The sequence below is a fragment of the Salinisphaera sp. LB1 genome (assembly GCF_003177035.1).
GTDB lineage: Bacteria > Pseudomonadota > Gammaproteobacteria > Nevskiales > Salinisphaeraceae > Salinisphaera.
Genome location: NZ_CP029488.1, coordinates 173015 through 230685, shown reverse-complemented (window position 1 = coordinate 230685; position 57671 = coordinate 173015). Strand labels below are relative to the sequence as shown.

At 64.8% G+C, this 57671-nt stretch carries 54 protein-coding genes and 1 tRNA gene (2 of these 55 running past the window's edge); 22 read left to right on the top strand and 33 right to left on the bottom strand.

The annotated features are described in order from the left end of the window. The 3 genes from SALB1_RS18620 to SALB1_RS00990 form a co-directional block, all read left to right on the top strand. Positions 1–606, top strand: partial view of a YafY family protein gene (locus SALB1_RS18620; RefSeq protein ID WP_145961207.1) — the 3' portion only. The gene continues 363 nt to the left of window position 1, outside the view; 606 of the gene's 969 nt are visible here — the last part of the coding sequence; its start codon lies beyond the left edge, outside the window; it ends in the stop codon at positions 604–606. A 94-nt stretch (positions 607–700) separates the two neighbouring features. Beyond that, positions 701–1378, top strand: coding sequence for a hypothetical protein (locus tag SALB1_RS00995; RefSeq protein WP_109992161.1), 678 nt, complete (start codon positions 701–703; stop codon positions 1376–1378). A gap of 303 nt (positions 1379–1681) precedes the next feature. Then, positions 1682–2236 (top strand): SprT-like domain-containing protein, encoded by a 555-nt coding sequence (locus SALB1_RS00990; RefSeq protein WP_109992160.1) that lies wholly within the window; start codon positions 1682–1684, stop codon positions 2234–2236. 26 nt (positions 2237–2262) lie between these two features. Here the strand turns inward: SALB1_RS00990 and SALB1_RS00985 are convergent, their stop codons facing one another. Together SALB1_RS00985 and SALB1_RS00980 are read right to left on the bottom strand one after the other, a co-directional pair. Continuing rightward, on the bottom strand, positions 2263–3147 hold the full coding sequence (locus SALB1_RS00985; protein ID WP_109992159.1) for an ATP-binding protein: 885 nt from the start codon (positions 3145–3147) through the stop codon (positions 2263–2265). A 114-nt stretch (positions 3148–3261) separates the two neighbouring features. Beyond that, positions 3262–4152: an EamA family transporter gene (locus SALB1_RS00980; RefSeq protein WP_109992158.1), complete on the bottom strand. Its 891-nt coding sequence runs from the start codon at positions 4150–4152 to the stop codon at positions 3262–3264. A gap of 103 nt (positions 4153–4255) precedes the next feature. On the opposite strand from SALB1_RS00980, the gene SALB1_RS00975 reads away from it, so the two are divergent. The 3 genes from SALB1_RS00975 (at position 4256) to SALB1_RS00965 (ending at position 8309) form a co-directional block, all read left to right on the top strand. Continuing rightward, positions 4256–5716, top strand: coding sequence for a PLP-dependent aminotransferase family protein (locus SALB1_RS00975; RefSeq protein WP_158590564.1), 1461 nt, complete (start codon positions 4256–4258; stop codon positions 5714–5716). Between the two features lie 217 nt (positions 5717–5933). Beyond that, a complete protein-coding gene (gene ada, locus SALB1_RS00970) occupies positions 5934–7055 on the top strand; it encodes a bifunctional DNA-binding transcriptional regulator/O6-methylguanine-DNA methyltransferase Ada (RefSeq protein ID WP_109992156.1) in 1122 nt (373 codons plus the stop codon). A gap of 270 nt (positions 7056–7325) precedes the next feature. Next, positions 7326–8309 carry a DMT family transporter gene (locus SALB1_RS00965; RefSeq protein ID WP_199678632.1) on the top strand — a complete coding sequence of 328 codons (984 nt, stop codon included), beginning with the start codon at positions 7326–7328 and terminating at the stop codon, positions 8307–8309. A 222-nt stretch (positions 8310–8531) separates the two neighbouring features. Here SALB1_RS00965 and SALB1_RS00960 read toward each other — a convergent pair whose 3' ends face one another. After that, positions 8532–10772: a molybdopterin-dependent oxidoreductase gene (locus SALB1_RS00960; protein WP_109992154.1), complete on the bottom strand. Its 2241-nt coding sequence runs from the start codon at positions 10770–10772 to the stop codon at positions 8532–8534. A gap of 193 nt (positions 10773–10965) precedes the next feature. Here SALB1_RS00960 and SALB1_RS00955 point away from each other — a divergent pair, with 193 nt between their 5' ends. The 3 genes from SALB1_RS00955 to SALB1_RS00945 all read left to right on the top strand — a co-directional run bounded on the left by SALB1_RS00955 (position 10966) and on the right by SALB1_RS00945 (position 12716). Beyond that, on the top strand, positions 10966–11277 hold the full coding sequence (locus SALB1_RS00955; RefSeq protein WP_109992153.1) for a helix-turn-helix transcriptional regulator: 312 nt from the start codon (positions 10966–10968) through the stop codon (positions 11275–11277). Continuing rightward, positions 11274–11462 carry a hypothetical protein gene (locus tag SALB1_RS00950; RefSeq protein WP_109992152.1) on the top strand — a complete coding sequence of 63 codons (189 nt, stop codon included), beginning with the start codon at positions 11274–11276 and terminating at the stop codon, positions 11460–11462. The genes SALB1_RS00955 and SALB1_RS00950 overlap by 4 nt, the downstream gene beginning before the upstream one ends. A 117-nt stretch (positions 11463–11579) precedes the next feature. Beyond that, positions 11580–12716, top strand: a complete 1137-nt coding sequence (locus SALB1_RS00945) for an MFS transporter (RefSeq protein ID WP_158590563.1) — start codon at positions 11580–11582, stop codon at positions 12714–12716. A gap of 132 nt (positions 12717–12848) precedes the next feature. On the opposite strand, the gene SALB1_RS18925 is transcribed toward SALB1_RS00945, so the two are convergent. Both SALB1_RS18925 and ettA read right to left on the bottom strand, forming a co-directional pair. Then, entirely contained in the window at positions 12849–13001 is a 153-nt protein-coding gene (locus tag SALB1_RS18925) for a hypothetical protein (RefSeq protein WP_158590562.1), read from the bottom strand. Between the two features lie 124 nt (positions 13002–13125). Beyond that, positions 13126–14787 carry an energy-dependent translational throttle protein EttA gene (gene ettA / locus SALB1_RS00940; protein WP_109992150.1) on the bottom strand — a complete coding sequence of 554 codons (1662 nt, stop codon included), beginning with the start codon at positions 14785–14787 and terminating at the stop codon, positions 13126–13128. A gap of 216 nt (positions 14788–15003) precedes the next feature. On the opposite strand from ettA, the gene SALB1_RS00935 reads away from it, so the two are divergent. Continuing rightward, complete coding sequence (locus SALB1_RS00935; protein WP_109992149.1) at positions 15004–15633, top strand: phosphoadenosine phosphosulfate reductase family protein; 630 nt, start codon at positions 15004–15006, stop codon at positions 15631–15633. Between the two features lie 527 nt (positions 15634–16160). Here SALB1_RS00935 and SALB1_RS18615 read toward each other — a convergent pair. Both SALB1_RS18615 and mltF read right to left on the bottom strand, forming a co-directional pair. After that, on the bottom strand, positions 16161–16364 hold the full coding sequence (locus tag SALB1_RS18615; protein WP_145961206.1) for a hypothetical protein: 204 nt from the start codon (positions 16362–16364) through the stop codon (positions 16161–16163). Between the two features lie 81 nt (positions 16365–16445). Further along, positions 16446–17981, bottom strand: a complete 1536-nt coding sequence (mltF, locus tag SALB1_RS00930; RefSeq protein WP_109992148.1) for a membrane-bound lytic murein transglycosylase MltF — start codon at positions 17979–17981, stop codon at positions 16446–16448. Positions 17982–18090: 109 nt separating this feature from the next. Here mltF and SALB1_RS00925 point away from each other — a divergent pair. The 6 genes from SALB1_RS00925 to SALB1_RS00900 all read left to right on the top strand — a co-directional run bounded on the left by SALB1_RS00925 (position 18091) and on the right by SALB1_RS00900 (position 25978). Beyond that, positions 18091–18182 (top strand) — tRNA-Ser (locus tag SALB1_RS00925). Between the two features lie 32 nt (positions 18183–18214). Then, on the top strand, positions 18215–18583 hold the full coding sequence (locus SALB1_RS00920; protein WP_109992147.1) for a DUF1820 family protein: 369 nt from the start codon (positions 18215–18217) through the stop codon (positions 18581–18583). Between the two features lie 2 nt (positions 18584–18585). Continuing rightward, a complete protein-coding gene (locus SALB1_RS00915) occupies positions 18586–19362 on the top strand; it encodes an MBL fold metallo-hydrolase (protein ID WP_199678630.1) in 777 nt (258 codons plus the stop codon). Further along, positions 19338–23237: a phosphoribosylformylglycinamidine synthase gene (purL, locus tag SALB1_RS00910; RefSeq protein WP_109992146.1), complete on the top strand. Its 3900-nt coding sequence runs from the start codon at positions 19338–19340 to the stop codon at positions 23235–23237. Before SALB1_RS00915 ends, purL begins: the two co-directional genes overlap by 25 nt. A 116-nt stretch (positions 23238–23353) precedes the next feature. Then, the gene (locus tag SALB1_RS00905) at positions 23354–23896 is read left to right on the top strand and encodes a YbhB/YbcL family Raf kinase inhibitor-like protein (RefSeq protein ID WP_199678628.1); all 543 of its coding nucleotides are present in this window, start codon (positions 23354–23356) and stop codon (positions 23894–23896) included. 90 nt (positions 23897–23986) lie between these two features. After that, positions 23987–25978, top strand: coding sequence for an acetoacetate--CoA ligase (locus tag SALB1_RS00900; RefSeq protein ID WP_109992144.1), 1992 nt, complete (start codon positions 23987–23989; stop codon positions 25976–25978). A gap of 66 nt (positions 25979–26044) precedes the next feature. Here SALB1_RS00900 and SALB1_RS00895 read toward each other — a convergent pair whose 3' ends face one another. From SALB1_RS00895 to SALB1_RS00825, 15 genes are all read right to left on the bottom strand, one after another. After that, the gene (locus SALB1_RS00895; protein WP_109992143.1) at positions 26045–26338 is read right to left on the bottom strand and encodes a lipid asymmetry maintenance protein MlaB; all 294 of its coding nucleotides are present in this window, start codon (positions 26336–26338) and stop codon (positions 26045–26047) included. A 9-nt stretch (positions 26339–26347) separates the two neighbouring features. Beyond that, entirely contained in the window at positions 26348–26962 is a 615-nt protein-coding gene (locus tag SALB1_RS00890) for a phospholipid-binding protein MlaC (RefSeq protein ID WP_109992142.1), read from the bottom strand. Between the two features lie 132 nt (positions 26963–27094). Beyond that, the gene (gene mlaD / locus SALB1_RS00885; RefSeq protein ID WP_109992141.1) at positions 27095–27589 is read right to left on the bottom strand and encodes an outer membrane lipid asymmetry maintenance protein MlaD; all 495 of its coding nucleotides are present in this window, start codon (positions 27587–27589) and stop codon (positions 27095–27097) included. Positions 27590–27605: 16 nt separating this feature from the next. Next, positions 27606–28376: a lipid asymmetry maintenance ABC transporter permease subunit MlaE gene (gene mlaE, locus SALB1_RS00880; protein ID WP_109992140.1), complete on the bottom strand. Its 771-nt coding sequence runs from the start codon at positions 28374–28376 to the stop codon at positions 27606–27608. Between the two features lie 8 nt (positions 28377–28384). Continuing rightward, positions 28385–29218: an ABC transporter ATP-binding protein gene (locus tag SALB1_RS00875; protein WP_109992139.1), complete on the bottom strand. Its 834-nt coding sequence runs from the start codon at positions 29216–29218 to the stop codon at positions 28385–28387. Positions 29219–29252: 34 nt separating this feature from the next. Next, positions 29253–29909, bottom strand: coding sequence for a lipoyl(octanoyl) transferase LipB (lipB, locus tag SALB1_RS00870; protein ID WP_109992138.1), 657 nt, complete (start codon positions 29907–29909; stop codon positions 29253–29255). Then, positions 29906–30178: a YbeD family protein gene (locus tag SALB1_RS00865; RefSeq protein WP_109992137.1), complete on the bottom strand. Its 273-nt coding sequence runs from the start codon at positions 30176–30178 to the stop codon at positions 29906–29908. The genes lipB and SALB1_RS00865 overlap by 4 nt, the downstream gene beginning before the upstream one ends. Before the next feature lie 77 nt (positions 30179–30255). After that, positions 30256–31431 carry a D-alanyl-D-alanine carboxypeptidase family protein gene (locus SALB1_RS00860; protein WP_255414462.1) on the bottom strand — a complete coding sequence of 392 codons (1176 nt, stop codon included), beginning with the start codon at positions 31429–31431 and terminating at the stop codon, positions 30256–30258. 48 nt (positions 31432–31479) lie between these two features. Continuing rightward, positions 31480–32463 carry a septal ring lytic transglycosylase RlpA family protein gene (locus tag SALB1_RS00855; protein WP_109992135.1) on the bottom strand — a complete coding sequence of 328 codons (984 nt, stop codon included), beginning with the start codon at positions 32461–32463 and terminating at the stop codon, positions 31480–31482. After that, entirely contained in the window at positions 32460–33497 is a 1038-nt protein-coding gene (gene mltB, locus SALB1_RS00850; RefSeq protein ID WP_109992134.1) for a lytic murein transglycosylase B, read from the bottom strand. The genes SALB1_RS00855 and mltB overlap by 4 nt, the downstream gene beginning before the upstream one ends. Further along, positions 33494–34612: a rod shape-determining protein RodA gene (gene rodA, locus SALB1_RS00845; RefSeq protein ID WP_109992133.1), complete on the bottom strand. Its 1119-nt coding sequence runs from the start codon at positions 34610–34612 to the stop codon at positions 33494–33496. Before rodA ends, mltB begins: the two co-directional genes overlap by 4 nt. Then, positions 34609–36519: a penicillin-binding protein 2 gene (gene mrdA / locus SALB1_RS00840; RefSeq protein WP_109992132.1), complete on the bottom strand. Its 1911-nt coding sequence runs from the start codon at positions 36517–36519 to the stop codon at positions 34609–34611. Before mrdA ends, rodA begins: the two co-directional genes overlap by 4 nt. A 91-nt stretch (positions 36520–36610) precedes the next feature. Further along, a complete protein-coding gene (gene mreD / locus SALB1_RS00835) occupies positions 36611–37096 on the bottom strand; it encodes a rod shape-determining protein MreD (protein ID WP_109992131.1) in 486 nt (161 codons plus the stop codon). Continuing rightward, entirely contained in the window at positions 37093–38025 is a 933-nt protein-coding gene (gene mreC / locus SALB1_RS00830; protein ID WP_109992130.1) for a rod shape-determining protein MreC, read from the bottom strand. Before mreC ends, mreD begins: the two co-directional genes overlap by 4 nt. A 206-nt stretch (positions 38026–38231) precedes the next feature. After that, entirely contained in the window at positions 38232–39272 is a 1041-nt protein-coding gene (locus tag SALB1_RS00825; protein ID WP_109992129.1) for a rod shape-determining protein, read from the bottom strand. A 290-nt stretch (positions 39273–39562) separates the two neighbouring features. Between SALB1_RS00825 and gatC the strand changes: the two genes are divergently transcribed. From gatC to SALB1_RS00805, 4 genes are all read left to right on the top strand, one after another. Beyond that, the gene (gatC, locus tag SALB1_RS00820; protein WP_109992128.1) at positions 39563–39850 is read left to right on the top strand and encodes an Asp-tRNA(Asn)/Glu-tRNA(Gln) amidotransferase subunit GatC; all 288 of its coding nucleotides are present in this window, start codon (positions 39563–39565) and stop codon (positions 39848–39850) included. After that, positions 39850–41292, top strand: coding sequence for an Asp-tRNA(Asn)/Glu-tRNA(Gln) amidotransferase subunit GatA (gene gatA, locus SALB1_RS00815; RefSeq protein WP_179950721.1), 1443 nt, complete (start codon positions 39850–39852; stop codon positions 41290–41292). Before gatC ends, gatA begins: the two co-directional genes overlap by 1 nt. 12 nt (positions 41293–41304) lie before the next feature. Then, positions 41305–42762: an Asp-tRNA(Asn)/Glu-tRNA(Gln) amidotransferase subunit GatB gene (gene gatB, locus SALB1_RS00810; protein ID WP_109992126.1), complete on the top strand. Its 1458-nt coding sequence runs from the start codon at positions 41305–41307 to the stop codon at positions 42760–42762. Positions 42763–43016: 254 nt separating this feature from the next. Further along, positions 43017–43430: a secondary thiamine-phosphate synthase enzyme YjbQ gene (locus SALB1_RS00805; protein WP_109992125.1), complete on the top strand. Its 414-nt coding sequence runs from the start codon at positions 43017–43019 to the stop codon at positions 43428–43430. Between the two features lie 12 nt (positions 43431–43442). Here the strand turns inward: SALB1_RS00805 and SALB1_RS00800 are convergent, their stop codons facing one another. From SALB1_RS00800 to SALB1_RS00780, 5 genes are all read right to left on the bottom strand, one after another. Then, positions 43443–44351 (bottom strand): SMP-30/gluconolactonase/LRE family protein, encoded by a 909-nt coding sequence (locus SALB1_RS00800; protein WP_109992124.1) that lies wholly within the window; start codon positions 44349–44351, stop codon positions 43443–43445. 21 nt (positions 44352–44372) lie between these two features. Further along, complete coding sequence (locus SALB1_RS00795; protein ID WP_109992123.1) at positions 44373–45347, bottom strand: ABC transporter permease; 975 nt, start codon at positions 45345–45347, stop codon at positions 44373–44375. A gap of 8 nt (positions 45348–45355) precedes the next feature. Beyond that, a complete protein-coding gene (locus tag SALB1_RS00790) occupies positions 45356–46315 on the bottom strand; it encodes an ABC transporter permease (RefSeq protein ID WP_109992122.1) in 960 nt (319 codons plus the stop codon). Next, positions 46312–47901, bottom strand: a complete 1590-nt coding sequence (locus tag SALB1_RS00785; protein ID WP_109992121.1) for a sugar ABC transporter ATP-binding protein — start codon at positions 47899–47901, stop codon at positions 46312–46314. Before SALB1_RS00785 ends, SALB1_RS00790 begins: the two co-directional genes overlap by 4 nt. An 82-nt stretch (positions 47902–47983) precedes the next feature. Next, positions 47984–49078, bottom strand: a complete 1095-nt coding sequence (locus SALB1_RS00780) for a sugar ABC transporter substrate-binding protein (RefSeq protein ID WP_109992120.1) — start codon at positions 49076–49078, stop codon at positions 47984–47986. Positions 49079–49445: 367 nt separating this feature from the next. On the opposite strand from SALB1_RS00780, the gene nanR reads away from it, so the two are divergent. After that, a complete protein-coding gene (gene nanR / locus SALB1_RS00775) occupies positions 49446–50162 on the top strand; it encodes a transcriptional regulator NanR (protein WP_109992119.1) in 717 nt (238 codons plus the stop codon). 21 nt (positions 50163–50183) lie between these two features. Here the strand turns inward: nanR and SALB1_RS00770 are convergent, their stop codons facing one another. Next, entirely contained in the window at positions 50184–51719 is a 1536-nt protein-coding gene (locus tag SALB1_RS00770) for a UxaA family hydrolase (protein ID WP_109992118.1), read from the bottom strand. Positions 51720–51870: 151 nt separating this feature from the next. Here SALB1_RS00770 and SALB1_RS00765 point away from each other — a divergent pair, with 151 nt between their 5' ends. Next, positions 51871–52923 (top strand): Ldh family oxidoreductase, encoded by a 1053-nt coding sequence (locus SALB1_RS00765; protein WP_109995204.1) that lies wholly within the window; start codon positions 51871–51873, stop codon positions 52921–52923. A 105-nt stretch (positions 52924–53028) separates the two neighbouring features. Here SALB1_RS00765 and SALB1_RS00760 read toward each other — a convergent pair whose 3' ends face one another. The 5 genes from SALB1_RS00760 to accC all read right to left on the bottom strand — a co-directional run. Next, positions 53029–53772: an SDR family oxidoreductase gene (locus SALB1_RS00760; RefSeq protein ID WP_109992117.1), complete on the bottom strand. Its 744-nt coding sequence runs from the start codon at positions 53770–53772 to the stop codon at positions 53029–53031. An 83-nt stretch (positions 53773–53855) separates the two neighbouring features. Beyond that, positions 53856–55451, bottom strand: coding sequence for a bifunctional phosphoribosylaminoimidazolecarboxamide formyltransferase/IMP cyclohydrolase (gene purH, locus SALB1_RS00755; RefSeq protein WP_109992116.1), 1596 nt, complete (start codon positions 55449–55451; stop codon positions 53856–53858). Positions 55452–55523: 72 nt separating this feature from the next. Continuing rightward, positions 55524–55787, bottom strand: coding sequence for a DNA-binding transcriptional regulator Fis (gene fis / locus SALB1_RS00750; RefSeq protein ID WP_109995203.1), 264 nt, complete (start codon positions 55785–55787; stop codon positions 55524–55526). A gap of 66 nt (positions 55788–55853) precedes the next feature. Then, complete coding sequence (gene prmA, locus SALB1_RS00745) at positions 55854–56753, bottom strand: 50S ribosomal protein L11 methyltransferase (RefSeq protein WP_158590561.1); 900 nt, start codon at positions 56751–56753, stop codon at positions 55854–55856. 8 nt (positions 56754–56761) lie between these two features. Then, positions 56762–57671, bottom strand: partial view of an acetyl-CoA carboxylase biotin carboxylase subunit gene (accC, locus tag SALB1_RS00740; RefSeq protein ID WP_109992114.1) — the 3' portion only. It continues 446 nt past the right edge of the window; the window shows 910 of its 1356 coding nt (coding positions 447–1356); its start codon lies beyond the right edge, outside the window — the gene reads right to left on this strand; its stop codon occupies positions 56762–56764.

Sequence of the window (57671 nt, the reverse complement as noted above, 5' to 3'; positions counted from 1 at the left end):
GGCACCGGCGAATTGTCGGCGCGCACGCGCGTGCTGCGCGCGACCGCGAGACGCCCGGGGCCGGCGTTCGCCGACGTGGCTGCGGCGACCGCCATGCGGCGGCGGCTTGCGATGCGCTATCACGGGCGGGCGCGGGATGTGATCAGCGAGCGCACGGTCTCGCCGCAGCGGCTGGTCTACTATCGCGACAACTGGTATCTGGATGCCTGGTGCCACCGCTCGGATGGCCTGCGCAGTTTCTCGATCGACCGGATCCAGTCGGCGGTCATCAGTGACGCGCCGGCCGCCGACATGGACGCGGCCACGCTGGACGCCCGGCTCGGCGGGGGTTACGGCATCTTCTCGGGCGAGGCCGCCCATACCGCGGTGTTGTGTTTCAGTGCTGCCGCGGCGCGCTGGGTGGCCGACGAGCAGTGGCATCCCGATCAGGTCGGGACCTGGCGCGAAGACGGCCGCTACGAGCTGCGCGTGCCGTATGCCGCCGCCGAGGAACTGTTGCGCGATGTGCTGGCCTACGGGCCGGAGGTCGAGGTTGTCGCGCCGCCGGCCTTGCGCGAGGCCACCGCCGGGCGGCTGGCCGACGCCGCGGCCATTTACGGACTGTAAATTTTTACAGCTCAGGGTCGTATTCTGACCCACCGGCGGTTGCATGCTGTGTCTTGAGTCGAAACAGCGACATTCGCGACACAGGAGTCTCACCATGTCGAACCGTCGAGTTGCCCCCAATCGCAGCGCCCATCCGGCCTACGACGAACTGCGCGTTGCCACGCGTGAGTTGCGTCGGCAGCTGGCGCATGCCTTGTCGATCGAATACGACTGGCGTTATCATGATGGCCCGGAATGGGCAGCCCGTTACTGGCGTGCCTTCGGCGATCTGGCGGTGGATCTGGCCGAATCGGCGGCCGCGCCGCGCTACCAGCGCGTGCTCGCGCGCAGCGAGTGGCCGAGCCTGTCGCGCGCCGAGGCCGATGATGTGCGCACCATCTTCCGCGGGCTCGTGACCGTGGCGCATCCCGCGGTGGACCCCGCGGCCGCGGACGACGCGCGCGCCAGCCTCTGGCCCCGGATCCTGCGCGCCTACCGCAGCGGCGATCGCTCGGCGCTGGTGGCCGCCTGGTCGGAAACCCGGGCACTGGTACGCGGGCCGGGCCTGCCGGACGACGTGGTCGCGCTGCGCGTCGAGCACGACCGTCTGCGCGCCGCCGCCGAGGCCGCGGATCGCCGGCTCGCGGAGATGAGCCGGATTTTCCCGTTCAACGTACGCGGCAAGCTGGATGATGCCGACTGGGTCCGTCGCCAGCGTCTCGCGCTGTCCCAGGTGCAGGCCTTCACCCAGGCGCCGGCCGGCGGCAAAGCCGGGCACAAGCGGGTATCCTGAGCGCGGATGTTTTATTTTCACGGTTTCGATGGCGCGGCCTGTTCAGCACAATCCAGGGACTGTTGCCGCTTCATACGAGACCGCGCCAGCGGCCATTGGGCTGCAAGACGAGGCGCCGCGAGTGCGGTGTAGTCCCTCTACGCAAGTGAGCGGCAACGCTGGATTGCGGCCCAAGGGCCGCTGTCCCAAAGGGTTGGTGCCGCAAATCGCGCCATGCGGCGTTGCTCACCTTGATCGTGGCCCGCCACGACCGGCAGCTCGCGCCTTGCCTGGCACGATTTGCGGCACCAACGCGGGCCTCGTATGAAGCGGCAACAGTCCCTAGCACTCGATGACGCCGATGATCTGCAGGCGCGCGCCCGCGAGCTGACCGCATACTGGATCGGCCGCGCGCGCGAGATCACCGGCGCCAGCCCGCGCCGGCTGCCCGTGCCCGAAGTGCGCTTCGATCTGCGCGGCCGTGCCGCCGGCCAGGCCGTGTTCGCCCGGCGCACCCGGCGCTGCCACGTCCGGCTCAATGCCGCGCTGCTGGCCTCGCATCCGAAGGAGATGCTGGCGGAAACCGTGCCGCACGAAGTCGCGCACGTGGCGATCTATCGGCTCTACGGTCGCCGCGCCAAGCCCCACGGCGCGGAATGGAAGGCGTTGATGCAGGCTTTCGGTGTCGATGCCTCGCCGTGCCATGCACTGCCCGCACAGCCGACGCGCCAGCTCAAGCGCTATCGGTACGCCTGTGGCTGTGACGAGCCGGCCTGGCTGACGAGTATCCGGCACAAACGAGCCCGGGCGGGGACCGCTTACATCTGCCGGGTCTGTGGCGTCAGGCTGACATACGCCGAGCCCGACGCGCCCGGCTGACACGGCCGGGCGCGCCGAACGGCGCGTCAGGCGTCGCGGCCCGCCCAATCGCGTGCGAACTGCTCGGCCGTGCGGCCGCTGCGGTTGCCGCGCGCCAGCGCCCATTGCAGCGCCGCCCGCTCCCACGGCTGATCGGTGCCGACTTCGGCGTCGATGCCGTAGGCCGCCAGATGGCGGGCCGCGATGGCGAGGTAGTTGGCCTGGTCGAACGGATAGAACGACAGCCACAGCCCGAACCGCTCCGATAGCGAGATCTTTTCCTCGACTGCCTCGCTGTGATGGATTTCTCCGGTCGCGGCATTAACGGTCTGTGAGGCCTGGTTCTCGGATTGATACTCCGGCAGCAGATGCCGCCGATTGGAGGTGGCATAGATCAGCACGTTCTCGGGCGCGGCCGCCAGCGAGCCGTCGAGCACCGCCTTGAGCGCCTTGTAGCTGCCGTCGCCGGCCTCGAACGACAGATCGTCCGAGAACACGATGAAGCGCTCCTCGCGGCCGCCCAGCCGGGCAACCAGGTCGGGCAGATCGACCAGCCGATGCGCCGGTACTTCGATGATGCGCAGTCCGTCGTCGGCGAATTCGGACAACAGCGCGCGCACCATCGAGGATTTGCCGGTCCCGCGCGAGCCCCAGAGCAGGGCGTTGTTGGCCGGCCGGCCGGTCACGAACTGGCGGGTATTGGCGACCAGCCGTTCCTTCTGCCGGTCGACACCGTGCAGGCGGTCGAGCGGCATGGTGCTGGGCGCGGCAATCGCCTGCAGCCGGCCATCATCACGCCAGCGGAAGGCATGGGCCGACCAGTCGATATCGCCGCCGAGCGCGCTGCGCTCATCGGCCAGCCGCGCTTCGGCGGTATCGGCCAGCCGGGTCAGCTGGAACAGGATTTGATCGAGCGTGTCTGTATTTTGCATCCGGCCAGTCTAGCCAATGCCCGGCCGCGGATGAAGACGCGTCCGCTGCCGGGTTGAAAGACACGGCGAGGCGCCGGTCAGTGCGGGCGTCGGCGTCACCTTGTTCGGCAGCGCTCAGCCGGTCGATGGGCGCAATATCGATCGCTGTCTGATCCACTGCGCCGATGTGATGAGGATCAGGCCGAGAAGAATCAGAACGGCGGCCAGGACTTTTCCATAGCCGATCGCTTCGCCGAATATCGCGGCTGAACCGAGGAGACCGAAGATCGGCACAAGCAGCGATAGCGGGGCGACCTGCGAGAGTGCATATCGGCTAACCAGCCTGTTCCACGCCCAGTAGCCGAACACAGTCGTCACGTAGACCTGAAATGCGATCGAAAACAGCGCGAGGCCGTCAACTTGCGCGGCGAAATCTTCAAGCGGTTGATAGCCCTCGGTCAGAATGGCCAGACACACGAGCGGCACGGGCGAAAACAGGCTCGACCAGACCAGGAATGAAAACATCGGCACTGGCCGGTATTGCTTGACCAGAAGGTTGCTGACGCTCCATGACAGTGCGCCCAGGATCACCAGTAGCAAGCCGGGGACGGAAAGCCGGCCCGGGGTCAGCGCAAGCAAACAGACAAGCCCCACAGCCGCCAGCCCAATGCCGACCCAGTGGCTCGCATAGAGCCGGTCGCCGAACCAGTACGCACTCAGAAAAATGGTGAAAAAGGCACTGATTTGCAGCACGAGCGAGGCAATGCCGGCCGACACGCCAATTTGCATGGCGAGTGTCACGATGCCCCAGAGCCCGACACCGAACAGCAAGCCGTAGCCGGCGATGACGGCCATGGGTACGTTGGGTTTGCGTACAAAAAAGACGAGCGGGATCGCGGAAAGAAGAAAACGGCAGGCGGCCAGCAGGAATGGATCCAGGCGCTCCAGCCCGAGCTTGATCACCGAGAAGTTCAAACCCCAGATCGCCATGACGCATATGCCCAATAACAAGTCTCTGGTTTTCATTCGTTTTCCATTTTCAGGCCGGGCCCGCCCGCGAACGAGGCGTTGCAGGCGACGTTTTTTCAGATGAAACCGTATGCCTCCTGATGCGGTTGGAACAGGTACAGTGACCGGTCATTGGGTATGGAACAGCAATGAGCGGCTTGCCCGGGTGGGATACAGATACCAGGACCTGATCGATTGTTTGCGGCGCCAGATCGACAATGGCGCGCTGCAGACCGGGGATGTATTGCCGTCCGTTCGGGCGATGAGCCGGCGCGCCGAGGTCAGCCCGGGGACCGTGTTGCGCGCCTACCGGGCCCTGGAGGCGCAGGGTGTCATCGAAAGCCGGAACCGGTCAGGCTTTTATGTGGCGGGCCGGCGAACGCTGAGTACACCAGCGTATTTTTATCGAAATCTATCGAGCGCGCGCGATGTGGATGCCGCGAGCCTGATCCGAACGGTGCTTTCCTGCACGGCCGAGCAGGCGACGGTTCAATTCGGTTCCGCCGCCCCTGCCGCCGAGCTTCTACCGCTGTCGAAGCTGCAGCGGCTGAGTAACCGAACGGTCAGGCAGGCCATTCAAACCGCCCATCTGGTGACGGAACCCCAGGGGCATAGACCGCTCAGACAGGGGATCGCCCACCACATGACGACGGCGGCGTGTGCCGTGAATCCCGACGACATCGTCATCACCCACGGTTGTACCGAGGCGTTGATGCTGGCGCTGAGGGCTGTGACCCGACCCGGCGATACCGTTGCCATCGAATCGCCGGTGTATTACGGCATCCCGTTGATTCTGGAAAGTCTGGGCTTGAAAGTCCTGGAGTTGCCGACGTCGCCCGAGACGGGGGTCGATTTGAATACTGTGGCAGAAATCGCCTGGAAACGATCGGTACAAGCATTTGTGATCAGCGCCAACCATCACAATCCGTTGGGGTTCGTGATGGCGGATCGAGCCAAGAAGGCCCTGGTCGACATGCTTGCGGCCCGGCAAATTCCGCTGATAGAAGACGATATCTATGGTGATCTGACGCATGCCCGATCGACCCGGCCGAAGCCGCTGAAGGCATTTGATACCAATGGATCGGTGCTTTATTGCAGTTCCTTTTCCAAAACACTTTCGCCTGCGTATCGACTGGGCTGGATCGTGTCGTCGCGATACCGGGAAACAATTGTCAAACTGAAAATGGCGAGTTCGCTGGCCAACAATGGCCCGGCGCAACTGACACTCAGCGAGTTTCTGGCCACGGGCCAATTCCTCACCCACCTGCGCCTGTTGCAACATCGCGCGGGTGTTGCCGTTCAACGCACGCTGAACGCGATTAATCGCGAATGGCCGGATGACGTGCGTGTAAACCGCCCGAGTGGCGGCATATTGCTGTGGATCGCGTTGCCGGATCGCGTCGATTCACGGGATCTCCATCGTCGCGCACTGGAACTCGGCATCAGCATCGCGCCGGGAACTCTGTTTTCCGACCGATCGCGTTTTGCCGGTCATTTTCGTTTGAACTGCGCGCAACCATGGAACGCGGCCACTCACAGGGGGATCAGGCAGCTCGGCAAATTGATTGACGCGTTACGCTGAGCGGGTTTTTGTAAGCATGTCGGCGCGGCCATGCGGCGGTTGCGCGGCACATTCCGTACAGCGATGGCCGGCATCGCATCGCGGGCGACAGCGGGGTTGGCCGTGGTCGCCGCCGCCGATCATTCGCTCGCTGAATTACAGAGCAATCTTCAAAGCGCATCGTGCCTGTTGTCGATGTAGATTGATTGCCAGTACCCGAATATCGAGCCAGCCAGAGATGAGCACAGAGCACGATGAAAGCCGATGGGCGTCGGTCCTGGCCAACGATGGCCGCGCCGATGGCGCGTTTGTCTATGCGGTTAAAACGACGGGTGTTTACTGCCGGCCGAGCTGCAAATCACGGCCGCCACGGCCTGAGAATGTCGTGTTTTTCGAAAGCGTTGCCCAGGCCGAACGGGCCGGTTTTCGACCTTGCAAGCGATGCACGCCCGACCGGATCGCGCCGGCGCAACGCAAGGCCGACACGATTGCACGCGCCTGTCGATTGATCGAGGAAAGCGAGAAGACACCACAACTGACCCAGATCGCGGCGTACGTCGGCATGAGCCGGTTCCATTTTCATCGGCTGTTCAAACAGACCGTGGGGATGACGCCGCGCCAGTATGCGATCACATGTCGTGAGCAGCGCGTGCGCGCAGCACTTGCCAACGGGCAACGCGTGACCGATGCGGTATTCGACGCCGGTTACGATTCGAGCGGTCATTTCTATACGTCGGCCGCTCGCTCACTCGGCATGGCCCCCAGGTCGTATCGCGACGGTGGCGCCGATCACGTCATCCGCTTCGCTGTCGGTGAAACCGACTTCGGCGCGATCCTGGTGGCCGGGACAGAGCGCGGGATCTGTGCCATCTCGATCGGCGACGACGCCGATGCGCTCGTGCGCGAGTTGCAGGATCGATTTGCGCGCGCGGACCTGATGGGCGGCGATGCAGAGTTCGAAGCCCATGTCGCCCGTGTCGTGGGGTTCGTGGCGTTGCCCCGGGGCGGCCTCGATCTCCCGCTGGACTTGCAAGGCACCGTATTCCAGCAGCGCGTCTGGCAGGCACTGCAAACAATCCCCTGCGGCGAGACCGCGACTTACGCCGAGATTGCCGAGCGAATCGGTTCGCCCAAGGCCGCACGCGCGGTTGCTCGGGCCTGCGCTTCCAATCCGTTGGCAATCGCGATTCCGTGTCATCGTGTCGTGCGCACCGACGGACAGCTGTCGGGATACCGATGGGGCGTCGCGCGAAAGCGCGATCTGCTTGAGCGCGAAGCAAAGGACCCCAGCCCGCCGGCAGGCGCTCGCGCGCAAACGACGGCTGCGGCGCAGGCGGCTGAGAACAAGCGCAAGAATTAGACTGTGCCGGGGCGTGCCGGCCGCGAGGGCCTGTTGCCGTTTCGTCCGCGTCCGCGCCAAGCGCTGTTTTGCGGCAAGACGAGGCGTAGCGAACGTAGCGTAGTCGTTCTACGTGAGAGAGCTACAACGCTGGATTGCCGCAAAACAGCGCTTGTCCCTTCGGGTTGGGCCGCAAATCCGCCGATACGGCGTTGCGCGTCTTGATCGTGGCACGCCACGACCGGCGACGCGCGCCTTGTGTCGACGGATTTGCGGTCTCCAACGCGGCACGTGTACGAAACGGCAACAGGCCCTCGAACTATCTCGTGTCCGTATCACGCGAGGTTCTTGGCAATGAGTGCAATCAAACCACGGATGGGCGCACGGGAGTGGGCGATGCTCCTGGCGCTCGCGCTTCTCTGGGGTGGGTCGTTCTTCTTCGTGGAGATCGCGCTCGACTCGGTCTCGCCACTCACGATCGTATGCCTGCGGGTTACGCTGGCGGCCGTCGCGCTCTGGTGCGGCTCGTTGCTTGCCGGCGTCCGCATCCCGCGTGATCGGCGCACCTGGGCCGCGTTCGCCGTCATGGCCGTGCTGAACAACGTGGTGCCCTTCTCGGTTATCGCGTGGGGACAACAACAGATCGGCGCGGCACTGGCCTCCATCCTGAACGCCACCACGCCGTTTCTGACCATACTGGTCGCCGCCGTGTGCTTGCCCGACGAGCGGATCACGCCGAACAAGGTGGTCGGTGCCGTTGTGGGTTTTTTCGGCGTTGCCCTGGTTGTCCGTGGCAATAGCGCGATTCACGTCGGTCAGGACCTCATGGCACAACTGGCGATCGTCGGCGCGGCACTGTCTTATGCCTGCGCCGGCGTGTACGGGCGCCGCTTCAAACGCATGGGGGTCGACCCGATCGCGGTCGCGACAGGCCAGGTCACGATGTCCAGCCTCGTACTCCCGTTACTGATGCTTGTTTTCGGCTCGGCGCTGCCGTCGACAAGCATCGGTCCGACGGTTTGGATGGCGCTCATCGCCCTCGGCCTCTTTTCGACCGCCTTGGCCTATATCCTGTACTTCCGTCTGCTACAGAGTGCGGGTGCGACCAATCTGTTGCTGGTCACATTGTTGATTCCCGTGGTGGCCGCTGTGCTGGGCGTTGCAGTCCTCGGCGAAGCGCTCCATCCGGCCGATTATGCGGGCGTCGCGTTGATCGGGGTCGGCTTGCTAACCATTGATGGGCGTCTATTGATAACGGCTCTGCCCAGGTTGTAGCGCCGTCTGTCTTGCAGAGATAGACGCTTCGATGGCGCGCGAAACAACAATCGTCTCGGCGCCGCGTCGCGCGGTAGCGGCGGATGATTCGATCGCGGGCAAACTTTGTTGCGATCGGGGATGTCCTGGCTCGCCCGGAACGACGCCGAGCCGTTGTTTCGCGACCGGCAGCGATTGACGGTGGGTGCCGGGATGCGCGTGCACGGCCTGTTCGAGTGGCCGTCATTCGTGCCGTACGGCTTCCACCAGGCAACTGTGTGCTGCACTACCTTGGGACAACCGGGAAGCCCGCCGATCCTGAGTGACTGCGTTGGGATTGCCGGCCAGTTCGAGACTCGCAAAATCCGTCGGATCTTCCGGGGTATACCAGGCCCCTGTCGGCAATATGACGACGCCGGGCATCAGCGTTTCCGACAGAGTGGCGCCGACCAGGCAAGCGCCCCGGGCATTGAACAATTTGACCGTATCGCCTTCGCGGATTCCACGCATAATGGCATCCTCGGTACAGAACACCGCGGCCTCGCGCGCGGCGACCTTGTCACGCTGACTCGCGCCTACCGCGTCCAGTTGGCTGTGCAACCGGTTCGCGGGCTGTGGAGAAAGCAGGTGAAGTGGGTAGGTCTGTGCCAGCTCGCCGCCCAGCCATTCTTTGGGGGCAACCCAGCTTGCATGGGGCGGGCAGTCCCCATAGGCAAAGCTCGCGATCGTTTCAGAGAACAGTTCAATGCGACCCGAGGGCGTTGACAACGGGTGAGCCTCGGGCGCCTCGGCAAATTCGGCCAGAAGCGTCGTCGAGCGTGGCGCTTCCAGTTCATCGTCCAGGGTGTGGATGCCCTTTTGACGAAAAGTTCGATAGTCGGGCAACTCGGGAAATTTTTCTCGGTAGCCGGCGTATAGATAGGCCAGCCAATCTTCGGTATTGCGCTGCTCGGCAAATTTATCGGCAACGCCGAGGTGGTCAGCGATCATTGTGCAGATCTGATGGTCGTCGCGGGCATCGGCATAGGGTGCATGGGTGGCGCGATTGAATACGATCGTCCGGTTGTGGCTCGATACGGCGATGTCGTTGCGTTCGAACGGTAGCGTCGAGGGCAGCACGATATCCGCATGCTGTGCCGTCGCGGTCCAGACCGGCTCGTGAACAATGATCGTTTCAGGCCGCTGCCAGGCGTGTCGCAGACGGTTCAGGTCCTGGTGGTGATGGAACGGGTTGCCGCCGGCCCAGTAGACCAGTCGTATATCGGGCAGTGAAAGCGTTTGGCCGTTGTATTCGAGGGTGCCGCCAGGGTTGGCGAGCAAGTCGGCGATCGCGGCTACCGGAATGAAGTCGCTCACCGGATTGTGCCCCTGATCGAGTCCGGGCGCCTTGAGACGGCGCACCGGTTGACCCACCGAATTGACCGAGCCCAGCCCGAACGCAAAGCCGCCGCCCGGCCGGCCGATCTGGCCGCGCATCGCAGCCAGTGCGATCGCCATCCAGTAAGGCTGCTCACCGGCGCTTGCCCGCTGCAGGGACCAGCCGAGATTCAATAGACTGGTCGGCACGCGCAGCGCCGCGATGAAGCGCTCGATCTGCGACGGCCGCGCGCCGGTAATGCGCGCGGCCCATTCGGGCGTCTTGGCCACGTCATCGGCGTCGCCCTTGACATAGGCGGCCAGCCGATCGAAACCGGTGGTCAGTTGCCGGATTTGCCGTTGATCGATCTCGCCGTTTCGAATGAAGGCGTGGGCACAGGCCAGCAGCAGCGCGGTGTCGGTGTTTGGCCGGATCGCGAGATGTTCGGCGTTCGGGTGCTCGGGCCTATCCGCGGCGTCCGGAGAAACCACGATCAGTCGCATGCCGCGATCGAGCGCCCGGCCCAGCCACTGTTCGACTGTATGGCGCCCAACGCCACCCGGGTCACATTGCGCATTGGTCAGGCGCATACCGAAGGCCACCAGGCAATCCGTATGGTCGACAATCTGATCCCAGCTCGGGGCACAGGCGTTCGTGCCCGCGTACTCCGGCCCAAAGACATGCGGCAGGAAGGCACTGGCGGTACCGTAGCTGTAGCTGTGTCGGCTCGCGGTGAAGCCACCGGCCAGATTGAGCATGCGCTTGATCTGGCTTTGCGCGTGATGAAAGCGGCCCGCACTGGCCCAGCCGTACGAGCCGGCGAAGATCGACCGGTTGCCGTAGTTGCCTGCGATTCGGTCAATCTCATCGGCGACGAATTGCGTGGCTGTATCCCAGGCAACGGGAACGAACGTGTCGGCGCCGCGTATCGATCGTGCATTCCCTTCAAGCCAGCCGCGCCGCACCATGGGTTGGGCGACGCGACAGCGATGCCGGGCGAGCTCGAGATAACTCAGGCCGAAGCCGCTCGGCTGTGGGTCCGCTTGCCAGCCGGACAGGCGGGGGCCCTCAGGGGTTTGATCCACGCGGTAGGTCCCAAAATGGGTGGCGAAGAAATGGTCGCTCATGACGGCCTCCTACCGGTTGGGGCGCTGGCTGACAGCAGTGTCCCTGCGCGCCGCACTGGCGATACAAGTGATCGTACCAATACATCGTACCGAGGCGACGATACAAGCCCGATCTGCCGCGACCAACGCGCGTTGACTGTTCGACGAATGCCGAACTATTATTGTTCGAAGAAATTCGAACAGTTAATGCGCTATGCCCCGCATCTATCAGCATCCGTCTCCAGAGGAAGTGAGCCTGGCCCAAGTGCTTTTCGCCTTGAGCGACCCGACACGGCTGGAAATGGTGCGCATCCTGGCCAGGCGAGATGCCGTGAACAGTCTCGACCTGGCGCCTGACATGCCAAAATCGACGGTGACGCATCACACCGGGACGCTGCGAAAGGCCGGCATCACCACCACGCGCGCAGAGGGCCGCAACTGCTGGATCAGCCTGCGACGTGAGTTGTTGGACGCAAAGTTTCCGGGGCTCCTGGATACGGTGTTGAAACAGGAGTCGGGGGCATGATTTATCTGTTGTGGCCGGTGGTGCTCGGCGGTTTCGCGCTTGGGCTGGATGCCTATGTGCTCGCCGGCCTTTTGCCGCACATCGCCCGGGACTTGCAAACGACGCAGGCGATGGCCGGGCAAGGGCCTGTTGCCGTTTCGTACGCGTCCGCGCCAAGCGCTGTTTTGCGGCAAGACGAGGCGTAGCGAACGTAGCGTAGTCGTTCTATGTGAGAGAGCTACAACGCTGTATTGCCGCAAAACAGCGCTTGTCCCTTCGGGTTGGGCCGCAAATCGCGCCCGGCGGCGTTGCAAGCCTGGGTCGTGGCACGCCACGACGCGGCGGCTCGCGCCTTGCCGGACACGATTTGCGGTCTCCAACGCGGCACGTGTACGAAACGGCAACAGGCCCTAGGCGTCGCCCTGTTTACCGGCGCTTACGCGATCAGCGCGCCTGCCCTGGCGCCGGTTTCCGCACGATATACCACGCGAATGGCCTTGTTGGCGGGTATGGGTGTGTTCACGCTCGGCAACATAATCACGGCGCTTGCGCCCACATTGGGTGTCTTTTTGACCGCCCGCTTGATTGCCGGTGTCGGGGCCGGCATGTACTCGCCGCTGGCGACATCCAGTGCCGCCAACATGGTGAGCCCGTCACAGCGCGGTCGCGCCTTGTCCCTGGTGCTGGCCGGTTTGAGCGTTGGCACGGCCCTCGGTGTGCCGTTCGGCCTCCTGATCGAGGCGTATTTCGGCTGGCGGTCGACGATAGCGCTCATTGTCTTTCTGGGGCTTCTTTCGGCATTCGGCCTCATGATGCGGGCCGGTGCATACCCGGAATCGGAACCCATGGCTTGGCGAGAGCGACTTGGTGCGCTGAAGGATGTGTTTACCCTATCCACCCTGGGTGTGACGCTATGGACCGGCATCGCGTCACTGGGACTCTATACCTATATCGCTGAGATATTGTCTTCCCGGGCCATGGGGGCTGTGACCGATACTTTCATATGGTTGTGGGGTATCGGCGGCATGCTGGGCGCATTGTTGATTGGCCGGTTTATCGATCGATACGTGACGCCAATAAAAGCGACGTCAATACTGATCTCGCTATTGGGCGTTGGTTTTGTGCTGGTTGGATATGCGCCGATCGCCCTGGCGGGTGCGGGGTGCTTTATCTGGGGCCTGTGTGGCTGGGCCAGCATGGCGCCGCAACAGCACGCTCTGGTCACGCATGCACCCCGGCATGCTGCGGCATCCGTCGCCTGGAATTCGTCGGCTAATTATCTCGGCAGTGGTATCGGGGCCGCGCTCGGTTCGGCGGCGTTGGGCGCGCATCTAGCCGCAGCCTGGTTGCCCGTCGGGGCGCTCATGGCGGCCTCCATCGCGTTATTGATTCACTTGATCAAGGCCCGAAAGGCGCATGTAACCGAAAGCCCGTATGGGTCGGGTTGCTCTGAGCTGTAAAAGCAGCTGACGGGCAGGAATCCGGCCACCCGTTCAATCATGGGCATCGAGTGGATGCCGTGGTTGCGGCGTCACGGGCTGAGGCCGCCGGATGTGGCAAAGACTGACAGTGCGCGCCGGGCGCGTTGGTGATCAATGCCGCGTGGCGCCCCGGAAGGCGGCGGCCAGTTCCTCGATGGCAGCGCGTTGCCGCGCATGCTTGATATTCGAGTGGCGCATGATGGGCAACGAGGGCAGTTCCAGAAGCCCGAGTTGGCGACTGATATCGATTGCGCCAAGCGGCAACGTGCGCGGCGCCAGCGTAGCGGGCGGCTGTGAATGGCGAGGCCCCGCTCCTGGTGCGGCGAGGCCAGGAAAAGCCCCGGTCGATCGATCGGGGCTTGATGGCGTTGCGCTGTTCTAACGGCGATCAGGCGAGTTTGCGGTGCTTGGCCTTGGCCGAACCTTCGGAGGCGCTGCCGAGTCGACGCTTGCGATCGGCTTCGTAGTCCTGATAGTTGCCTTCCAGGAACACCACATCGTCCTCCTCGAACGCCAGGATGTGGGTGGCGATGCGGTCCAGGAACCAGCGGTCATGGGAGATGACCAGCACCGCGCCCGGGAATTCCAGCAGCGCTTCTTCCAGCGCGCGCAGGGTCTCCACGTCCAGATCGTTGGTTGGCTCGTCGAGCAGCAGGGTGTTGCCGCCTTTCTGCAGCAGCTTGGCCAGCTGCAGCCGGTTGCGCTCGCCGCCCGAGAGCTCCGACACGCGTTTCTGCTGATCGGAGCCCTTGAAGTTGAAGCGGCCGATGTAGGCCCGGGACGGGATCTCGTAGTTGCCGATGGTCAGGATGTCCTGTTCGTTGGAGACTTCCTGCCACACGGTCTTGTCCGAGTTCAGCTCCTCGCGCGACTGGGTGACATAGGCCAGATCGACCGTGTCGCCGACGCGGATCTCGCCGGAATCCGGTTCCCCTTCGCCGTTGAGCATGCGGAACAGGGTGGTCTTGCCGGCGCCGTTGGGGCCGACGATGCCCACGATCGCGCCCTGGGGCACCTTGAGCGAGACGTTTTCATACAGAGTGCGATCGCCGTACGACTTGGTGACGTCGTTCATCTCGAACACGAGATCGCCCAGGCGCGGGCCCGGCGGGATGTAGATTTCGTTGGTCTCGCTGCGCTTCTGGTATTCGCGCGATTGCAGTTCCTCGAACTGGCGCAGGCGCGCCTTGGACTTGGACTGGCGACCCTTGGCGTTGCTGCGCACCCATGCCAGTTCGGACTTGATCGCCTTCTGGTGCGCGTCCTCGGATTTTTGTTCCTGCTCGAGCCGTTTTTCCTTCTGTTCCAGCCAGGACGAATAGTTGCCCTGCCAGGGAATACCGTGGCCGCGGTCGAGTTCGAGGATCCAGCCGGCGACGTTGTCCAGGAAGTAGCGATCATGGGTGACCGCTACGACGGTGCCGTCGAAATCCTTCAAAAAGCGTTCCAGCCAGGCCACCGACTCGGCGTCCAGATGGTTGGTGGGCTCGTCGAGCAGCAGCATGTCGGGCTTGGACAGCAGCAGGCGGCACAGCGCCACGCGCCGGCGCTCGCCGCCGGAGAGATTGTCGACGTGCGCATCCCAGGGCGGCAGGTTCAGGGCTTCGCCGGCGCGATCCAGCGTGTTGTTGATCTCCCAGCCGTCGGCGGCGTCGATCGCTTCCTGCAGCTCGGCCTGTTCGGCCAGCAGGGCTTCGAAGTCGGCATCCGGGTCCGCGAAGGCTTCGCTGATTTCGTTGAAGCGCTTGAGTTTTCCTGCGATGTCGCCGAGCCCTTCCATGACGTTGCCGCGCACGTCCTTGGTCGAATCCAGCTCCGGTTCCTGCGGCAGATAGCCGATATGGATGCCGGGCATGGGGCGGGCTTCGCCTTCATATTCCTTGTCGACCCCGGCCATGATGCGCAGCAGCGTCGACTTGCCGGCGCCGTTGTAACCCAGCACGCCGATCTTGGCGCCGGGGAAGAACGACAGCGAAATGTCGCGCAGGATGTGCTTTTTCGGCGGGACGACCTTGCCCACGCCGTTCATGGTGTAGATGTACTGGGCCATAGGAAGCGCGTGCACTCGATAGAAGTAGACCCCCAAGTGTAGCCAAGTTTGCAGCTCGATACACGGGGCGGCGCACGCGCGCGGGCGCGATGCTAAGAATATAACCAAACGATATCGAAAAGCCCCTTCAAAATAACCGAATAGATCTTACAATCGCCGGCAATCCATTCGAGACCGAGTGATCGGCTCGCTCTTCTCCAAGTGAGGTTTTGTCTTATGGACATCGATACCGCCCAAGCCAACGCCGAACTCGCCGGTCGGCACCCGCAGGAGATCGTGAACTGGGCCGCCGCGCTCGACGGTCGCACGATCGTGACCACCAACTTTGGCCCCTACGAGGCCGTGATCCTGCACATGGCCGTGCGCGCTCAGCCGGACATGGATGTCGTGTGGATCGATTCCGGCTACGCCACGCGCAAGACTTATCTGTTCGCCGAGAAGCTGATCGCCGATCTCGGCCTGAACATCCACGTATTCAATCCGCTGATGTCGGCGGCGCGGCGCGATGCCATCATGGGTATTCCCGATGTGGATGACCCGCAGCACGAGGAATTCACCCGTCAGGTGAAGCTCGAGCCGTTCGGCCGCGCCATGCGCGAAATGAGCCCGGATGTCTGGTTGACCGCAGTGCGTCGTGACCAGACCGCGTTCCGCCAGGGCATGGAGACCGTGTCGCAGGACAAGCCCGGCGGCGTGGTCAAGGTCGCCCCGGTGCTGGAATGGACCGAGATCGATATGGAACGCTACCTGATCGAGCACGGTCTGCCGAACGAAAACAATTATTACGATCCGACCAAGGTGCTGGGCAACCGCGAATGCGGTCTGCATAACCGTTTCTCGGCCTGATCCGGCCCAGTCTCGCACGCCTAGAGCGCATGGACCCCATGCGCTCTTTTTTGTCCGGCGCGCGCACATTGAGCTATCGGCGCCTGGGGCGTGGCGTACTGGACTCGCTATATCCGTGGTTTCGGGGCGCCGCAGGACTTCTTTCTCCTTTCCTTTAATGCATTTGTCCGCAGAGCAACACAGATTCACGCAGATGGCGGTTAATTGTTGGACGTGCTAGTCCGATCGTGCCGCGAATCGCCTTTGACTCTTCGTTCCCAAGGAGCCTTCGAGTTCGGCGTTCCGGTCGACTCCGTCTCCGGTTAGCGCTTCGAGCCCGCTACGCCGCGAGAGCAGAGCCGCATCTGCGTTGATCTGCGGACAGTTTTCTTCGCTTAGCGAAGTCCGAAAAGCACAACGGCGCCGCTCATCCGTCAGGTCGAAATGCCAGTCCGCCATTGGCGTACTCCGCGTTCATTGGCGGACTGGGTTGGCGACCGACCTGGTTTCGGGCGCCGCGTGACCTGTCTCTTCGTTCCGTAAGGCATTTATCCGCAGATCGACGCCGATTCACGCAGATGGCGGTTGGTCGTTGGAGGCCTTGGTTCGATCGTGGCGCGAATGACCGCCTGCCCGTTGTTCTGCGCCGGGTTTGTTGACTTGGCGTCTGTTCGCGCCTCGAATCCGCCATGCCACGAAAGCAGAACCGCATCTGCGTCGATCTGCGTGAATCTGCGGATCGTTTTCTTCAAGGAACCGCGTCCGGGGCCTGGCAGCCAGGATGCGGCCCTCGGCGCCTTGCCGGACGAGGCTTTCAAGCGCTAAAACCGCTATCAGAAAGCGGGTGACGTGATGCTGATATCCGGCGGCGTGTTCTTGTCGTCGCCCTGATCCGCGCCGCTGGCCGAGGGTTGCTCGTCCAGGGCCGCCGGTTTGTGCTGACGCTTTTTGTCGCTGGTCATCCACTTCAGGATGTCGTAGTAGGCGCGAATGTCGCTGACGTAGGCGACGGCCTGCTTGCCCTGGGCATAACCGTAGCGGGTGTGCTGGAGATAGCGCTTTTCCGACAGCCAGCTCAGTGCATCGCGCAGATTCACCCAGACGTTCGGATTGCGCCCGGCCCGCTTGAGCAGGCGCCGGGCGTCGAGCACATGCCCGAGCCCGAGGTTATAGGCGGCCAGCGCAAACCAGGTGCGATCCGGCGGCTTTACGGCCTTGGGCAGGCGTTTGCGCAATTGCAGCAGATAACGGGTGCCGCCGTCGATCGATTGCTGCGGGTTACTGCGGTTGTCGACGTTCATGCGCTGCGCGGTATCCCGGGTCAGCATCATGATGCCGCGAACGTGGGTCGGGCTGGCGGCCTTCGCATTCCAGCGCGATTCCTGATAGCCGATGGCCGCCAGCAGCCGCCAGTCCACGCCGTATTTCCGGCCGGCTTTCTTGAAATAGTGCTTCCAGCGCGGCAGCCGTTTTTTGACCTGCCGCGCGAACTCGGCGCCGCCGACGAATCCCAGGCGCGCGGCATGACCGAAGTAGCGGTTGTGCAGGATTTTGATTCGGCCCTTGGATCGCGCCTGTTCGAGATAGGCGATCGCCTTGTTGTAGAGCCCGTCCTGCCGGTGGCCAAGCGCGGTGCCGGCGAACGCCCAGGCCATCTGCTGGCGCACGCCTTTCAATGTGAACCCGACGCGTAACTTCGGATAATAGCGCTGGTTCATGGCGACCAGGTCGGCGTTGGCCACGGTGGCATCGATATCGCCGTGGGCGATCCGGGCCATGAGTTCCTCGGTGTTCGCGGTTCGGTCGACGGTAAATTGCAGGTCGGGATGGCGCCGGCGCAGCCAGGCCGCCAGCGCGGTGTTATCCGGCAGCACGAGCCGGCCCGACAGGTCTGCGAGCTTGGTGGGCTTGCTCGCGTGCTGGCGATAGACCGCGTCCAGCGGGGTGCTGAGATAGGGCGGGGTGAAGCGCACGCGGGTATCGCGCCCGGGGCTGATCGCCAGCCCCGCACCGATCTGTGCCCGACCGCTGTTCACCGCCTGGATGATGGCGGCGCGATCCGGCACGATAATCATACGGAGTTTTACGCCCAGCGATTGGGCGAAGCCGCGCGCCAGATCGTATTCGAAACCCTTGGGGCCGTGCGGGCCGAGATAATAAGTGCGGGCTGAATTGATCGTCGCCACGCGCAACACGCCGCTGCGCTGGACCTGGGTCAGGGCATCGGGACGATGGACGCAGGTGGTCATCAACGCGCCGGCCCCGATCAGTACGATCAGCGCGAACAGCGGGCCGAAGCGGCGTCCTGGAAATAGTGTCGAGGCCCTGCGCCGCGAACCGGCGCCCGGCCCGCGGATTGTATCGGGCACGTTTATGTAAGAATTATCGAATCAAGTGTTGGGAAAGCGATCCGGATCGTTTAACATACGCGACTTCGCAGCCGGGGTCAGTCGCGATCTGCAGCTGCGGACAAGCAACGGAGAGGTACCGAAGCGGTCATAACGGCACCGACTCGAAATCGGTTGGGGGCTAACCGCCCCACGTGGGTTCGAATCCCACCCTCTCCGCCATTTCTCCACCCGATCATCGATCGATTCGCCCCATGGCCAACGCCGATTCAAATCGCCGGTTGTATCGCGTGGCGTTCTACAATCAGGGCGAAGTCTACGAAGTCTATGCGCGCTCGGTCTCCCAGGGCGGCCTGTTCGGTTTCGTAGAAATCGAGGAACTGGACTTCGGCGAGCGCACCACGCTCGTGATCGATCCGGCCGAGGAGAAGCTCGCCGACGAGTTCGCCGAGGTCAAGCGCAGTTACATCCCCATGCACGCGATCATCCGCATCGACGAGGTCGAGCGGCGCGGCACGGCGAAGATCACGCCGGCCGATGGCGAATCCAAGGTGCGTCCGTTTCCGGTCTACACCCGACAGGGGCCCGGCTCGGGGGGCCACGGCTCCGGCAGCCACTCCTGAGCATGACGGCCATGCGCTTCGCCCTGTTGGGCAGCGGCAGCAAGGGCAACGCGCTGGTGGTCGAGCAGGGCGCTACGCGGCTTCTGGTCGATTGCGGTTTTTCCGCCCGCGAGATCGAGAAACGCCTGGCGCGGCTGGCCCTCGTGCCCGCCGATATCGATGCCCTCGTGATCACCCATGAACACGACGACCACTGGAAGGGCGTATCGCGCTTCTCGCGCGCGCATGACCTGCCAGTCTGGCTCACGCCGGGCACACACGCGGCGACGCTCGGCAGCGAACTCGCGGCCACCGAGCTGTATTCCCCGCACGAACCCTTCGCCATCGGCGATCTCGAATTATTCCCGTATCCGGTGCCGCATGACGCGCGCGAACCCGCGCAGCTTGTCATCGGCAACGGCGCGCAGCGACTGGGCGTGTTGTCGGACATCGGCCATGTGACGCCGCATGTCCGGGCCATGGTCGATGCCTGCGACGCACTCATCATCGAATCCAATCACGACCCCGACATGCTGGCGGGCGGGCCGTATCCGGCAAGCCTCAAGGCCCGTGTGGCCGGCCGGCTCGGCCACCTTAGCAACGCCGACGCCGCCGCACTGGTAGCGGATATTGATACCAGTGCGCTGCAGCATGTCGTGGTCGCGCATCTGTCCGAATCCAACAATCGCCCGGAACTGGCGCAGGCCGCGCTGGCACAAGCGCTGGCCTGCACGCCGGATTGGGTGCATGTTGCCAACCAAAACGAGGGTCTGTCGTGGCGAAGTCTGGTGAATCGATAACGACGGTCGAAATCTATGCCGGCGAGACTGCGCTGGCCGATTTCGAGCGTGAGCGTCTGGTCGCCGGCCTGGCCCGAGCCGGGCTTGCGGTCGACAGGATGGCCGTGCAGGCGATCTATATCGCTGCGTTTTCCGCCGAGCCCGACGATGCCACGCAAGAGCGCTTGCATCGTCTGCTGGCGGTCGACGGCGATGCGCCGCGGGCGCAGGGCGTGGTTGTGGTGCCGCGTCTGGGTACGGTCTCGCCCTGGTCGACCAAGGCCCAGGACATCGCCCGCAACAGCGGCGTGAAGACGCTGGTCCGGCTCGAGCGCGCGCTGGTCTATCGTTTCGGCGACCACGCGCCGGGCGCGGCGGCACTGGCCGCTTCAGCGGTGCTGCACGATCCGATGACCGAATCGATCGTCGACGACTGGGCCCTGCTGAACACGTTGTTCACCGTGCCGGAGCGGCGCCGGCTGCGGCGCGTTCCCCTAGCCCGCAAGGGTATGGAAGCCCTGCGCACGGCCAACCGCGACTGGGGGCTGGCGCTGGCCGACGAGGAGCTCGAATATCTCGCCGAGCAATACGCGGCGCTCGACCGTGATCCCACCGATGTCGAGCTCATGATGTTCGGCCAGATCAACTCCGAGCACTGCCGGCACAAGATATTCAACGCCGAATTCACCCTCGATGGCGAGCCGCGGGCGGCCTCGCTGTTCGACATGATCCGCAGTTCGTACCGGGCCGCGCCCGAGGGCGTGTTGTCGGCCTATCGCGACAATGCCGCGGTGGTCGCCGGCCCGCCCGCGAGCCGGATGACGGTGGATCGCGATCGCGTCTATCGTCTGGTCGACGAAGATGTGCATCTGCTGATGAAAGTGGAAACGCACAACCACCCGACCGCGATCGCCCCGGCGCCGGGCGCGGCTACCGGCGCCGGTGGCGAGATCCGCGACGAGGCGGCCACCGGCCGCGGCGGCAAGCCCAAGGCCGGGTTGGCGGGCTTCTCGGTCGCCGATCTGCGCATCCCCGGCGCGCTGCAGCCCTGGGAAACCGATGGCGATGCGCCGGCGCATCTGGCCAGCGCGCTGGATATCATGCTCGAAGGCCCGATCGGGGCAGCGCGCTACAACAACGAGTTCGGCCGGCCGGCGCTGGGCGGCTATTTTCGTACCTTCCAGTATGAATCGGCGGCCACGGGCCTGCGCGGTTTCGCCAAGCCGATCATGATCGCCGGCGGCATGGGCAATGTGCGCCCGGGCCACGTCGAAAAGCACGAAGTGCCGGTCGAGGCCTGCCTGATCGTGCTGGGCGGCCCGGCCATGCTGATCGGGCTGGGTGGGGGCGCGGCCTCGTCGATGGCCAGCGGCTCGGCGTCCGCCGAGCTCGATTTCGCCTCGGTCCAGCGTGCCAACCCGGAAATGCAGCGGCGCGCCCAGGAAGTGATCGAGGGCTGCATTGCCCTGGGCGAGAACAACCCCATCGCCTCGATTCATGACGTGGGGGCGGGCGGTTTGTCCAACGCGTTGCCCGAGATCATCGATGCCGATGATCGGGGCGGATCGATCCGCCTGCGGGACATTCAGTCGGCCGATCCGAGCCTGTCGCCGATGGAAATCTGGTGCAACGAGTCGCAGGAACGCTATGTCGTGGCGATTCCGGCGGATGCGCTGAATGTGTTCGAGGCCCTCGCCGGACGCGAGCGTTGCCCCTATGCCGTGGTGGGCCGGGCGACCGCCGAGCCGAACCTGGTGGTCGAGGACGGCGAAGCCGCCACGGCCGAGACTGCACGCCCGGTCGACATGCCGATGGACGTGCTCCTGGGCCGGACGCCGCGCATGCAGCGCGAGGCCGTGCATGCAACGATCGAGCTGCCGGCCTGGGATCGCGACGGCATTGATATCGCCGACGCCTTCGAGCGCGTGCTCAGGCTGCCGACGGTGGCCAGCAAGTCGTTTCTGATCACCATCGGCGATCGCAGCGTCGGCGGCATGACCGCGCGCGATCAGATGGTGGGGCCGTGGCAGGTGCCGGTGGCCGACGTGGCGGTAACCACGACCGCCTTCACCGGCGATACCGGGGAGGCGATGGCCATGGGCGAGCGCAGCCCGGTCGCGCTGATCGATGCGGCGGCGTCCGGCCGTATCGCGGTCGGCGAGGCCATCACCAATCTGGCGGCGGCGCGCATCGACCGGCTGACCGACGTGCGGCTGTCCGCGAACTGGATGGCCGCCTGCGGCGATCCCGCGGAGGATGCACGGCTGTACGACACCGTGCGTGCCGTGGGCGAACAACTCTGCAGTACGCTCGGATTGGCGATCCCGGTCGGCAAGGACTCGTTGTCGATGCGGGCGAGCTGGGCGGGCGCGGCCGGCTCGCGCACGATGAGTGCGCCGGTGTCGCTGGTGGTTTCGGCGTTTGCGCCGACGGTATCGGCGCGCGCTACGCTGACACCGCAGCTGGTGGCACCGGAGGCGACCGAAAGCCGCCTGATTCTGGCGGATCTGGGCGCCGGCCGTAATCGTCTGGGCGGATCGGCCTTGGCCCAGGTCTACGGCGCGCTGGGCAACCGGGCGCCGGATCTCGATGCGCCGGCCACGCTGGGCGGTTTCTTCGCGGCGGTGCAGACCCTGGCCGCGGACGGCCGGATTCTGGCCTATCACGATCGCAGCGACGGCGGCCTGGCCACGTGCCTGGCCGAGATGTGCTTTGCCGCGCGGCTGGGCGTGGATGTGACGCTGGATGAACTCGACGGCGATCCGTTGGCGGCGTTGTTCGCCGAGGAACTGGGCGCGGTGATCCAGGTCGCGGCGGCCGATGTCGAGACCGCGCTCGCAACGCTGCGCGATGCCGGCGTGGCGGCCACCGATATCGGTGGCGTCAACACGACCGATCGCATAGTGGCGCGCCACGGCGGGGCCGAGGTGTTGTCGGTCGCACGCGTGGCGGCCCAGCGTATTTGGGCCGCGACCAGTCACGCCATGGCTGCGCTGCGCGACGATCCGGCCTGCGCCGATGCCGAGTACGAGGCGCTGCTGGATGCCAGCGACCCCGGCCTGCCGGCCGAACCCGCCTTCGATCCGGCGGTGGATGTGGCCGCGCCGTACGTCAACACCGAGCGGCCGAAGATCGCGATCCTGCGCGAGCAGGGCGTCAATGGTCATAACGAGATGGCGTTCGCCTTCACGCGCGCCGGTTTCGATGCCATCGACGTGCACATGTCGGAAGTTGTCTCCGGCAAGGTCCGGCTGACCGACATGCAGGGCGTAGCGGCCTGTGGCGGATTCTCCTACGGCGACGTGCTGGGCGCGGGCCAGGGCTGGGCCAAGTCGATCCTGTTCAATCGCAACGCGCGCAAGGCGTTCGCCGATTTCTTCGCGCGCGACGACACATTCGCGCTGGGCGTATGCAATGGCTGCCAGATGTTGTCCGCCCTGTCGGAGCTCATTCCGGGCACCGAGGGCTGGCCGCAATTCGTGGCCAATGCCTCGCGCCAGTTCGAAGCCCGTACCAGCGCGGTGGAAATCCTGGAATCGAACGCGGTACTGCTGGACGGCATGGCCGGCTCGCGGATGCCGATCGCGGTCGCGCACGGCGAGGGTTATGCCCGTTTCGCCCGGGCCGCGGATCTCGAGCGTCTGGGCGCGGCCGGGCAGATCGGCATGCGCTATACCGCGAACGCCGGCGGTGCGGCCGAATCCTATCCGGCCAACCCGAACGGTTCGCCGCAGGGGGTGACCGGCCTGTCCAATGCCGACGGGCGCGTATTCATCTGCATGCCGCACCCGGAACGCGTCACGCGTACGGTCAATCTATCCTGGGCACCGGATTCCTGGGGCGAGGCCAGCCCCTGGGCGCGGCTGTTCGCCAACGCGCGGCGATTCGTCGGCTGACCCTGGTCGCGGGCGGCGTGGACGCGGATCGCGCCGGCCGGGCCGACGTCGGCGCGGGACGCCGATGCTGGGTCCTTGATAATCTGAGTGCCCAATCCAAATGGCGGACTGCGGCAATGGGCAGACAATCGATGGGCTATCGGCTGGGATGGATTATCGTAACGGTGCTTGCTTTGATCGGCAGCGCCCAGGCCGAGGCGGCGCTGGCGATCCACTCCCCGGCCTTCGACAACGGCCAGCCCATCCCCGCGCGTTTCAGTTGCAGCGGCGGCAACACCTCGCCGCCACTGACCTTTTCCGGTGTGCCCGCGCGCGCGAAAAGCCTGGCGCTGATCGTGGACGACCCGGATGCGCCCGGTGGGTTGTTTACGCACTGGGTGTTGTACAACCTGGCGACGGATGTCGCGGTGCTGGCGCCGGGCGCCAGCGACCAGCCGCTGCCCGGGCCGGCGGTCACCGCCGATAACAGTACTCACCAGGCGAATTACCAGGGCATGTGCCCGCCGCCGGGCGACGGCGTGCATCATTATCATTTCAAGCTCTTCGCGCTGGATGAGCGACTGCCGTCGCACCTGAAGAACCGCGCCGCGGTGCTGAAGGCGATGCAGGGCCATGTGATCGCGCATACGCAACTGGTGGGAACCTATCAGCGGAAATAGCGCGCCGAGCCGCCCCGCCGCGGGGCGATTGTCCGGCTACCCGTGTGGCCAGTGTCTTGTTTCCGGATATTCGACTTTGAGAGTGCCTGCATGAGCGTTGATGCCGAACACCCGATTGTTTACCAGCCGTCCCGCGAAGCGATCGAGGGCAGCCGCCTGGCCGATTATCTGCGCTGGCTGGCCCGGCGCGAAGGCGGACCCGAGTTTGCCGTTGAAGACTATGCGACGCTGCACCAATGGTCGATCGATGAGCCGGATTCGTTCTGGTCCAGTCTCTGGGATTATTTCGGTTTGATCGGAGATCGCGGCGCCGGCGCAGTGCTCGATACACTGGAGATGCCCGGCGCGCGTTGGTTCACCGGGGCGCGTTTCAATTTCGCCGAGAATCTGCTGCGTGAGGCCATCCAGGGCGATGCCGGCCGCCGGGCCGTCACCGTGCTATCCGAGGCGCGCGAGCCGATAACACTGACCTACGGTGAGCTGTATCGTCAGGTCGGCGCCTTCGAGGCATTTCTGCGTTCGGTAGGCGTACAGGCCGGTGACCGCGTCGCGGGCGTGGTGGCCCATACGCACGAGCCCATCGTGGCGCTGCTGGCCTGTGCCAGCCTGGGGGCGATCTGGTCGTCGGCGTCGCCGGATTTCGGCGTGTCCGGTATCGTCGATCGCTTTGCCCAGATCGAGCCGCGGGTGCTGGTCACCGTCGATGGCTACCGTTATGGCGGCAAGTCATTCGATCGACTCGATCGCATCGCGGCGTTGCGTGAGCGGATTCCGTCGATCGAGCATGTCGTGGTCACGGACAACACGGGCGCGGCGCGGCCGTTGCCCGACGACCGCGGGATGACGCCGTGGTCCGTCGCCCTGGCCGACCACGACGGGGCACCGCCGAGCTTCGAGCGCGGCGCGTTCGATCGACCGGTTTATATCCTGTTTTCCTCGGGCACGACCGGCGTGCCCAAGTGTATCGTGCACGGGGCCGGCGGGGCGTTGATCCAGCACGTCAAGGAACAGGTGCTGCACGGCGATCTCAAGCGCGACGATGTGTTTTTCTACTTCACCACCTGTGGCTGGATGATGTGGAACTGGCACGTCTCCGGCCTGTTTGCCGGGGCCGAACTGATCACTTACGACGGCAATCCGGCTTATCCTGATCTCGACGCGCTCTGGGCGATGGCCGCCGCGCGTGGCGTCACGCATTTTGGTACCAGCGCCAAGTGGATCGGCGCCTGCCGAAATGTGGGGCTGACACCGGGGAAGGCCCATGATCTCGCGGCGCTGCGCGTGATCTTCTCGACCGGCTCGCCGCTGCTGGATGCCGATTACGACTGGGTGTACGAACAGGTCAAGGCCGAGGTATTGCTGGGCTCGATCTCCGGCGGCACCGATATTGTGGCCTGCTTCGTCGGTTGCTGCCCGACGCTGCCGGTGCGCCGCGGCGAAATCCAGTGCCGGCTGCTGGGGGTGGCCGCCGCAGCGTTCAACGAAGCTGGCGAAGCGGTGCTCGATGAATGCGGCGAACTGGTCTGCACCCAGCCGATTCCGTCCATGCCGGTCGCGTTCTGGAACGACCCGGACGGCGCGCGCTATCGCGCGGCGTATTTCGAGCGGTTTCCCGGTGTGTGGGCGCACGGCGATTTCATTTCCTTCAGCAGTACGTCGGGCGGGGCGGTGATCCATGGGCGCAGCGATGCCACGCTCAACGTGGGCGGCGTGCGTATCGGCACGGCGGAGATCTATCGTCAGATCGAGCCGATGCCGGAGATCGCGGACTGCCTGGTCGCCGCCCAATCGACCGGAGAAGACGACCGCATCGTCATGCTGGTGGTGCCGGCCGAAGGCCACGCGGTGGATGATGCGCTGCGCGATGCGATTCGACGTCGCCTGCGCGAACAGGCCAGCCCGCGTCATGTGCCGAAAGTGATCGTCGGCGTCGAGGCGTTGCCGTACACACGCAGTGGCAAGAAGGTGGAAGTGGCGGTCGCGCGGCTGCTCAACGGGCGTGAGGTCGAGCAGTCCAGCGCCATCGCCAACCCCGAGTCGTTGGCCGCGATCGCCGAGCATCCGGAGCTGCGCCGGCCGTAACGCGTGCCCGGCCCGGCGCGAATTCAGCCCGGCGCCGGTGGATCGCGCGCGGGTGGCGATGTGTGCTCAACGCATGGGAATCACGTCGTTGAGTGCGCAGAAGTCGATGATCGCGCGCATCTGCGCCGGCGCATTGGCGAAATGCAGCGTGGCCCCGGCCTTGTCCGCCTCGCGAATCCATTCCAGCAGCAGGGCGACGCCGGCGCTATCGGCCCGGGTCACGCCGCCCAGGTCGACCACCGTTTCGCGCCCAGGATTGAACCACGCCGCCGACTTGCGCAGGCGGGCGGGCACGTTGTCGACATCGAGTTCACCGTCGACCCGCACGGTGTGAATATCGGCGTTGCCGGTCGGGCTCACCCGGGCGTCCTAGGCGTTGCCGCCGTAGCGTTTTTCCAGCTGCTCGATGAAATTCTCGAGCCCCTCGCGGCGAATCGCCGAATTGAACTGGCCGCGGTAATTGGTTACGAACGATAGATTGCCGATGCTGCCGTCATAGACCTTCCATTGGCCGTCGACCTCGTGCAGTTGCAGGCTGACGGGCGTGTCCTGGCCGTTGGGCGAATGGATCACGGCGTTGAAGGTGACGTTCTTGGCATCCTTGGCCGCGCGCACCGGCCTGTATTCGATCTTCACGTTGTTGTTGAAGCCGAGCAGCGCGCTGCCATAGGTGCGAATCAGCATGTTCTTGAAGGCTTGCTGGAAGCGTTGACGCTGGGCCGGCGACGCCTGGCGCCAGTAGCGGCCGAGCACTAGCCGCGACATATAAGGCAGATCGATCAACGGCACCAGATCGCGATTGATCAGGGCATGGAGTTTCTGCGGGTTTTTGCGCAGTTCGGCGCGGTGGCCCTGGAGGTCGTTGAGGACCTTCTGCACGGTCTGCTTCGCCAGCTGTTGCGGCGGCGTCGGCGCGGCGCTGGCCAGAGCCGGCGCCATGAGCGCTACCGCGATGAAGGGGATGAAAACGCGAGTCCAACGCATAATGAAAGCCCTTGGCTTATAGATCGTCGAATTTCAAGGAGTCTGTGCCTTCGCCCTGAATCCGTCCTGAAGATAATGCATGATTCGAGCAACCCCCGTGTGCCATATGATACGACGCAACACGAAGCGGGGTCAGTTACCCGAGCCGCCGCCACCCCCGCCGCCGGAGGATTGGTCGTTCGACATCCGGGTCATGAACTGGCCGATCAGGTTCTCCAGTACGATCGCGGACTGGGTGATGATGAACTTGTCGCCGTTTTTCATGTTCTGGGTTGAACCGCCGGGGCCGACGCCGATGTACTGATCGCCGAGCAGGCCCGAGGTCAGAATCGAGGCGTCGGAATCCTTGGGAATCTTGTACTGATCCTGGATCCGCATGGTGGCGACCGCGCGGTAAGTGGTCTGATTCAGTTTGATGTCGGTCACGCGGCCGATGCGAACCCCGGCCAGGTCGACTGGCGCGCCCACCTTCAGGCCGCCGATGTTGTTGAACGCGGCGGTGACGGTATAGCCTTGAACATTCCCGGTGTGTGCCAGATCGCTCACCCGCATGGTCAGGATGAATATGGCGGCGATCCCGAGGCAGACGAATAATCCGACCAGAAACTCGACGGCTCTTGATTGCATAGCGTCTTTCCTTCAACTAACCGCTGAACATCACGGCGGTCAGCATGAGATTGGCGGCCAGAATGGCCAGCGAGGCGATGACCACCGTATTGGTCGTCGCGCGCGATACCCCTTCCGAGGTCGGCGGCGCATGATAGCCCTGGAACACGGCGACCCAGGTGATGATGGCGCCGAACACGCCGCTCTTGACGAATACGTTGAGGATGTCGCGGTTGAAATCGACGCTCGACTGGATGCCGTTCCAGTAGGCCCCGGCATCCACCCCGAGTATGTCCACGCCGACGAAGTAGCCACCGCCGGCGCCGATCGCCATGACACAGAAGATCGTGGTAAGCAGCGGCATGGCGATGACGCCCGCCAGGAAGCGGGGCGCGATGATACGGCGCACCGGGTCGACCGCCATCATTTCCATGCCGGAGAGCTGGTCCGTGGCTTTCATCAAGCCGATTTCGGCCGCCAGCGCGCTGCCGGCGCGGCCCGCGAACAGCAGGCCGGTCACGACCGGGCCGAGCTCGCGAACCACGACCAGCGCGACCGACGTGCCCAGCGCGTTCTCGGCGCCGAAATCGGCCAGGGCGCGATAGCCCGAAAGCGCCAGTACCATGCCCACGAAGATGCCGGCTACCACGACGATCAGCAGCGACAATACGCCGACCGAATAGATCTGTTCGACCACCAGCCGCGGCTTGGCCACAAGCGACGGGATGGCGGTGAGCACGCGGCCCAGGAACAGGGTGCTGCGGCCCAGATCCGCCAGCCAGCCGAACAGGGGGTTCAGGATCCGCATGGTTCGGTTCACGCCCGATCTCCGCCGAGTAGATCTTCGCCGTAGGGTGTGTCGGCATAATGGAAGGGCACCGGCCCGTCCGGCGAGGCCGTGATGAACTGCTGCACCCAGGACGAGTCGGAATGCCGGATATGCGCCGGGTCGCCGTGATCCACCACTTCGCCATCGGAGATGACATAGACGTAGTCGGCGATGCCGAGCGTTTCCTTGACGTCGTGGCTGACCACGATGGCGGTCAGGCCCAGAATATCGTTGAGCCGCCGGATCAGACGCAGCAGTACGCCCATCGAGATCGGATCCTGTCCGGCGAACGGCTCGTCGTACATGATCATTTCGGGATCGAGCGCGATCGCCCGGGCGAGCGCCACGCGCCGCGCCATGCCGCCCGACAGCTGGGCCGGCGCCAGATCGCGGGCCCCGCGCAGGCCGACCGCTTCGAGCTTCATCAGTACGATGTCACGGATCAGGCGTTCCGGGAGTTTCGAGTGTTCCCGCAGCGGAAACGCCACGTTGTCGAACACCGACAGATCCGTGAGCAGGGCGCCGGACTGGAACAGCATGCCCATGCGCTTTCGTTGTTCGAACAGGGTCTTTTGCGACATGTCGGCGATGGACTGGCCATCGAAACGCACACTGCCCGAGTCGGCGCGCCACTGGCCGCTGATCAGGCGCAGCAGCGTCGTCTTGCCGGTGCCGGAGGGGCCCATGATGGCGGTGATCCGGCCGCGCGCAATATCGATATCGACCCCCTTGTAGATGACGCGGGAGCCGAGCCGGAAATGCAGATCGCGGACCTCGACCAGGTTTTCGGCCGCGTGTTTCGTCGCAATTGAATCGGTCATGGGCGAGATTGGGCCTCGGATGCGCGCCAGCCTATCAGATCGCCGGTGTATCCGGCGCGTCGGCGGCGATCAACCCGAGTTCGGCGCAAAGATGAGCGCTGAGGTCCGCGGCGACCCGGTCCAGATCCGAGGGACCGCCGAGGTCGGCGATCTGGGTCATGACGAGGCCGTGATAACCACAGGGATCAATGCTCGAGAAGGGCTCAAGGTCCATGTTCACGTTCAGCGCCAAGCCATGATAGCTGTTCGAGCGTGACACGCGCAGCCCGACCGAGCCGATCTTGGCGTCGCCGACATAGACGCCGGGGGCATCGCGCCGGGCATGGGCATCGATGTCGTAACCGGCCAGCGTGGCCACCATGGCGTTTTCCAGCGCGCTGACCATACTGCGAATGCCGATGCCGAGCCTTTTGAGGTCGAGCATGATATAGGCCATGAGCTGGCCCGGCCCGTGATAGGTGACCTGGCCGCCCCGATCGATGGGTACGACCTCAATATCGCCCGGCGCGAGGATATGCTCGGCCCGGCCGTTTCGGCCCTGGGTGAAGACCGGCTCGTGATTGAGCAGCCACAGGGCGTCCGGATCGTCCGGGCCACGTTCGGCGGTGAAGCGCTGCATGGCCTGCCAGACCGGGCGATAGGGTTGTGGCCGCCAGCCGAAATGGCGGACCGCGATCGGGGGCGCGCTCACAGCGACATGAGCACGTGATCGTGGTCGGTCAGGTCCTTGTAGATTGCGTCGAGCTGCGCCTTGCTCTTGGCATTGATCGAGGCGGTCACCGCGATGTAACGCCCGCCGCTGGACTCGCGGCTGCTTAGATCGTCGGTGGTCAGCTCCGGCGCATGCGCCTTGACCAGGGTGTAGACGGTCTGCTCGAAGGCGGTGCCGTGACGACCGAACGCCTTGATCGCGAATTCACAAGGGAATTCGAGCAGGGTTTCATCGTTGGAATCGGGCATGGCTGCACTGTGCTCCCGGGGCGGTGTCGGCGTCCAGCGGCCCGCGGCCCGCAAAAAGCGAGCGGCGGGCGCGCAATCTACTGGAACATCATAAGAATATCGTCCATGAATTGCGTAACGTAGCCGCCCTTCGCGATGGACTTGCCGGCATACAGCGGCTCTTCCTTTAGGGTCTTGTCGTTGTACTTGATCGACAGCGTGCCCAGGCGTTCGCCCTTCTTGACCGGGGCCGTGAGGTGTCCCGGCAGCTTGGCGCTGGTCGACAGCGCGTCGCGCTGGCCGCGGGGGTAGGCGACGTAGATCGGGCCGTGGGCCACCACGGGGAGTTCGCTTTGCGCGCCTTTCCAGACCCGGATCTGGGAAATTTCCTTGCCCTTGTCGAACAGCTTGCCGTCGTCGAAGAAGCGGAATCCGTAATTGATGAGCGCCTCGCACTGGTTTTTGCGCGCGTTCTCCGAGTCGGTGCCCGTGACCACCGAAATCACGCGCATACCGTGGTCCTTGGCCGAGGCCACCAGGTTGAAGCCGGCCGACTGGGTATGGCCGGTCTTGCCGCCGTCCACGCGCGGATCGGACCACAATAGGGTATTGCGGTTGTACTGCTTGATGCCGCCGTAGGTGAACGACTTCTCGTGGAAATACTGGTCGTACAGCTTGGGGAACTTGCGCACGATGGCGGCATAAAGCGTCGCGATGTCGCGCGCGCTCATGTAGTGATCCGGATGCGGCAGGCCGTTCACGTCCATGAAGTGACTGTTGGTCATGCCCAGGTGCTTGGCGTACTGGTTCATGTAGTCGGTAAACGTGGATGTGGTGCCGGCGATGTATTGGGCCAGCGCCACCGCGGCGTCGTTGCCCGACTGCGTGATCAGACCCTGCAGCAGCTCGTCCACCGATACCTTGTCGCCGACCTTGAGAAACATCTGCGAGCCGTGTATTTCCCAGGCCTTCTTGCTGACCGTGACCATGTCCGAGGGCTTGAGATTGCCCTTCTTGATCTCGTCGAAGACGATATAGCAGGTCATCAGCTTGGTGATGCTGGCCGGCTCGATACGTTTGTCGGGGTTCTTGGCCGCCAGCACCTGCCCCGAGTTGTAGTCCACCAGGATGTAGCTTTTCGCCCCCAGAGAGGGCGCGCTCGGAATCGGCAGGCTGTTGTCGGCCGCCGACGCGGCGACACTGACCAGAAGGGCCGCGACAAACAAGAACAAACGTTGGGCGTGGTGCATCAGGCTCGAACTCTTGGCGGACATGTAAGGCATTGGATGACAGGAAAGTTTAGCGTCTCGTCGCGGACGCGGCTAACGTTTGATCTCGCGCACGGGCAATCCCGCATCGGCCAGTTGCTGTTTCGCCCGCGCCTGGGCGGCCAGCGAACTGAACGGCCCCACGCGAACACGATACAGCTTCATGTTGGACGAGGGTGGGATCACCGCCACCGGCCCGACCCCGGCGGCGCGGGCCCGAGCCTTCGCCCGGCTTGCATGGGCGGCGCTCGAGAAGGCACCGATCTGCAGTGGCGCGGCCTTGGCGGCATCGTGTGACGAGCGCGCCGGCGCGCCCGACGAGGCTGGGCTGGCGGAGGTGTGATCCGCGACGCGCGACGGACCGGCATGGTGCGCAGGCTGGCCATCCGCGGGCGGGTTTTCGGCCCGGCGCAGCGGGGCTGATGGCTGCGCGCTGCCCGACGCGCCGTTATCGGTATCGGGCTGGTCGATGGTCGCCGGAGTCACGGTATGGATACGCACCGGCGCGCTGCCTTCGCCGACGATGCCCAGGCGGCGCGCGGCGACATAGGACAGATCGATGATCCGGCCTTTGTGGAAGGGGCCGCGGTCGTTGATCTTCACCACCACCTGCTTGTGGTTGTCCAGATTGGTCACCCGAACCCAGGTCGGGATCGGCAGGCGCTTGTGGGCTGCGGTCATGGCGAACATGTTGTAAGGCTGGCCCGAGGACGTGCGCTGGCCGTTGAACTGGCGACCGTACCAGCTCGCGCGCCCGGTCTGGGTAAAGCCCTTGGCACTTTTGAGTACGTAGTAACGCTTGCCGAGGGCCGTATAACTCGTCGGGTTGCCGTGCTTGGACGGCGGTACATTGCGGGGCACCGCATCGTGCACCTTGGACCAGTCGATGTGCGTATCGGCTGGCGGGCCGTCGTTCTGATAGTAGCCACCGCCATGCGATTTTTGCGGCTTGTGTGCCGGCCCGCTGGCACAGCCGGCGAGCGCGAGCATGCCGCCCACAACAAGCAGACGGCCGAGCCGGTGCGGCGCGAGCTTCACGAGCCCACCGCCGGATGCGTGAACGCTTCGATCTCCCGGCCCAGCTGGTAAACCGCCATCGCATAGAGCGGGCTGCTGTTGTAGGTGGTAATCACGAAGAAATTATGCCGGGCCAGCCAGTATTCGGGGCCGTGCGGCCCGGTGAACCGGAGCAGGCCGACGCGAGCATCCGAGGGCGGGGAATTCGCCACCTCGACGCCCTTGGTCTTGAGTTTGGCCCAGCGGTAGCGCGGCTGGCGGGTACTGGTATGGATATCGTGGATGGCTTTGGGTTTGGCCAGCGTTGCGGGCTGGGCGATCGACTCGCCCCGCTGCCAGCCGTTTTGGGCCAGGTAATTGGCGACCGAGTCGATGATATCCGCGGGTTCGTGCCAGAGATCGCGCCGGCCGTCGCCGTTGCCATCGACCGCATAGGCGGCATAGCTCGATGGCATGAACTGGGCGAGCCCCATGGCGCCAGCGTAGGAGCCGACATCGTGGGTGCAGTCGAGTTTATTCTTGAGGCAGAGGGCGATGAATTCACCCAGTTCCTTGGTGAAGAAGGTCGAGCGCTCGGGATAGTCGAACGCCAGTGTGGACAGCGCATCGAGTACGCGATCCTTGCCGATGTAGCGGCCGTAGCGTGTTTCCACGCCCAGGATGGCCGCGATCATATAGGCGGGCACGCCGTATTTTGCCTGCGCTTTTTCGAACAGCTTGCGGTGCGCGTTGATGTAGGCCGCCCCCTGGCGCGCGCGCTTGGACTGGACGAAGATCGGGCGGTAATCGGCCCAGGTCAGCGTCTTCTCCGCCGGCTTGCGCATCTTGGCGATGATCCCGGGCTTGTATTTCGCCTCGGCCAGCAGTTTGCGTGTGGTCGCTTTCGGGATGTTCTTCTCTCGCTTCAAGCGCTCGATCAGTTTTTGACCGGCTGCCGAGTCGGCGTAATCGCCTTTGGGCGTATCCGCACGCGCCGCGGGCCCGACGGTCAGAGCGAGGGCGAAGGTCAGCGCCAAGGCGGCGCTCAGCGCCGGTCCGAGGTTGAGAGTCGTCATGTTGCGAGCAACTTCCGGTGGGTGTGGATCGACATCACGATGCCGAACGAGGCCAGCAGCATGACCATCGACGTGCCGCCGAAGGAGATCAACGGCAGCGGAACGCCGACCACGGGCAGCAGCCCGGCGACCATGCCCATGTTGACGAACGCATAGAAGAAGAAGGTCAGCGACAGGCTGGCCGCGGTCAGGCGCTGGAACGTATCCTGACTCTTGACTGCGATGAATAGCCCGCGGGCGACGATGAAGCCATAGATCGCCATCAGGCCGAGCACGCCGAACAGGCCGGTCTCTTCGGCATAGACGGCGAATACAAAGTCGGTATCCGATTCCGGCAGAAAATTCAGATGCGCCTGGCTGCCGTTGAGCCAGCCCTTGCCGAATACGCCGCCCGAGCCGATGGCGATCTTGGATTGGGTGATGTGATAACCCGCCCCGAGCGGATCGCGCGCCGGGTTGAGGAAGGTGAGCACCCGTTGTTGCTGGTAGTCGTGGAGGTTGAACCAGACCAGCGGGGCGGCGGCTGCGGCGAGTATCAGCAACAGGATGATGACGCGCCAGCGCAGCCCGGCGAAGAACAGCGCGAAGCCGCCGCCGGCCACGATCAACAGCGCGGTGCCCAGATCCGGTTGTCGCACCACGAGCGCCACCGGCATGGCGATGATGAGACTGGCCTTAGCGACATCGGTAAGCCGGGGCGGCAGACTGCGGTAGTGGAAGTAAGCGGCGATGGTCAGCGGCACCACCAGCTTCGAGATCTCGGATGGCTGGAAACGCACCACGCCGAGATCGAGCCAGCGCCTGGCGCCCATGGCCGCATCGCCGAGCACCAGGGTCGCGACCAGCAATACCACGCCGAGTACGTAAACCCAGGGGGCGGCGGCGCGGTACCAGTGCGGTGGGACCTGGGCCAGGGCGATCATGGCGGACAGGCCGATGCCCAGGCGTACCGATTGATCGATCACAACGTTGGCCGAGCGGCCCGAGGCGCTGTACAGCACGAACAGCCCGAGCAGGGCGCAGCAGAGCAGTGCGGCGAACAGCTGCACATCGATATGCCAGTGGGCCAGCCATTCCGATAGTGTCGCCGGACGTTCACGGGTGGTCGTGCTCATGAGTTGCCGCCCGTTTTGTTGCCCGACTGGTCGGCTTGCAGTGTCTTGCTGTTCGGCAGGCTGTCCAGGTAACTGTCGATCACGCGCCGGGCGATCGGGCCGGCCACGCTGGAGCCGCCGCCGCCGTGTTCGACCAGTACCGCGATCGCAATCTTGGGATGCTGGATCGGCGCAAAGGCGATGAACAACGCGTGTTCGCGCAGGCGATGCGGAATGCTGTCGAGATCGGGGGCGACTTCGTTCTGCGGCAGGCCGGCCACCTGGGCGCTGCCCGACTTGCCCGCGATCGGATACTTCAGATGCTGGCCGACGTAGTAATGGGCGGTGCCGTGCGGATTGTCGATCACGCCCTTCATGGCGTTGATGACGATGTTCCAGTGGCGCTTGTCCTTGAGTTCGATCGGCGGCAGCGCCTTCGGCTTGTAGTCGGTGGTGGTATGGGTCTGCGGATCTTTCCAGGCCTTGAGCACATGCGGCTTGTAGGCATGACCGCGTTTGGCGATCTCGCTCACTGCCTGGGCCAGCTGCAGCGGTGTGGCGGTCATGAAGCCCTGGCCGATCACCGTGATCAGCGTCTCGCCGGGGTACCACGGCAGATGCCGGTTGCCGTGCTTCCATGCGCGCGAGGGCATGATGCCGGCATTCTCCCGCGGCAGGTCGATACCGGTCTTCTGCCCGAAACCGAACATCGAACCATAGCGATGGATATTGTCGATGCCGAGTTTCATGCCCAGCTTGTAGAAATAGACGTCGGAACTGCGCTCGATCGCCTGGGTCAGATTGATCCAGCCCTGGCCGGAGCGTTTCCAGTCGCGATACCGATGGTTCGAGCCGGGCAGGGTAATGTAGCCGGGACACCACACTTTCTTGTCCGGATCGATCACCCCGGTTTCCAGCGCGCCGATGGCCATGAACGGCTTGATCGTCGAGCCCGGCGGGTACTGGCCCTGCAATGCGCGGTTGTACAGCGGCTTGTGCGGATTGTTGAGCAGCCGCGTGTAGTTGGCGTGGCTGATGCCGTTGACGAACAGGTCGGGGTTGTATCCCGGCTTGCTGACCATGGCGAGTACGCCGCCGGTGTTCGGGTTGAGCGCGACCACCGCGCCGTCCTGGTCGCCCAGGGCGTTGTAGGCGACTTTCTGCAGCGCCGAATCAACCGTGAGCACGAGGCTGTCGCCCGCGGTCGCCGGGTGCATGTCCAGTTGGCGCAGGGCGCGCCCGGCGGCGTTGGTCTCGACCACGCGCGAGCCCGGATAGCCGTGCAGCCGCGACTCGTACGACAGCTCCACGCCGGCCTTGCCGATATGCGATGAGCCGCGGTAGCGCTTTTTGTTCAAGCCGTCGAGATCGGAGGCGGTGATACCGCCGACATAGCCGACCAGGTGCGAGGCGTACTTGCCGAGCGGGTAGTTGCGGGTCAGCCCGGCGCGAATATCCACGCCCGGGAAACGATCGCGGTTGACTTCGAAGCGGGCGACCTCGGCCTGATTCAGGCTCAGCCGTATCGGCGTGCCACGAAACGACGGTGTCTGCTTCTCGCGCGAATAAAAGCGCTGCTTGTCGGCCTTGCTGATGTCGACGATCTTCGACAGGCGTGCGATGGTCGATTTCACGCTGTCGCTGACCTGCTCGGGCACGATTTCCAGCCGGTACGCCGGTTCGTTGTTGGCCAGCAGGTTGCCATGACGGTCGTAGATCAGCCCGCGCACCGGCGGCACCACTTCCACGCGCATGCGGTTGTCCTGCGAGCGTGTTTCGTAGTAGCCGTGTTTATACACCTGCAGGTACACGACACGCGCGATCAGCATGCCGATCAAGGTCAGCAGCAGCAGGCTGGCCGCCACCGTGCGAATGAGAAACAGGCGTCGCTCGGCCGCGTGGTTTTTGATTGCGTCGTCCGCGGCCATATCCGCTCGTAATCATCCTGATGTTAGGCATGGGGCCGCCGCGACGCGTTCGAAGACACGCAGCGTCGGCCCGGTGGTCACCCCTTGTGGACTATCCGACCTCTAATTCGGCGATCCGTTCCAGAACAAACGCCCATATCGGCCACAGCGCCGCCGAGGACAATACCGGAAGCCAGCGCCACCACTGGTTTACGTCCAGCCCGGCCACCCCGTCAATCCAGAACAGAACGAACTCGTAGATGGCGAATACCGGCAGCATCAGCAGGCCCTGCTGGATCAGCGGAAAGCTCCATAACAACTCGCGCGCCTTGACCACAACATACGCTGCGACCGCCATGGCCAGACCGTGCTCGGAAAACGGCGTGCCGTAGAGCACGTCGATCGCCAGTCCCGCGAACCAGGCCGCGATCGGCCCGAAGCAACGGGGCTGGTTCGCGGTCCAGAACAGCACCGTCATGGTATAGAACGCGGGTCGAGCGGCGGCAACGGCTGTCGGCATCGGCAACAGCGTGATCACCAGAGCGACGGCCAGGCTGACCACGATCAGCAGGCCGCTGACGCGTTGATTGATGATCATTGCCCGGACGAGGCGCTGGCGCCATCGCCGTTATCCCCGGCGGGTTGGCCCGATTTGCCGGTATTGTCCGGCGTCGGCGGCTCCGAGTCGGTCGTGTTCCAGACCAGCAGGGCCTCGCGTCCGCGATCGAGATGGGCCGTTGGCCGGGCCGTCACGGAGAGGAATTCCTGGCCCGGGCGATGCACCACACGCGTAACCTTGGCCACCGGGTAGTTCGCCGGATAACGTCCGCCAAGCCCGGAGGACACCAGCAGGTCGCCGACCTTGACGTCGGCGTTGTTGGGCAGAAACGGCAGCGTCAACGTTTCCGAGCTGCCGGTCCCCTGGGCGATGGTCTGCAGTCCCGTGCGGTTGATCTGGACCGGGATTCCATTGTTCGGATCGCTGATCAGGATCGCGCGCGAATCCAGCGGCGTAACATTGGTGACCTGCCCCATGATGCCATGAGCGTCGACTAGGGCCTGGCCGACGAACACGCCGTCCGAACTGCCCTTGTTGAGTTTGACGTACTGGCGATACGGATCGGGGCTGACCGACAGTATCCGCGCGATCAGCACGTTCCGATCGATCGAACTGGCCGAGGCCAGCAGGGCGCGAATGCGTTCGTTCTCCGCCTGCAGCGCCGCCAATTGCTGCAGTCGGCCCTGAAGTAGCAGCACCTTCTGCGACAGCTGCTTGTTCTTCTGGATCAGGTCGCCGCGATCGAAGTAGTTCTTGAAATACTCCGAGGCGTCGCCCGGTATTTCGGCCGCCATCTGGACCGGCTCGAGCGCGACCGCGAGCACGCCGCGCACCGACGACAGACTGTCGTGCGCGTTGTCGACCATCATCAGCACGATGGAAATGACCGTGATCGCCACGAGCTTCAATCCGGGCGCGATCCGGCGGCCCAGAAAACGTGGTTTGTCGTCGTCGGACAGCCCGAGCACTAGCGCGACTCCCCGGCCATCGGCCGGCGTTGATCGCCCGCGGCCCGGCGCGCTCGTGCGCGGGCGGGGCGTTCAATCAGGGCAACAACGCGTAACAGTTGGCTCATCGAGTCAAGACGGCTCGTCCCGGGGGAGCGAATATGGCGACAGCCGACGATCCGGCATCGCACCAAGTTAGGCCCGCAGGGCAGGCCATGCAACGTCGACTATTCGAGTGCGAACAGTGCGCCCGACTTGCGATCGATCATCTCGAGGAGGATGCCGCCGCCGCGGGCCACGCAGGTCAGCGGGTCGTCGGCGACGATCACCGGCAGGCCCGTCTCCTCCGACAGCAGCTTGTCCAGATCGGCGAGCAGTGCGCCGCCGCCGGTCAGCACGATGCCCCGTTCGGCCACGTCCGAGCCCAGCTCCGGCGGCGTGGATTCCAGCGCCAGCTTGACCGCCGACACGATATTGGACAGCGGCTCCTGCAGCGCATCCAGCACTTCGTTGGAGTTGAGCGTAAAACTGCGCGGCACGCCGGCCGACATGTGCCGGCCTACCACTTCGATCTCCTTGATCTCGTGGCCGGGGAAGGCGGTGCCGATCTGGTGCTTGATGGATTCCGCGGTGGTTTCGCCGATCAGCATGTTGTATTGCCGGCGCACGTAATTGACGATCGCCTCGTCGAATTTGTCGCCGCCGGTGCGCACGGATTCGGCATAGACGATGCCGTTGAGCGAGATGACGGCGACTTCCGACGTGCCGCCGCCGATGTCGAGCACCATCGAGCCGCGCGCCTCGCTGATCGGGATGCCGGCGCCGATGGCCGCGGCCAGGGGCTCATCGACCAGGTACACGCGCCGCGCGCCGGCATTGGATGCGGACTCGCGGATGGCACGGCGCTCGACCTGGGTCGACCCGTAGGGCACACAGACCAGCACGCGCGTCATCGGCCGCAGGAAGCGCTTGCGGTGCACCTTGCGGATGAAGTGCTGCAGCATCTTCTCGGTGACCGTGAAGTCGGCGATCACGCCGTCCTTCAGCGGCCGGATCGTGCTGATGTACGCCGGTGTGCGCCCGAGCATGCGCTTGGCGTCGGTGCCGACCGCCTCGATGCGCTTGCCGCCGCGGGCGTCGGTGCGCACGGCCACCACCGAGGGCTCGTTGAGCACGATGCCCCGATCGCGCGCATAGACCAGCGTATTGGCCGTCCCGAGATCGATCGAGAGATCGTTGACGAACAGGCCGCGAAAGTTTTCCAGCATGAGGCTCACCGAGCACAGCAAATATGACGCGCGTAGCGCGCACCTGACATCGACGGGCGTCGATGCAAACTACCTTCGGCCCCGGATGCGATCGCGAACAGGTCGAAGGTCCCTCTAAAGGTGCGCAATGCTAGCAACGGCGCGCGGGCGCGGCAACGCTCGACCTGTCATATCCCACTGAAAAAGTGGGGGCGGGATGAGCCGTGACCGCCGATAGCGTTATTATGCTACGTTCTGCCGCCGCGCGGCCGCCGCGCCCGTAAACGAATCCAAACGACGAGATTACCGCCGTGAGCCTGACCGCCGATGACGTGCGCAAGGTTGCCCGCCTGGCCCGACTGGGGCTGGATGAGGGCGCCATCGCCGAGTACGCGACCCAACTGTCCAGCATACTGGATGTGGTCGATCATCTGGAAGCCGCCGATACCGACAATGTCGAGCCGATGTCCCACCCGCTCGATCTGACCGCGCGCCTGCGCCCGGACGTGGCGCAGGCCACGGTCGATCGCGACGCGTTTCAGGCCATCGCGCCCGATACCGCCGAAGGGCTGTATCGCGTGCCGAAGGTGATCGAATGATCCACGAACGCTCCATCGCCGAACTGATTGCGGCGCGCACGGCCGGCGAGCTGAGCGCGGCGGAGATGGCCGAGGCCTATCTCGATCGGATCGATGCCCATGCCGAGACGCTCAATGCGCTGATTACGCGCACCGACGACGCCGCCCGCGAATGCGCGACGGCGCTTGATGCGCGTGCCGCCGGCGCGCTGGCCGGCCTGCCGATTATCCACAAGGACATCTTCTGTACCCGCGGCGTGAAGACGAGCTGCGCCTCACGCATGCTCGACAACTTCATCGCACCTTACGACGCGACCGTGGTCGAGAAGTTGCAGGCCGCCGGCACGGTGACGCTGGCCAAGGCGAACATGGACGAATTCGCCATGGGGTCGTCCAACGAGAACAGTTTCTACGGCGCGGTGAAAAATCCGTGGCACCTCGACTACGTGCCCGGCGGGTCGTCGGGCGGCTCGGCCGCCGCGGTGGCCGCGGGGCTGGCGCCGGCGGCCACCGGCACCGACACCGGCGGCTCGATCCGCCAGCCGGCGGCGTTCTGCGGCGTGACCGGCATCAAGCCGACCTACGGCCGGGTTTCGCGTTACGGCATGATCGCGTTCGCCTCCAGCCTCGACCAGGGCGGCTGTTTCGCCCGCTCGGCGGCGGATTGCGCGCATGTGCTGGGCGCCATGTCTGGCTTCGACGCGCGCGATTCCACCAGCGTCGAGCGCGATGTGCCGGATTACGCCGGCCAGCTCACCGGCGATATCGCCGGCCTGACCATCGGCCTGCCGCGTGAATATTTCGCCGAGGGTCTGGAAGCCGGCAGCCGTGCGGTGATCGAGGCCGCGATCGGCGAACTGGAGGCACTCGGCGCCCACGTCGTCGAAATCGACATGCCGCATACCGATCTCGCGGTGTCGACCTACTACGTGATCGCGCCGGCCGAGGCGTCGTCCAATCTGGCGCGCTTCGACGGCGTGCGCTATGGCTATCGCTGTGCCGATCCGGTCGATCTGGACGATCTGTATACCCGCTCCAGAGCCGAGGGCTTCGGACCCGAGGTTCAGCGCCGCATCATGATGGGGGCCTACGTGCTGTCGGCCGGTTATTACGATGCGTATTACCTGAAGGCACAGAAGACGCGTCGGCTGATTGCGGGCGACTTCCACGATGCCTTCGCCAAGGTGGATCTGATCGCCGCGCCGGTGACCCAGGCGCCGGCTTTCCCGATCGGCGAAAAGGCCGACGATCCGGTCGCGATGTATCTGAACGATGTCTACACGCTGCCCGCCAGTCTGGCCGGGGTGCCCGGCATGTCGGTGCCGGCTGGCTTCGTCAACGGGCTGCCGGTCGGGCTGCAGCTGATCGCGCCTTGGTTCGAGGAGGGCCGGTTGCTGAATGCCGCGCATAGCTACCAGCAGGCCACGGACTGGCACACCCGCCGCCCGCCGGGTTTCGAGTAAGGAAGGCAAGCCATGAACTGGGAAGCCGTGATCGGGCTGGAAGTGCATATCCAGCTCGCGACCGAAAGCAAGATTTTCTCAACCGCGCCCACGGCCTACGGGGCCGAGCCGAACACCCAGGCCAACGCGGTCGACGTGGCCATGCCCGGCGTGCTGCCGGTGATCAACGAACAGGTCATCCGCATGGCGACCCTGTTCGGCCTGGCCATCGATGCCGATATCGCGCCCAGGTCGGTGTTCGCGCGCAAGCATTATTTCTATCCCGATCTGCCCAAGGGCTACCAGATCAGCCAGTTCGAACTGCCGATCGTGGCGGGCGGGCATCTGGATATTACGGTGGGTGAGGGCGCGACCAAGCGCATTGGCATCACCCGGGCGCATCTGGAAGAGGATGCCGGCAAGTCGCTGCACGATGCGTTCGATCGCGCTACCGGCATCGATCTGAATCGCGCGGGCACGCCGCTGGTCGAGTGTGTGTCGGAGCCGGAAATGGCGACCGCCGCCGAGGCCGCGGCCTATGCCCGCAAGCTGCATTCGCTGGTGACCTATCTCGGCATCTGCGACGGCAATATGGCCGAAGGCTCGTTCCGCGTGGATGCGAACGTGTCCGTGCGCCCGGCCGGCTCGACCGAATTCGGTACGCGCACCGAAACCAAGAACGTCAACTCCTTCCGGTTCCTGGAAAAAGCGATCGAGTTCGAGATCGAGCGCCAGATCGACGTGATCGAGGGCGGCGGCTCCATCGTGCAGGAAACCCGCCTGTTCGACCCGGATTCCGGCGAAACGCGCTCGATGCGCTCGAAGGAAGAAGCCCACGACTATCGCTACTTCCCCGATCCGGACCTGCTGCCGGTGGCCATCGACGCGGCGTTCATCGAAACGGTGCGTGCCGATATGCCCGAGTTGCCGGGCGCCAAGGCTGAACGCTTCGAAGCGGAATACAGGCTGTCCACGGCCGATGCGGCCGCGCTCACCGCCTCGCGCGTCTGGGCCGATTATTTCGAGGCGACCGTTGCCGCCGCCGGTTCGGACAAAGCCAAGCTCGGTAAGCCCGCGTCCAACTGGATCAGCACCGAACTGGCGGGTGTGCTGAACCGCGACGGCCTGTCGATCGGCGAGGCGCCCGTGAGCGCGGCCCAACTCGGCGGGCTGATCGCGCGCGTCGACGACAACACCATCTCCGGCAAGATCGCCAAGCAGGTGTTCGACGCCCTGGTGGCAGGCGAGGGCGAATCCGCCGACGCAATCATCGAAGCCAAGGGGCTGAAGCAGATCACCGACACCGGCGCCATCGAGTCGTTCGTCGATGAAGCAATCGCCAACAACCCGGATCAGGTCCAGCAGTATCTCGACGGCAAGACCAAGGTCGTGGGCTTTCTGGTCGGCCAGGTGATGAAAGCCTCCAAGGGCAAGGCCAATCCCAAGGAAGTCAACCAGATGATGGTCGAGAAGCTCAACGCGATGGCCTAGTTGTATTGTCGTCCGTAAATGAACGCGAATGAGCGCAAATAAAACAGGGTATTGAACGAAGCGGTTGGGTCAACGAAGTTCATATCTAAAAATTATGATTTCATTTGCGTTTTCGGCGTTCATTTGCGGACTTGTCTTACAGAAATTGCAGTCTTAGCGACATTTTCTGCGCGGGGATCATAGCGTCGATCCGGCAGACAGGATTTGCCGGGCGCGTTAGCCTCTAGCGCAGTACTCTGGAGTGCCTTGAAACCATGCAACAGACACTGACCTACGACACGCCCGGCCGTTCGACGCGGGACATCACGCGCGACGTGGACGCCGTGGTGAGCGAGGCGGGCATCGAGACCGGGCTGGCGCATGTGTTCATCAAGCACACCTCGGCCAGCCTGATGATCTGCGAGAATGCCGATTCCACCGTGCGCGAAGACGTCGAGACCTGGATGCGTCGCGCCGTGCCGGACGGCGATCCGATGTACGTGCACACCATGGAAGGCCCGGACGACATGCCCGGCCATATCCGCTCGATCCTCACCGGCATGGACGTCACCGTGCCGATCACCGGCGGTCGGCTGAACCTCGGCACCTGGCAGGGCATCTATCTCTACGAACACCGCAGTTCGCGGCATTCGCGTCAGGTCGTTGTCACGCTCACCTCGGCCGGCTAGCCGACGGCTGTTTCACGGCCACTGCGCGCCGTTCTGGGCCACGTAGATCGCGTACAGCGAACGACTGGCGGTGATGAACAATCGATTGCGGCGCGGGCCGCCGAATGTCAGGTTGGACACGGTCTCGGGAACGTGGATCTTGCCGAGCAGCGTGCCATCCGGCGCAAAGCACTGCACGCCGTCGCCCGCGCTGGTCCAGATGTTGCCGTCGGTATCCACGCGAAAGCCGTCGGACACACCCGGCTCGATCACCGCGAACACGCGCGAATTCTCCAGTCGCCGGCCATCGATCACGTCGAAGGCGCGAATGTGATGATGACCGTTCGGGTCATGCGAGCGGGATGTATCCGAAATATAGAGCGTGCGTTCGTCCGGTGAAAAAGCCAGCCCGTTCGGGCGTACGAAATCGTCGGCGACGACCGTCAGTTCGCCCGATTTCGGATCGAGCCGGAAGACGAAACAGCCGGCTTGTTCCGATTCGGCCTTGTGGCCTTCGTAGTCGCTCAGGATGCCGTACGGCGGGTCGGTGAACCAGATGCTGTCGTCCGCAGCCACGACTACATCGTTGGGTGAGTTGAGGCGGCCGCCGTCATAGCGGTCGGCCAGAACCGTGGTGCGCCCGTCGGGCTCGGTGCGGGTGACCTGTCGGCCGCCGTGCTCGCAGCTGATCAGTCGACCCTGACGGTCGCGGGTATGGCCATTGGCATGCCGGCTCGGCTGGCGGAACACGCCGACATCGCCGGCCGGTGTCCAGCGCAGGATCCGGTCGTTGGGAATATCGCTCCAGAGAACGATATCCGCGTCGGCGATATAGACCGGGCCCTCGCACCAGAGCGCGCCGGTATGCAGCCGCTCGAGCCGTGCATTGGGCTGGGTCAGATCGTAGAAACGCGGATCGAGATATTCGACTGTATCGCCCATCGCTCGATGTCCTCGGTTGGGTCAGTGGGTGCTGAGTTTCTCGCGGCCATAGAGCAGCAGCAGGATGATGATGATCGAGCCGAAGATGATGTTCTTGCCGGCTTCCTGGATCTGCACGGTCGACAGCACCGATTGCAGCAGCACCACGATCATCGCGCCGGAGATCGAGCCCAGATAGCCGCCGGAACCGCCCATGATGTTGGTGCCGCCGATGATCACCGCGGCCACCGGCACCAGCAGATAGCCGCTGCCCATGCCGAGATAGGTTTGCGATGAATAGCCGGTAAGCATGATGCCGGCGAGCGCGGCACAGAAGCCGGAGATGGCGTAGGCGCCGAGATAGACCTTGCGGCTGTCCACACCGGACAGGAACAGAGCCGACTCGTTGTTGCCGATGGCATACAGATAGCGGCCGAAGCGTGTCCGGTGCAGTACCACCAGCGCGAATATCGCGGCCACGATCCACACCAGGAGCGGCACCGGGATGCCCCACAGGTTGCCGGCGCCGAGGGCCCGTATGAACGGCGGCACATCCACCTTGGGCGGCTGGGCATGGGTATAGACCAGCGTGGCGCCCTGCATGAGCGCATTCGTGCCCAGCGTCCAGACCAGCGAATGGATACGGAAGATTGCCGTGCCGATCGAGTTGAACATACCGACCAGCGTGCCCGAGGCCAGCGCGGCGGCGATGGCGACCGGCGTGCTGGTGCCGTGACTGAGCAGGGTGGCCATCAGGATCGCCGAGAAGGTCAGATTCCAGGGCACTGACAGGTCGATCTGACCGGTGATGATGACCAGCGTCTGGCCGACCGCGATCACGCCGATGAAGGCGCCGATCTGCAGCAGGTTGCGGATGTTGTCCCAGGAGGCATAGTGCGGATTGATCGCCGCGGCGAGCGCGAACAGCGCGATCAGCAGGATGTAGGAGATCGTCACGCCCTGGAACAGCCAGGACGGCAGGGCCACGGCGCGTTTGGATTCGGATGCGTTGTTCATATCGGACACTAATTGGACATCACGTTGAGCCAGTGCCGCGTGCGCAGCCGCCAGACATTGGCCGTCGCCAGCACGATCACGAGGATCGCGCCCTGCAGCAGGTTCTGATAGAAGGGCGATACGCCGCTGGCGAACAGCACGCTGATCAGCAGCGACAGAAAGTAAGCGCCGCAGATCGGGCCGAGGGCGACGCCGCGGCCGCCGCCGAGCACCGCGCCGCCGAACACCACGGCGGCCACCGAGTTCAGGGTATAGCTGGTGCCGATGGTCGGATCGCCGGACGTGGTCTGGGCAGTCAGGAAGATGCCGGCACAGGCCGCGAAGAAGCCGCCGGCGGTATAGGCCCAGAGCTCGGTGCGGGCGACCGAGATGCCGGATACGCGCGCCCCGTTGCGGTTGTCGCCGATGGCCTTGATCGCACGGCCGAGCCGCGAGCGCATCAGCGGCACCCAGGCGAGGCCGACGACCCCGAGTAGAAAGATCAGCGCATAGGGTAGATAGCCCCAGGAGCCGGTCAGCGCGTTGGCGAAGCCGCCGGGCACCGTCCCGCCCGGCTGCGGGCGGACCAGCAGCCCGACCCCGGTGTAGATGTAGAGCGTGGCCAGGGTGACGATGATGGGCTGGATACGCCCGTAGGCGACGATCACCCCATTGACGAATCCGGCCAGGGTGCCGGCGAACAGGGTGCCAATGAGCACCGCGGTGGCGATCGCCGGGTTGGTGCCCATGTAGGTCGCCGCGATCGCATTGGTCAGCCCCACCATCGCGCCGACCGACAGATCCACACCGCCGGTCAGCACCACCAGGAGCTGGGCCAGGGCGGCCAGCGCCAGCGTGGTGCCCTGATTGACCGACATGTTCACGCCGAATGGCGACAGGATCATGGGCTGGATATAGGCGAACAGGATGGCCAGCAGTACGAGGCCGATGATGGCGGTCAGGGAGCTGTAATAGCGTTCGACGATCACGAGGCGGCTCCGGTGTTCCGATGGTCGGCGGCGGACTCGGCGTTGGCGCCGGCGCGCTCCCGTACGCCCAGCGAGGCGGCGAGGATGGCGTTTTCGGTAATGTCCGCGCCTTCCAGCGTCTCGGCGATGCGGCAGTCGTTCATGACCAGTACGCGATGACAGACGCCGACCAGTTCGGACAATTCGGTGCTGTAGAGCAGGACCGCCTTGCCGGCCTGCGCCAGTTCGCCGATCAGTTCATAGAAGGCGCGCTTGGTGCCGACATCCACGCCGCGGGTCGGGTCGTAGAACAGAAAGATATCGCCACCGGTCTCCAGCCATTTGGCGATCACCACCTTCTGCTGGTTGCCGCCGGACAGGGCGGCCACCGGCGTTTCCATGCTGGCGGCCTTGATCTCCATGCGCTGCATGCCTTCCTCGGCGGTACGACGCTCGCGCGCGCGGTCGATCAGGCCGCCGCGGCTCAACCGCTTCAAGCTGGCGAGTACGATGTTCTCGCGCAGCGACTGTGGCTGCAGCAGCCCCTGGGTCTTGCGGTCTTCCGGGATCAGCGCGAATCCGGCCCGGATCGCCTTCCAGGGCGAACCCAGATGCACCGGTTTGCCGGCCACCCGCACTTCGCCGGACAGCCGCCGCACCATGCCGAACAGCGCCAGCAGCAGGTCGCCCTGGCCCTGGCCCTCGAGGCCGGCCACGCCCAGTACCTCACCGCGGCGCAGCTGAAAACTGATGTCGTGGAGCAGCTCGCCGGCACTCAGCTGCGACACCTCGAGCAGGGGGTCGTTGTCGGCCGGCTGCGGCGCCCGGTCGGGAAAAGACTGCTCGATGCGTTCGCCGAGCATCAGCTCCACCAGGTGGCTCTCGTCCATGTCTGCGGCATCGACCGTGCCAACGTTGGTGCCGTTGCGAAACACGGTCAGCCGGTCGGCGATCTCGCGGACTTCGGCCATCCGGTGCGAGATGAATATGATCGCCGTGCCGTGTTCACGCAGCCGGCCCAGCAGATCGAATAATCGCCGGACTTCTTCCCTACCGAGCGCCGAGGTGCCTTCGTCGACGATCAGTGTCTTCGGGTCGTGCGACAGGGCCTTGGTGATCTCGACGAGTTGCTGATCGGCCAGCGTCAGCCGCCCGGTCAGCGTATTGGGCTTGATGTGATCGATGCCGATCTGTTCGAACAGCTGGGTCACCCGACGCCGCAGTTCGCGGCCCCGAATCTGGCCGAGCGGCCCGGTCGGCTCGTGCGCGAGCATGATGTTTTCGGCCACGGTCAGATGCGGCGCCAGCGACAGCTCCTGGAATACCGCGGCCACCCCGAGTTCGGCAGCCCGGATCGGGTTGCGGAGCTGCACCGGCTCGCCGGACAGACGAATCGTGCCGGCGTCGGGCGGCTGCACGCCGCACAGGATCTTGACCAGGGTGCTCTTACCGGCGCCGTTGGCGCCGAGCAGCACATGGACTTCGCCGCGCCGACAGCTGAAGTCGGCGTCGTCGAGGGCGATGGTGCCGGCGAAGTGCTTGGCGATGCCGCTCGCTTCGAGGGCCGGCGCGTCCTGGGACGCACCGGGTCCGGATGAATCGGCCATGGGGGCGCTCACAGTCGGTTACACAAAAAGCCTCGAAGGGCGGGACGCTCCGGCCCCGCCCGCTATACAGGCAATCGCCGGATCAGCCGATGCCGTGATAGACCTTCTTGGCGTCGAAGTGCAGGCCGCAGTCGGGCACGCTCACGCCGTCGAAGAAACTGTCCGGTATCCCGGTGAAGTAGTTCTTGCCTTTCTCGAGGTTGTCGTTGGTCACCACATTCAGCGGCGACTGGATCGACTGCGGCACCTTCTCACCCTGGAGTACGCTGAGCGCGACCTTCATCGACAGCGCAACCAGGCCGGCCGACTGGCCGATCGAGAGCATGGGGAAACCATCCCGGGCGGCCGCGAGCCGGAATCCGTTCTCGGCCTCGCCGGCAATCGGCGGCATCTTCAGGCCATGCTGCTTGAAGGCATTAACCACGCCGCTGTCGCCGCCTTCGCTCCAGATCGCGTCGAACTTGGCGCCGGAGGCGATCGCATTGGCGGTGACCTTCTGGGCGGTACCGTTGTCCCAGTTGCCGTAGACCTCGGTGGTCTTGATGCCGGGATGCTTGTCGAACACCGACTTGCCGCCCTTGTAGCGCTGTTGATCGACGAAGGTGCCGGCCACGCCGCGAACCACGAGCACATGGCCCTTGCCGCCGGTGTGCTTGATCACGAAATCGGCCCAGCGCTTACCCATGTCGAACTGGTCCTGATTGATCGTGATCGCCTTGTCGGTGGTCACCACGTTGTCGAAGGACACCACCAGAACGCCCGCGCTGGCGGCTTTTTCGATGGTCGAGTTCAGCCCGGTGGGGCTGGCGGCATCGAGCACGATGGCGTCCACGCCGCTCAGGATCATCTGGTTGATCTGGGCGATCTGGGCGTTGACGTCATTGCCGGCGCTGGAGATCTTGAAATCCTTGATCAGCTTCTTGACCTCGGGACGGTTGGCGTACATTTTCGCGATCGTCGCCATCTCCGCGCGCCATTCGTTGCCGATGTACGAATTGCTGAGCGCGATCCGATAGGGAGGCTTCTTGGTATGCGGCCAGGAAAACGTCTGGGTGCTGCCGCTCCAGGCCTTGTAGCAGGCCGAGTTGTCGGCCCAGGCCATCGACGGCAGCGCGCCGAGCAGCATGGCCGAACCGAGGCCGCCGGCGGCCTGTACGAGAAGTTCCCTGCGTTTCATTTCGTGTCTCCTCCGAGATGCCGAGTCTGTTGTTGTCCGACTGGCGCGACCGAGACCAAGGCATTTTGCCGCCCGCGGTCAGCCTGTTATACCAGTCACGTTATGTCTAACAGCGCGCCGACGTATGAGCAACATACGCTTTGGTCGAAGATGGGATCGACGAACCTTGACGCCGGCCTTCCGCGCCGGGCCAGCGGGGCGAGTTGTGCCCGCAACCGGGCCACGGCAGAGTGGCGTCCTGCCCGGACGCCACCTGAAGCCCGCGCGGGCCACGGCCGGATGGTTCGTGCACCCGCTGACGGCATCAGCGCGCCCATCCAGCTACCCCACGGCGGTCGCGCGCTGACCGCCTCTCGGATCGAATGCCATGGCTCGATATCAGATCGAACGCACGAAACTCTCCGACCAGGTCATTCGCCAGCTCGAGCACGATATCGTCGCCGAGCATTTCAAACCCGGGGATCGTCTGCCGTCGGAACGTACGCTCATGGCGCAGTTCGGCGTCGGCCGCCCGACGATCAGGGAAGCGTTGTTCTCGCTGGAGAAAATGGGCCTGGTCGCGCTGGCCAGCGGCTCACGGGCCCGGGTCATTCGGCCCACGCCCGCGGTGGTGCTGGATGGCTTGTCGGGCGTGATGGGGCATCTGTTGTCGAATGTCGACGGTCAGCATCATTTCCAGGAAGCGCGCGCCCTGTTCGAGGCGGCCATGGCCCGTCAAGCGGCGGCCCGGGCCGGCTCGGCGGATATCGAGGCACTCCGCGCCGCACTGGCCGACAACGCGGCGGCGATCGGCGACGAGGCCGAGTTCAAGCGCACGGATATCGCGTTTCATCGCGTCCTGTCGGGTATTCCGGATAACCCTGTCTACACCGCGGTCCACGACGCCATGGCGCAGTGGCTGGATGACCGTCGCGCGGTGGCCCTGGAACAGCCTGGCCAGGACCGCATTGCACTGGCCGCGCACGAACGGATATTCGAGGCGGTCGCGCGTGGTGCTCCCGAGGCGGCGGATCGGGCGATGCGCGAACATCTCGACCAGCACTACGGCGTTTATCGACGCATGCGGGCTGGCGAACGGGAATAGCGCCGCGCCAAGCCGGCGGTCTTACATGGTCGCGCCCAGTTGCCAGGGCACGAATTCGTTGTCGCCGTAGCCGAATGCCTCGCTCTTGCTCAGCTCGCCCGACGCCACCGCGAGCATTCGCGCGAAGATGCGCTCGCCGCATTCGGCCAGCGTCTCGTCGCCTGTGGCCAGGGTGCCGCAGTTGAGATCCATGTCTTCGCTCTGCTGTTCGTAGAGCGTCGTGGTGGTGGCGAGCTTGATCGAGGGCGAGGGCTTGGCGCCGAAGGCCGAGCCGCGACCGGTGGTGAAACAGACCAGATTCGCCCCGCCCGCGATCTGTCCGGTGGCCGCCACCGGATCGTAGCCCGGCGTGTCCATGTAGACGAAGCCCTTGGCGGTGACACGTTCGGCGTATTCGTAAACGTCCACCAGGTTCGTGGTGCCGCCCTTGGCAACCGCACCCAGCGATTTCTCGAGAATGGTGGTGATGCCGCCGGCCTTGTTGCCGGGCGAGGGGTTGTTGTTCATTTCCGCGCCTTCGCGGCGGGTATAGGCTTCCCACCAACGAATACGGGCGAGCAGCTTCTCGGCCACTTCCGGGGATACAGCGCGGCGGGTGAGCAGATGCTCGGCACCGTAGATTTCGGGCGTCTCCGACAGGATGGCCGTGCCGCCGTTTTCCACCAGCCGGTCGACCGCATAGCCGAGCGCCGGGTTGGCCGTGATCCCGGAATAGCTGTCCGAACCGCCGCACTGCAGCGCAACACACAACTCGGAGGCCGGAATGGGTTCGCGCTCGGCCTGGTTGATCTCGGGCAGCAGCTCACGGATCAGCGCGGTCGCGCGCTCGATGGTCTGGCGGGTGCCGCCGGTGGCCTGGATCGTCATCGACCGCACCGGCTTGATTGCGCGCAGCCCGTCGATGCGCTGCAGCCCGCCGACCTGCATCACCTCACAGCCCAGCCCCAGAAACAGCACGGCGGCCACATTGGGGTGGTCGGCATAGCCCTGCAGCGTGCGCTTGAGCGTTTCGAAGCCTTCGCCCGAGTCCGCCATGCCACAGCCGCCCTGATGGGTAAGCGCGATGACGCCATCCACGTCGGGATAGTCGTCCAGTTCGCCGGAGAATCGAAATCCGTCGGCGATATGCCGGGCGGCGGTCGCCGAGCAGTTCACGCTGGATACGATCGCGATATAGTTGCGCGTGCCGGCGCGGCCATCGGGGCGACGGTAGCCGGCGAAGGTCGCCGGCGGATCGACGAAGCGGGTCGGCCGGGCATCCTGACAGAACGCATAATCGGGGCTGATGTCGCCCATGGCCAGATTGTGCATGTGCACATGCTCGCCGGCCTCGATCGCGCAAGAGGCGAAACCGATGATCTGGCCGTAGCGCAGCACCGGCTGGTACGCAGCGATCGCACGCGTGGCGATCTTGTGGCCGGCCGCGATGTTCGAGACCGCGGTCACGCCCGCGACGTCCAGCGTTTCACCGGCCGTGATCGCGTTGCGCGCAATCGCGACGTTGTCGTCGGCATGGAGTTGAATCGTCGGGCTGTCACTGGCGATGGCTGCGGACATGGCGTGTCCTCTCCTCAGGTCTGTTGTCCCGGACCGCGCAAGCGCGTCTAAAACTTAGGTATAGCTGTTATACCAACGCGTACTCAAAAGCGCTATGGTCGGATTCGTATTTGATCGACGCAGACTCACGATGCGCCATGAAACCGTTTCCATGAATACGACGGTTGCAGCCCCGGCGCTGCGTCGCTGGACTGCTGCGGCCTTGCGCCGTCAGTCACTCGGCGAGCGTGACGCCGAGTTGGTCGCGCGCTGTCTGGTACAGACCAGCCTCTGGGGCATCGATACCCACGGTATCGCACGATTGCCGCACTATCTCCAACGCCTGGCGCGGGGCTCGATCGAGGCGCGGCCCGAGCTGAAGATGGAACGGACCGGCCCGGCGACGGCTTCGCTCGATGGTGGTCACGGGTTGGGCATGGTGGTCTGTGATTTCGCCATGGACCAGGCGATTCAGTGCGCCGAACAGGCCGGGGCTGGTGTGGTGGGCTGTTATCACTCCAGCCATTGCGGCGCGATCGGCCTGTACGGCCGGCAGGCCACCGCTCGTGGCATGATCGGGATCGCCTTCACCCATTCCGATGCCTTCGTTGCGCCGCATAACGGGCGCCGGGCATTCCTGGGCACGAATCCGATCTGTATTGCCGTGCCGAGTGCGCAAGGCCAGCCAATCTGTCTGGACACCGCAACCAGCACCATTCCTTTCAACCGGGTCATGAACGCCCGTCGTGACGGCGAGGCGTTGCCGCCGGACGTGGCGATCGACGCCGATGGCGAGATGACGACAGATTCCGAGGCCGCCTCCGCCTTGCTGCCGTTTGCCGGGCACAAGGGCTACGCGCTCGGATTCATGATTGATGTGCTGTGCGGCCTGCTCAATGGCATGGCGTTCGGCCCGCATATCACCCCCATGTACGACGACCTCGACGCACGTCGCAATCTCGGTTCGCTGATGATCGCCGTCGATCCGCGCCGCTTTTTCGGCGGCGAGACGCTGGCCGATGAAGTGGCGCGCATGGCTGCCGAAGCCCGCGCGATGCCATCCCGGCCGGGCACCGAGGTCATGGCGCCGGGCGACCCCGAATATCGTACCGAGCGCAGGCGGCTGCGCTCGGGCATCCCGATCGAGCCGGGGCTTGCTGCCGAGATCCGGGACCGGTCCACGCAGCTCGGCATCGAACCGCCTTCGATGCCGTCCGTGAACTGAGCGGTCAGCGTGCACGGTTGAGGATCGAGCCGAGGGTGACACCGGCCGCGGCGTCACAGGGCAGGTATGATCGCGCGCTCCGAGCCGGGTGACCGGCGCCGCGATTCAGCCGCGGCCCATGTAGGGCATGCCGTTGGCCATGATCGTCATGAACGGCACGTTGGCCTCGGGGGGCAGTTCGGCCATGAAGCAGACCGCTCGGGCGACGTTGTCCACAGCCATCACCGGTTCGGCCGCCAGCCGGCCATCGGCCTGTGGCACGCCTTCTTGCATGGCTTCGGTCATGTCGCTGGCGGCATTGCCGATATCGATCTGGCCGCAGGTGATGGCGTGCGCCCGGCCGTCGAGGTTGATCGACCGGGTCAGGCCGGTGATGGCGTGCTTGGTCGCGGTGTAGGGCGCCGAGCCGGGGCGCGGCACATGCGCGGAGATCGAGCCGTTGTTGATGATGCGGCCGCCGGTGGGCGCCTGTCGCTTCATCAGGCGATAAGCGGCGCGGGCGCACAGAAACGAACCGGTCAGGTTCACGTCGACCAGGGCGCGCCAGTCGGCCTCGTCGATATCGCCGAATTCGGTGGCGGGTATGTTGCGTCCGGCGTTGTTGAACAACAGGTCAAGCCGCCCGAAGCGCCGTTCGATCTGTTCGAACAGGGCGTCCACCGATGTCGAATCGGCCACGTCGCTGGGTACGATCAGCGGGTCGCCGCTCAGCTCGGCGGCGACTTCGGCCAGTGGCGCCTGGCGCCGGCCGGTCAGCACCAGTTCGAAACCCGCCGCGTCGAGTGCGATGGCGCAGGCGCGGCCGATGCCGTGTCCTGCGCCGGTGACCAGCGCGATCTTCGTTGTCATATGCGTCTCTGCGATGGCTGTTGCGAACTGATCTCCAGCGTATCGCACCCACGGCCGCGAATGCGCGACCGCTTGGGCCGAGGTCAGTGGCGGAAATGCCGCATGCCGGTGAACAGCATGGCGATGCCTGCATCGTCGGCGGCGGCGATGACTTCCTCGTCGCGAATCGAGCCGCCCGGCTGGATCACGGCGGCCACGGCGGCCTCGGCCGCTGCGTCGATTCCGTCGCGGAACGGGAAGAAGGCGTCCGACGCCATCACCGAACCGGCGATGTCCAGTTGGGCGTCGGCTGCCTTCTGGCGCGCGATGCGGGCCGAATCCACGCGGCTCATCTGGCCCGCGCCCACGCCCACGGTCGCCCCGTCGCGGGCATAGACGATCGCATTGGACTTGACGTATTTCGCAACGCGCCAGGCGAACAACAGGTCCTGCAGCTGTTCGCCGGTCGGCTCAATCCGGGTCACGGCCTTGAGCTGGCGGCGATCGAGCAGTTGGTCGTCGTTGTCCTGCACCAGCAGGCCGCCGGCGATCTGCTTGATGGCGAGACCGGCATTGTCGGTTTTTCGCCAGGGCCCGGTGACCAACACCCGCAGGTTTTTCTTGCGAGCGAACACTGCCAGTGCCTGTTCCGTGATCGCGGGGGCCAGAATCACCTCGGCGAACTGGTTGGAGGTGATCGCATCGGCGGTATCGGCGTCGAGTTCGGCGTTGAATGCGATGATGCCGCCGAAGGAGGAGACCGGATCGGTGGCGAAGGCGCGTCGATAGGCGGACGTCAGATCGGGCGCTACGGCCACGCCGCAGGGGTTGGCGTGCTTGACGATCACGCAGGCCGGCGCCTGATCGAAGGCCTTGACGCAGGCCAGCGCGGCGTCGGCATCGGCCAGGTTGTTGTAGGACAGCGGCTTGCCCTGGGCAATGCGGGCGTCGACCAGGCTTGCTTCGGTACGCCGGCCGTCGGCATAGAGCGCGGCGCGCTGGTGTGGATTCTCGCCGTAGCGCAGATCGGCACGTTTGTTGTAGACCGGCGCGTAGCGTGTGGGCAGGGCCTCCGAAGGGCTCGTACTGGCCGGCTGATCCTCGCCGGCCAGATAGGCCGCGATGGCGCGATCGTAGGCCGCGGTATGGGCGAACCCCTTGGCCGCGAGGCGTTGCCGGGTCGCCTCGAGCGTGCCCCCATGCGCGGCCAGATCGTCGAGTACGGCGGCATAATCGGCGCCGTCGACCACCAGCGTGACATCGGCGTGATTCTTCGCCGCGGCACGCAGCATGGCCGGCCCGCCGATATCGATGGTCTCGATCGCGGTGGCGCGGTCGGTGCCGGGCTTGGCGATGGTCTGCTCGAACGGATACAGATTGACCACGACCAGATCGATCGGCGCGATGCCCTGTTCCGTCATCACGGTGTCGTCGGTGCCGCGCCGACCCAGGATGCCGCCGTGAATCTTCGGGTGCAGCGTCTTGACGCGGCCGTCCATGATCTCCGGTGCGCCGGTATGGGTGGCGACATCGGTCACCATCACGCCGGCTTCGCGCAGCATGCGCGCGGTGCCCCCGGTCGACAGGATTTCCACGCCGTGATTGTCGACCAGCGCGCGGGCGAAATCCGCCACGCCGGTCTTGTCGGAGACGCTGATCAGTGCGCGGCGGATGGGGGCGACGGAGGGGGTCGAAGTCATGGCGTGGCGAGATGGTGGCAAACAAAAAAACCCGCGGCGCGGGTCGTCGGACGAGGCGCGCCGCGAGGCGGATTATTGATCGATATTGTAACTGCGCAGTTTCTTGCGCAGGGTGCCGCGATTGAGGCCGAGCATGGCGGCGGCCCGGGACTGGTTGCCGCGGTTGTAGTCCAGCACCCGTTCAAGCAACGGGCGCTCCACCTGCTCGAGCACCATGCGATAGAGATCCGTGGGCGGCGCACTGCCGTTGAGCGACTCGAGATAACGGTCGAGGCTCGCCCCGACGTAGTGACTCAGCGGCTGTGCGTTGTCATCGTCGGCGTCGGAATGGCGCATCCGGGTCATCAGCCTGGTGGGAACAGCGCGAAACTATAACGGCAATCGGCCGCCAGCAAAAGGCGACTATCGGTGGTGTCGGGGTACGGCGACAGCGCGCTGCCCGACCAGCCTTGCCCAGCCGTCTTCCAGTGCCGGTTGCGCGAACGTGAAGCTCGCTTCATAGGCGGCCCGGACGTCCTCGATCTGGCGCTCCAGCAGGCCGGCCAGCACGACCGGCGCGCCGGGGGCGGCCAGCGCTGTCAGCGTCGGGGCCAGTTGGATCAGCGGCTTGGCCAGGATGTTGGCGAGCACGATATCGAACGGCTCGCCTTCGATCGCGGCTATGGGCGGGGTTGCAATACGGTCTGATACCGCGTTGCGGATCGCGTTCTCGCGCGTTGCCCGTAGTGCCTGGTCGTCGATGTCGACCGCAACCACTTCAGTCGCGCCGAGGCGTGCCGCGGCGATCGCGAGAATACCGGAGCCGCAGCCGTAATCGATCACCCGTTTGCCCGCCAGGTCCTGGTGGGCAAGCCAATGCAGGCACAGGCGGGTCGTGGGATGCGTCCCCGTGCCGAAGGCCAGCCCCGGGTCGAGCCGGACCACGACGGCGTCCTCGTCGGCATCGACCGCCGCGCTGTGCGGCGCGATCCACAGGCGTTCGCCGAAAACCAGGGGCGGGTGCTCGGCCAGCCAGGCGCTGGCCCAGTCCTGGTTGTCGAGTGTGTCGGTTTCGATCGCTGCGTCGTCGCCCAGCGCCTCGCCGAGCGCCGCCACGATGGGTTCGGCCGGGGTGTCCTGGGGGAACAGGCCGACCACGCGCGCGCGCTGGAACGCGGGCTGGCTGTTCGGTGTTTCCTCCACGGTCAGCTCGTCGCCGGCATCGAGCTCGGTGATCGCCTCGGCGCCGAAGCGCTCGAAGACGGCCTCTGCGAGTTGCGTGCGATGGGTGGTCGCGGTGATCTGAAGCCAGGCGATTGCCATCTCGCGCCTCAGACCTTGCCCAGTCGTTCGCGGATCTTCTTTTCCAGCCAGTGGATGGACACACCGCCGGCCGCGAAATCCGGATCGTTGATGATCCATTCGTGCAGGGCGAGATTGGTATGGATGCCGTCCACCACCATCTCGGACAGCGCCATGTCCATGCGCGCGCGCGCCGCGTCGCGCGTATCGCCATGGGCGATCAGCTTGCCGATCAGCGAGTCGTAGTAGGGCGGCACGGTATAGCCGGCGTACATGTGGCTGTCCATGCGGATGCCGGGCCCGCCGGGCGCATGGTACTGCGTGATCTTGCCGGGCGAGGGGGCGAATGTTTCCGGGTGCTCGGCGTTGACGCGACACTCGATCGCGTGTCCGCGCATGACGATATCGTCCTGGGTGTAGCGCAGCTTCTCGCCGGCGGCTACACGCAACTGTTCGGCGACCAGATCCACACCGGTGACCATTTCGGTGACCGGATGCTCGACCTGGATACGCGTGTTCATTTCGATGAAATGGAACTCGCCGTTTTCGTACAGGAATTCGAACGTGCCCGCGCCGCGATAGCCGATGCGCTTGCAGGCCTCCACGCACAGGCTGCCGATATGCTCGCGTTGCTCGGGCGTGATGCCCGGTGCCGGCGACTCCTCGATCACCTTCTGGTGGCGACGTTGCGGCGAACAGTCGCGCTCGCCCAGATGGATCGCGTTGCCGTGTGTGTCGCACAACACCTGAACCTCGACGTGGCGCGGCAGCTCCAGGTACTTCTCCATGTAGACCTGCGGATTGCCGAAGGCGCTGGCGGCCTCGCGCCGCGCCATGTCGACCGCGCCGGCCAGGTCGTCCGGCTCGTAGACCACGTGCATGCCGCGGCCGCCGCCGCCGCCCACGGCCTTGATGATCACCGGGTAGCCGATGCGATCG

Excerpts from the sequence above, each read along its gene's own strand:
- SALB1_RS00765 (WP_109995204.1), top strand. The coding sequence starts at position 51,871 with ATGAATACGACGGTTGCAGCCCCGGCGCTGCGTCGCTGGACTGCTGCG.
- mltB (WP_109992134.1), bottom strand. The coding sequence starts at position 33,497 with ATGACGACTCTCAACCTCGGACCGGCGCTGAGCGCCGCCTTGGCGCTG.
- SALB1_RS00955 (WP_109992153.1), top strand. The coding sequence starts at position 10,966 with ATGCCCCGCATCTATCAGCATCCGTCTCCAGAGGAAGTGAGCCTGGCC.
- gatB (WP_109992126.1), top strand. The coding sequence starts at position 41,305 with ATGAACTGGGAAGCCGTGATCGGGCTGGAAGTGCATATCCAGCTCGCG.
- SALB1_RS00960 (WP_109992154.1), bottom strand. The coding sequence starts at position 10,772 with ATGAGCGACCATTTCTTCGCCACCCATTTTGGGACCTACCGCGTGGAT.
- SALB1_RS00825 (WP_109992129.1), bottom strand. The coding sequence starts at position 39,272 with ATGCTGGAAAACTTTCGCGGCCTGTTCGTCAACGATCTCTCGATCGAT.
- ada (WP_109992156.1), top strand. The coding sequence starts at position 5,934 with ATGAGCACAGAGCACGATGAAAGCCGATGGGCGTCGGTCCTGGCCAAC.
- SALB1_RS00900 (WP_109992144.1), top strand. The coding sequence starts at position 23,987 with ATGAGCGTTGATGCCGAACACCCGATTGTTTACCAGCCGTCCCGCGAA.
- SALB1_RS00905 (WP_199678628.1), top strand. The coding sequence starts at position 23,354 with ATGGGCAGACAATCGATGGGCTATCGGCTGGGATGGATTATCGTAACG.
- SALB1_RS00995 (WP_109992161.1), top strand. The coding sequence starts at position 701 with ATGTCGAACCGTCGAGTTGCCCCCAATCGCAGCGCCCATCCGGCCTAC.
- SALB1_RS00795 (WP_109992123.1), bottom strand. The coding sequence starts at position 45,347 with ATGAACAACGCATCCGAATCCAAACGCGCCGTGGCCCTGCCGTCCTGG.
- fis (WP_109995203.1), bottom strand. The coding sequence starts at position 55,787 with ATGCGCCATTCCGACGCCGACGATGACAACGCACAGCCGCTGAGTCAC.
- ettA (WP_109992150.1), bottom strand. The coding sequence starts at position 14,787 with ATGGCCCAGTACATCTACACCATGAACGGCGTGGGCAAGGTCGTCCCG.
- mlaE (WP_109992140.1), bottom strand. The coding sequence starts at position 28,376 with ATGCGGATCCTGAACCCCCTGTTCGGCTGGCTGGCGGATCTGGGCCGC.
- nanR (WP_109992119.1), top strand. The coding sequence starts at position 49,446 with ATGGCTCGATATCAGATCGAACGCACGAAACTCTCCGACCAGGTCATT.
- SALB1_RS00805 (WP_109992125.1), top strand. The coding sequence starts at position 43,017 with ATGCAACAGACACTGACCTACGACACGCCCGGCCGTTCGACGCGGGAC.
- SALB1_RS00860 (WP_255414462.1), bottom strand. The coding sequence starts at position 31,431 with ATGTCCGCCAAGAGTTCGAGCCTGATGCACCACGCCCAACGTTTGTTC.
- SALB1_RS00990 (WP_109992160.1), top strand. The coding sequence starts at position 1,682 with ATGAAGCGGCAACAGTCCCTAGCACTCGATGACGCCGATGATCTGCAG.
- purH (WP_109992116.1), bottom strand. The coding sequence starts at position 55,451 with ATGACTTCGACCCCCTCCGTCGCCCCCATCCGCCGCGCACTGATCAGC.
- SALB1_RS00980 (WP_109992158.1), bottom strand. The coding sequence starts at position 4,152 with ATGAAAACCAGAGACTTGTTATTGGGCATATGCGTCATGGCGATCTGG.
- mlaD (WP_109992141.1), bottom strand. The coding sequence starts at position 27,589 with ATGCAATCAAGAGCCGTCGAGTTTCTGGTCGGATTATTCGTCTGCCTC.
- SALB1_RS00780 (WP_109992120.1), bottom strand. The coding sequence starts at position 49,078 with ATGAAACGCAGGGAACTTCTCGTACAGGCCGCCGGCGGCCTCGGTTCG.
- SALB1_RS00800 (WP_109992124.1), bottom strand. The coding sequence starts at position 44,351 with ATGGGCGATACAGTCGAATATCTCGATCCGCGTTTCTACGATCTGACC.
- SALB1_RS00770 (WP_109992118.1), bottom strand. The coding sequence starts at position 51,719 with ATGTCCGCAGCCATCGCCAGTGACAGCCCGACGATTCAACTCCATGCC.
- rodA (WP_109992133.1), bottom strand. The coding sequence starts at position 34,612 with ATGAGCACGACCACCCGTGAACGTCCGGCGACACTATCGGAATGGCTG.
- SALB1_RS00760 (WP_109992117.1), bottom strand. The coding sequence starts at position 53,772 with ATGACAACGAAGATCGCGCTGGTCACCGGCGCAGGACACGGCATCGGC.
- SALB1_RS00875 (WP_109992139.1), bottom strand. The coding sequence starts at position 29,218 with ATGACCGATTCAATTGCGACGAAACACGCGGCCGAAAACCTGGTCGAG.
- SALB1_RS00785 (WP_109992121.1), bottom strand. The coding sequence starts at position 47,901 with ATGGCCGATTCATCCGGACCCGGTGCGTCCCAGGACGCGCCGGCCCTC.
- prmA (WP_158590561.1), bottom strand. The coding sequence starts at position 56,753 with ATGGCAATCGCCTGGCTTCAGATCACCGCGACCACCCATCGCACGCAA.
- SALB1_RS00985 (WP_109992159.1), bottom strand. The coding sequence starts at position 3,147 with ATGCAAAATACAGACACGCTCGATCAAATCCTGTTCCAGCTGACCCGG.
- SALB1_RS00935 (WP_109992149.1), top strand. The coding sequence starts at position 15,004 with ATGGACATCGATACCGCCCAAGCCAACGCCGAACTCGCCGGTCGGCAC.
- mrdA (WP_109992132.1), bottom strand. The coding sequence starts at position 36,519 with ATGGCCGCGGACGACGCAATCAAAAACCACGCGGCCGAGCGACGCCTG.
- mreD (WP_109992131.1), bottom strand. The coding sequence starts at position 37,096 with ATGATCATCAATCAACGCGTCAGCGGCCTGCTGATCGTGGTCAGCCTG.
- SALB1_RS00865 (WP_109992137.1), bottom strand. The coding sequence starts at position 30,178 with ATGCCCGATTCCAACGATGAAACCCTGCTCGAATTCCCTTGTGAATTC.
- SALB1_RS00920 (WP_109992147.1), top strand. The coding sequence starts at position 18,215 with ATGGCCAACGCCGATTCAAATCGCCGGTTGTATCGCGTGGCGTTCTAC.
- SALB1_RS00950 (WP_109992152.1), top strand. The coding sequence starts at position 11,274 with ATGATTTATCTGTTGTGGCCGGTGGTGCTCGGCGGTTTCGCGCTTGGG.
- SALB1_RS00890 (WP_109992142.1), bottom strand. The coding sequence starts at position 26,962 with ATGCGTTGGACTCGCGTTTTCATCCCCTTCATCGCGGTAGCGCTCATG.
- SALB1_RS00915 (WP_199678630.1), top strand. The coding sequence starts at position 18,586 with ATGACGGCCATGCGCTTCGCCCTGTTGGGCAGCGGCAGCAAGGGCAAC.